The 41,521-nt window shown below is 70.3% G+C and carries 37 protein-coding genes (1 of these 37 only partly in view); 25 read left to right on the forward strand and 12 right to left on the reverse strand.

All coding sequences use genetic code 11. From position 1 onward, the window contains the following. Together murJ and ACO03V_RS03390 are read right to left on the reverse strand one after the other, a co-directional pair. A protein-coding gene (gene murJ, locus ACO03V_RS03385; protein ID WP_423136602.1) for a murein biosynthesis integral membrane protein MurJ crosses the window boundary here: on the reverse strand, window positions 1-21 show its 5' portion. Its footprint begins 1,578 nt before the window's first position; 21 of the gene's 1,599 nt are visible here — the first part of the coding sequence; its start codon is at window positions 19-21; its stop codon lies beyond the left edge, outside the window. Continuing rightward, window positions 18-2,264 carry a DUF6049 family protein gene (locus tag ACO03V_RS03390; RefSeq protein WP_423136603.1) on the reverse strand — a complete coding sequence of 749 codons (2,247 nt, stop codon included), beginning with the start codon at window positions 2,262-2,264 and terminating at the stop codon, window positions 18-20. Before ACO03V_RS03390 ends, murJ begins: the two co-directional genes overlap by 4 nt. Before the next feature lie 105 nt (window positions 2,265-2,369). Between ACO03V_RS03390 and ACO03V_RS03395 the strand changes: the two genes are divergently transcribed. The 6 genes from ACO03V_RS03395 to ACO03V_RS03420 all read left to right on the forward strand — a co-directional run bounded on the left by ACO03V_RS03395 (window position 2,370) and on the right by ACO03V_RS03420 (window position 10,081). Beyond that, on the forward strand, window positions 2,370-3,893 hold the full coding sequence (locus ACO03V_RS03395) for a DUF7059 domain-containing protein (protein WP_423136604.1): 1,524 nt from the start codon (window positions 2,370-2,372) through the stop codon (window positions 3,891-3,893). 218 nt (window positions 3,894-4,111) lie between these two features. After that, a complete protein-coding gene (locus tag ACO03V_RS03400; protein ID WP_423136605.1) occupies window positions 4,112-5,539 on the forward strand; it encodes a CCA tRNA nucleotidyltransferase in 1,428 nt (475 codons plus the stop codon). A gap of 290 nt (window positions 5,540-5,829) precedes the next feature. Next, entirely contained in the window at window positions 5,830-7,116 is a 1,287-nt protein-coding gene (locus ACO03V_RS03405) for a GAF domain-containing protein (protein WP_423136606.1), read from the forward strand. A 75-nt stretch (window positions 7,117-7,191) separates the two neighbouring features. After that, entirely contained in the window at window positions 7,192-7,716 is a 525-nt protein-coding gene (locus tag ACO03V_RS03410; protein WP_367733831.1) for a hypothetical protein, read from the forward strand. 210 nt (window positions 7,717-7,926) lie between these two features. After that, the gene (locus tag ACO03V_RS03415) at window positions 7,927-9,477 is read left to right on the forward strand and encodes an aldehyde dehydrogenase family protein (protein WP_423136607.1); all 1,551 of its coding nucleotides are present in this window, start codon (window positions 7,927-7,929) and stop codon (window positions 9,475-9,477) included. Window positions 9,478-9,697: 220 nt separating this feature from the next. Continuing rightward, entirely contained in the window at window positions 9,698-10,081 is a 384-nt protein-coding gene (locus ACO03V_RS03420) for a DUF779 domain-containing protein (RefSeq protein WP_423136608.1), read from the forward strand. Here ACO03V_RS03420 and ACO03V_RS03425 read toward each other — a convergent pair. Then, on the reverse strand, window positions 10,071-10,265 hold the full coding sequence (locus ACO03V_RS03425; RefSeq protein ID WP_423136609.1) for a hypothetical protein: 195 nt from the start codon (window positions 10,263-10,265) through the stop codon (window positions 10,071-10,073). The two genes, ACO03V_RS03420 and ACO03V_RS03425, sit on opposite strands and share 11 nt — an antisense overlap. Window positions 10,266-10,395: 130 nt before the next feature. Here ACO03V_RS03425 and ACO03V_RS03430 point away from each other — a divergent pair, with 130 nt between their 5' ends. The 3 genes from ACO03V_RS03430 to ACO03V_RS03440 are packed head-to-tail and all read left to right on the forward strand — an operon-like array spanning window position 10,396 to window position 13,991. Further along, entirely contained in the window at window positions 10,396-11,712 is a 1,317-nt protein-coding gene (locus ACO03V_RS03430) for an alpha/beta hydrolase (RefSeq protein WP_423136610.1), read from the forward strand. A 28-nt stretch (window positions 11,713-11,740) separates the two neighbouring features. After that, window positions 11,741-12,685: an ATP-grasp domain-containing protein gene (locus ACO03V_RS03435; protein ID WP_423136611.1), complete on the forward strand. Its 945-nt coding sequence runs from the start codon at window positions 11,741-11,743 to the stop codon at window positions 12,683-12,685. After that, a complete protein-coding gene (locus tag ACO03V_RS03440) occupies window positions 12,678-13,991 on the forward strand; it encodes an O-acetylhomoserine aminocarboxypropyltransferase/cysteine synthase family protein (protein WP_423136612.1) in 1,314 nt (437 codons plus the stop codon). Before ACO03V_RS03435 ends, ACO03V_RS03440 begins: the two co-directional genes overlap by 8 nt. Window positions 13,992-14,144: 153 nt before the next feature. Here the strand turns inward: ACO03V_RS03440 and ACO03V_RS03445 are convergent, their stop codons facing one another. Continuing rightward, window positions 14,145-15,206, reverse strand: coding sequence for an LLM class flavin-dependent oxidoreductase (locus ACO03V_RS03445; RefSeq protein WP_423136613.1), 1,062 nt, complete (start codon window positions 15,204-15,206; stop codon window positions 14,145-14,147). Window positions 15,207-15,330: 124 nt separating this feature from the next. Between ACO03V_RS03445 and sfnG the strand changes: the two genes are divergently transcribed. The 4 genes from sfnG (at window position 15,331) to ACO03V_RS03465 (ending at window position 21,288) form a co-directional block, all read left to right on the forward strand. Continuing rightward, window positions 15,331-16,464 (forward strand): dimethylsulfone monooxygenase SfnG, encoded by a 1,134-nt coding sequence (gene sfnG / locus ACO03V_RS03450; RefSeq protein ID WP_423136614.1) that lies wholly within the window; start codon window positions 15,331-15,333, stop codon window positions 16,462-16,464. An 82-nt stretch (window positions 16,465-16,546) separates the two neighbouring features. Continuing rightward, complete coding sequence (locus ACO03V_RS03455) at window positions 16,547-17,590, forward strand: putative FMN-dependent luciferase-like monooxygenase (protein WP_423136615.1); 1,044 nt, start codon at window positions 16,547-16,549, stop codon at window positions 17,588-17,590. Between the two features lie 148 nt (window positions 17,591-17,738). After that, complete coding sequence (locus ACO03V_RS03460; protein ID WP_423136616.1) at window positions 17,739-20,588, forward strand: M14 family zinc carboxypeptidase; 2,850 nt, start codon at window positions 17,739-17,741, stop codon at window positions 20,586-20,588. Window positions 20,589-20,658: 70 nt separating this feature from the next. Then, on the forward strand, window positions 20,659-21,288 hold the full coding sequence (locus ACO03V_RS03465) for a hypothetical protein (protein ID WP_423136617.1): 630 nt from the start codon (window positions 20,659-20,661) through the stop codon (window positions 21,286-21,288). 24 nt (window positions 21,289-21,312) lie between these two features. Here the strand turns inward: ACO03V_RS03465 and ACO03V_RS03470 are convergent, their stop codons facing one another. After that, window positions 21,313-22,434: a hypothetical protein gene (locus ACO03V_RS03470; RefSeq protein ID WP_423136618.1), complete on the reverse strand. Its 1,122-nt coding sequence runs from the start codon at window positions 22,432-22,434 to the stop codon at window positions 21,313-21,315. A 228-nt stretch (window positions 22,435-22,662) separates the two neighbouring features. Here ACO03V_RS03470 and rpsF point away from each other — a divergent pair, with 228 nt between their 5' ends. From rpsF to rplI, 4 genes are all read left to right on the forward strand, one after another. Then, window positions 22,663-23,055, forward strand: coding sequence for a 30S ribosomal protein S6 (gene rpsF / locus ACO03V_RS03475; protein ID WP_367733812.1), 393 nt, complete (start codon window positions 22,663-22,665; stop codon window positions 23,053-23,055). 5 nt (window positions 23,056-23,060) lie between these two features. Next, window positions 23,061-23,576, forward strand: coding sequence for a single-stranded DNA-binding protein (locus ACO03V_RS03480; RefSeq protein WP_367733810.1), 516 nt, complete (start codon window positions 23,061-23,063; stop codon window positions 23,574-23,576). Between the two features lie 100 nt (window positions 23,577-23,676). Beyond that, a complete protein-coding gene (gene rpsR, locus ACO03V_RS03485; protein WP_013584646.1) occupies window positions 23,677-23,931 on the forward strand; it encodes a 30S ribosomal protein S18 in 255 nt (84 codons plus the stop codon). Between the two features lie 10 nt (window positions 23,932-23,941). After that, window positions 23,942-24,394, forward strand: a complete 453-nt coding sequence (rplI, locus tag ACO03V_RS03490) for a 50S ribosomal protein L9 (protein WP_367733807.1) — start codon at window positions 23,942-23,944, stop codon at window positions 24,392-24,394. A gap of 465 nt (window positions 24,395-24,859) precedes the next feature. Here rplI and ACO03V_RS03495 read toward each other — a convergent pair whose 3' ends face one another. Beyond that, the gene (locus ACO03V_RS03495; RefSeq protein WP_423136619.1) at window positions 24,860-26,452 is read right to left on the reverse strand and encodes a beta strand repeat-containing protein; all 1,593 of its coding nucleotides are present in this window, start codon (window positions 26,450-26,452) and stop codon (window positions 24,860-24,862) included. Between the two features lie 80 nt (window positions 26,453-26,532). Continuing rightward, window positions 26,533-27,612 carry a hypothetical protein gene (locus ACO03V_RS03500; RefSeq protein WP_423136620.1) on the reverse strand — a complete coding sequence of 360 codons (1,080 nt, stop codon included), beginning with the start codon at window positions 27,610-27,612 and terminating at the stop codon, window positions 26,533-26,535. 561 nt (window positions 27,613-28,173) lie between these two features. Here ACO03V_RS03500 and dnaB point away from each other — a divergent pair. The 3 genes from dnaB (at window position 28,174) to ACO03V_RS03515 (ending at window position 31,657) form a co-directional block, all read left to right on the forward strand. Then, window positions 28,174-29,541, forward strand: coding sequence for a replicative DNA helicase (dnaB, locus tag ACO03V_RS03505; protein WP_367733802.1), 1,368 nt, complete (start codon window positions 28,174-28,176; stop codon window positions 29,539-29,541). Window positions 29,542-29,651: 110 nt separating this feature from the next. Further along, a complete protein-coding gene (locus ACO03V_RS03510; RefSeq protein ID WP_423136621.1) occupies window positions 29,652-30,494 on the forward strand; it encodes a serine/threonine-protein kinase in 843 nt (280 codons plus the stop codon). Further along, on the forward strand, window positions 30,494-31,657 hold the full coding sequence (locus tag ACO03V_RS03515) for a hypothetical protein (RefSeq protein ID WP_423136622.1): 1,164 nt from the start codon (window positions 30,494-30,496) through the stop codon (window positions 31,655-31,657). The genes ACO03V_RS03510 and ACO03V_RS03515 overlap by 1 nt, the downstream gene beginning before the upstream one ends. Here ACO03V_RS03515 and ACO03V_RS03520 read toward each other — a convergent pair. Beyond that, window positions 31,654-32,382: a hypothetical protein gene (locus ACO03V_RS03520; protein WP_423136623.1), complete on the reverse strand. Its 729-nt coding sequence runs from the start codon at window positions 32,380-32,382 to the stop codon at window positions 31,654-31,656. The genes ACO03V_RS03515 and ACO03V_RS03520 overlap by 4 nt on opposite strands. 494 nt (window positions 32,383-32,876) lie before the next feature. On the opposite strand from ACO03V_RS03520, the gene ACO03V_RS03525 reads away from it, so the two are divergent. Further along, complete coding sequence (locus tag ACO03V_RS03525; protein ID WP_423136624.1) at window positions 32,877-33,551, forward strand: Type 1 glutamine amidotransferase-like domain-containing protein; 675 nt, start codon at window positions 32,877-32,879, stop codon at window positions 33,549-33,551. 5 nt (window positions 33,552-33,556) lie between these two features. Here ACO03V_RS03525 and ACO03V_RS03530 read toward each other — a convergent pair whose 3' ends face one another. Further along, entirely contained in the window at window positions 33,557-34,135 is a 579-nt protein-coding gene (locus tag ACO03V_RS03530; RefSeq protein ID WP_423136625.1) for a hypothetical protein, read from the reverse strand. Between the two features lie 164 nt (window positions 34,136-34,299). On the opposite strand from ACO03V_RS03530, the gene ACO03V_RS03535 reads away from it, so the two are divergent. Both ACO03V_RS03535 and ACO03V_RS03540 read left to right on the forward strand, forming a co-directional pair. Beyond that, window positions 34,300-35,784 carry an SPFH domain-containing protein gene (locus ACO03V_RS03535; protein WP_423136626.1) on the forward strand — a complete coding sequence of 495 codons (1,485 nt, stop codon included), beginning with the start codon at window positions 34,300-34,302 and terminating at the stop codon, window positions 35,782-35,784. A 64-nt stretch (window positions 35,785-35,848) separates the two neighbouring features. Beyond that, window positions 35,849-37,384 carry a DUF4041 domain-containing protein gene (locus ACO03V_RS03540; RefSeq protein ID WP_423136627.1) on the forward strand — a complete coding sequence of 512 codons (1,536 nt, stop codon included), beginning with the start codon at window positions 35,849-35,851 and terminating at the stop codon, window positions 37,382-37,384. A gap of 94 nt (window positions 37,385-37,478) precedes the next feature. Here the strand turns inward: ACO03V_RS03540 and ACO03V_RS03545 are convergent, their stop codons facing one another. Continuing rightward, entirely contained in the window at window positions 37,479-38,246 is a 768-nt protein-coding gene (locus ACO03V_RS03545; RefSeq protein WP_423136628.1) for a nucleoside phosphorylase, read from the reverse strand. Between the two features lie 134 nt (window positions 38,247-38,380). Then, window positions 38,381-38,935: a YdeI/OmpD-associated family protein gene (locus tag ACO03V_RS03550; protein ID WP_423136629.1), complete on the reverse strand. Its 555-nt coding sequence runs from the start codon at window positions 38,933-38,935 to the stop codon at window positions 38,381-38,383. Between the two features lie 176 nt (window positions 38,936-39,111). On the opposite strand from ACO03V_RS03550, the gene ACO03V_RS03555 reads away from it, so the two are divergent. Continuing rightward, window positions 39,112-39,663, forward strand: a complete 552-nt coding sequence (locus ACO03V_RS03555) for a dihydrofolate reductase family protein (protein ID WP_423136630.1) — start codon at window positions 39,112-39,114, stop codon at window positions 39,661-39,663. Window positions 39,664-39,720: 57 nt separating this feature from the next. Here ACO03V_RS03555 and ACO03V_RS03560 read toward each other — a convergent pair whose 3' ends face one another. Further along, window positions 39,721-40,176 (reverse strand): VOC family protein, encoded by a 456-nt coding sequence (locus ACO03V_RS03560; RefSeq protein WP_423136631.1) that lies wholly within the window; start codon window positions 40,174-40,176, stop codon window positions 39,721-39,723. Between the two features lie 101 nt (window positions 40,177-40,277). On the opposite strand from ACO03V_RS03560, the gene ACO03V_RS03565 reads away from it, so the two are divergent. Further along, a complete protein-coding gene (locus ACO03V_RS03565) occupies window positions 40,278-41,243 on the forward strand; it encodes a helix-turn-helix transcriptional regulator (protein WP_423136632.1) in 966 nt (321 codons plus the stop codon). Window positions 41,244-41,521: the final 278 nt, after the last annotated feature.

Consider the following 41,521-nt stretch of genomic DNA (forward strand, 5'->3'; position numbering starts at 1 on the left):
CGCGCGACCGATTCCGCTCACGGACGTTCCTCCTGGCGCGGCTCGGCGCCGCGGTCTGCATCGGCACGCGGGCCGTCGATCGGGGCATCGGCCGGGGCGCCGGCGGCATCCCGGACCTCTGGCTCGGCCGAGGCGCCGGCGGCATCCCGGACCTCCGGCTCGGTGAGCGGGGTCTCGAGGGCGGCGGCCACCTCACGGCGGAGAGCGCGCCGGCGACCGACCGTGCGGGCGACGCCGATGCCGATGAAGCCGATCACGAGGAGGATGATGACGATGAGGCCGATGTTCTCCCACTCCGCGCGCACCTCCACGTCGACGCCCTGCGGATCGCCGATGGGCTCGCCGGTGGGGCTGTAGAGCTGCAGGGCGACGCTGACCTCGCCGTTGGCGACACGGGCCTCGACGGGGACCTCGACGCGGGTGTTCGCGTCGGCCTGCGCCTCGATCGGGGTCTGCTCCTGGACGCGGAGACGTACGTCGTCGGGACGCGCCACCAGCACCACCGAGACCGGCCAGGGCAAGTCGTTCCGGATCCAGGGTCGCAGCGGCGCGCTCGAGCTCACCAGTCGGAAGTCGGACGACAGGATGCCGACGGACTGGAGGGTCTCCTGGGTCTCGCTGCGGTGGGCGGCGACGGCCTCGCGTGCGGCGTCGCCGGACCACGAGGTGCCGAGGAGCTGCAGCATCTCCGCGCGCTCGCGGCCGGTGAGCAGCTCCGGCTGCTCGAGGACCGTGGCGAAACGGTCGATGACCGCCTCGTCCGAGACGAGCTGGGTCACCTCGGCGACCCGGGCGGCGTCGGCCTCGGGCTCGGCCGGGGAGATCGCGGATGCCGCTCCCCCGACGACGTCGTCGAGGGGGACGGCCGCGAATCCCGGCGCGGTCGTGGCGGCCGCGAGGGTGGCGCGGAGGCTGGCGCGGGCGCGATCGGTGCCGCGGTCGACGGCGACGAGGATGGGGCGACCGCCCGCGTCCGCGCGGGCGAGGGCGAGCATGCCGACGGCGGCGGCGAGGTCCGACCCGCGGCGGGTGACGTCGTTCTCCCCGGCGGCGCGGGTGAGGGCCGCCGTGACGTCGGCGTCGTAGACGGGGGTGGACACGCCGCCGACGGAGGCGTCGACCGGAACGGTCCCGTCCGAGACGCTCGACGACGGCAGCAGGATGCGCGCCGGCTGGTCCGCGTCGCCGGAGGCCGCGAGTGCTCCCACGACCCCGGGCCCGGCGCTGCCCGTCGCCGGCCAGTACACGTTCGCGGTGGCCGGTCCGATGTCGAGGAGAGTCGCGAGATCCGGAAGAGACGGGGCGCCCGAGGAGGGCGACGGCGTGGGAGTGGGCGATGCCGTCGACGTCGTCACGGGTGTCGAGAAGTCCGCCGCGGACATATACGTCAGAAGGGATATGGGCTCGAGAGGGGTGGCGAGGCCGGCATTGATCTGCGCCGACAGGTCCGCGTCGCCGAACTGCAGAGCGAACCGGGCGTTGGGCAGGGCGAGCAGCCGCTGGAGCCAGGAGATCGCGGTGGGGGGCGCGGAGGTGCCGAGGACCCGGATGGCGGCGGGGATCGCGGGGTCGACCGCGAGGGTCGCGGCCGTGCCGTCGACGGCATCCAGCTGGGCCGTCAGGGGACCGTCGACGGCCGTGAGGTCAGCCAGCTCGGAGGCCGTCAGCAGACCCTCGCGTCGGACGCCGACCGTGATGGGGAACACCACGGCGAGACCCGATGCGGCGGCCGCGGTGTCGGGGACGACGACGACCGACGTGGCGACGAGGTCGCCGGCCTGCACGGAGAGCGGGTAGACGCCGGGGGCGCGTCCGGCGATCACCGGGTCGGTCGCCGGGACGTTGAGCGAGACGGATCCCTGGTCGTCGGACGAGACCGCACCGAGCGTGGTCGCGCCGACCTCGGCGACGGACACGCCGGCGGTGTCTCCGTCCAGCCAGCGGTCGAGCGCCGAACGGTCGCGGAGGGGCGCGGTCCCGAGGCGGAAGGCGACCGGCACCGGGTCGGTCGCGGAACTCCCGGGGTTCTGCAGGGTGGCTGTCGCCCCCAGCGACTCCCCGGGACGCAGGACGCCGTTGGAGACCGGCGACAGCGCCAGACTCGGCTCCGCCGGGGCCGCGGTCGGCGTCGGGGCGGGCGTGGAGGTCGCGGCGGCAGCCGGCACCGCGAGACCGACGGACAGGGCGACGCTCGCCAGGGTCGCCAGCAGCCGGCGCGTGCGGGAGCGCCGTGGGTCGGAGGAGCCCGGAGGCGGAGAGGTCACGATCATGCGGTGGTGGAATCGGTGGCGGGGGCCACGCCGCGACGAGTCTAGAGCCGCCTGCCTTCAAGCCCCCCGATAGCCTCGCCCGAACGGTTGAATGGACGGGTGCTCCCCCATCCCGATCCCGCCCTCTGCCGCCGTCTCGCCGCCGACCTCCGTGCCGCCGGATACAGCGGAGCCGCGCTGCGCGACGCCTGGGGTCCGCAGGCGGACGACGCCCTGGCCCGCGGACTGCGCGAGCCTGCGCTGCGGGCGCTCGGCCGGCGCGACGACCCCCTCGCCGTCCTGGGTCGCGTGTGGGGTCTCGGCGCCACCGCGACCGCGCCCGAGCTCGGCGCCGCGCTCCCCTCTCTCGGCCTCGACGGAGCCACGGCCCTGGGCCTCGTCGTCGCGGCCGACGACGTCGTGCGCGGGGGCGTCCTCATCCGCCCGCAGGCCTTCGCGGACGCGGACGGCGACGTCGAGTGGTGGATCGCGAGCGACCTCGACGAGGCTGCTCTCGGTGGGCCGCTCCCCGAGGACCACGTCCTCGGCGTCGGCGGAGCCTCGCAGACCCTCGCGCGCATCCAGCTCACGCGTCGTGCGGGCACCGGACTCGACATCGGCACCGGATGCGGCATCCAGGCGCTGCGTCTGCGGCGGCTCGTCGATCGCGTCGTGGCGACCGACGTCTCGGAACGCGCGCTCCGCTTCACCCGTCTCAACGCCCTCCTCAACGACGTGGACGGCATCGAGACGCGCCACGGCTCGCTGTTCGACCCCGTCGCCGGCGAGACGTTCGACCGGATGGCATCCAATCCGCCCTTCGTCATCACGCCGCGGGTCGCGGGGGTTCCCGCCTACGAGTACCGCGACGGCGGCATGGAGGGCGACGCGCTCGTCGCCGCGGTGGTCGGCGGGGTGGGAGCGCATCTGTCCCCTGGCGGGGTGGCGCAGTCGCTCGGCAACTGGGAGTACCGGGGTGAGGAGTCGGGCCTCGACCGGGTGAGGGGATGGGTGGATGCCGCCGGTGAGGCGCTCGACGCCTGGGTCATCGAGCGCGAGGTGCTGGACCCCCTCGCCTACGCCGAGCTGTGGGTGCGCGACGGGGGGACCGTGCCGGGCACCCCGGAGTACGCGCGTCTCATCGACGCGTGGCTGGAGGACTTCGCCGCGCGCGGGGTCACCGGCGTCGGCTTCGGCTACGTCCTGCTGCGGCGTCCGCTCGCGGGCGGTCCGACCCTCGCGCGGTACGAGCGCGTAGCGGGCGGCGGCGAGGCCTCGTTCGGCCCGCACCTGGCGGCATGCCTCGAGGCCCACGACCGTGCGGCCCTGCTCGACGACGCCGGGCTGGAGGCATCCCTCCTCCTCGTCGCTCCGGACGTGACCGAGGCCCGCCACCACCGCCCGGGCGAGGAGGCGCCGACCGTCATCGAGCTGCGCCAGGGCGGCGGCTTCGGCCGGACCCTCGAGGTCGACCCGGCCCTGGCCGCACTCGTGGGCGCGTGCGACGGCGATCTCGACGTCGGCAGCCTGATCGGGGCCATCGCCCAGCTCATGGACGTGGATGCCGCCCACTTGCGCGACGACCTCCTCCCCCGGGTCCGCGAGCTCATCGACACGGGCTTCCTGACGTTCGCGGAGGGGTGAGGCGCCGGCGCGTATGCAGGACCGACGCGTGTCGGTGCGGCTCAGGCGTCCCGCGGCACGACATCAGTCCCGCCGGTCCTGCAGACGGGCGGGGCGGCGGGCGCACGGCCGGACGGGCGGGGCCGCGGGCGCACGGCCGCCCGGGCAGGTCGCGGGCGCACGGGGGCGACAGACGGCCGGGCACGAGGCGAGCGCGGCGGCTTCGTTAGGCTCGGAGCATGCTGAACATGTCCGAGGGTGTCGCGCGCCTCGGCGAGCTCGCCGACCACCCCGTCGTCTCGACGCTCGCCCGCGTCTTCGCGGCGGCCGGGCGCGATCTGGCCATCGTGGGCGGTCCCGTCCGCGACGCGCTGCTCGGCCGGACGACGCACGACCTCGACTTCACCACCGACGCGCGCCCGGACGAGATCCTGGCGCTGGTCAAGCCCGTGTCGTCGGTGCAGTGGGACGTCGGCCGCGCGTTCGGCACCATCGGCGCCCGCGTCCAGGGCGAGCAGGTCGAGATCACGACGTATCGCGCCGACAGCTATGACGGCGTCACTCGCAAGCCGACCGTCGAGTTCGGCGACACGCTCGAGGCGGACCTCACCCGTCGCGACTTCACCGTGAACGCGATGGCGCTGCGCGTTCCCGCCCGGACCTTGGTCGACCCCACCGGCGGCCTCGAGGACCTCCTCGCGGGACGGCTGCGCACCCCGATCGACCCGGCGGTCAGCTTCGGCGACGATCCGCTCCGCATGCTCCGCGCGGCGCGGTTCGCGTCGCAACTGGAGTTCACCGTCGACGACGACACGCGCCACGCGATCACGGATCTCCGTCACACGCTGCAGATCGTCAGCCCGGAACGCATCCAGGCCGAGCTCGTGCGCCTGCTCGCCACGGACGACCCGGTCCGCGGCATCCGCGTGCTCGTCGACACGGGGCTCGTCGAGGAGTTCCTCCCCGAGATCCCCGCGCTGCGACTCGAGGTCGACGAGCACCACCATCACAAGGACGTCTACGAGCACTCCCTCACGGCGCTGCGTCAGGCGATCGCGCTCGAGAGGCAGCGGCATCCTGGATCCGCCCCCGACGTGCCGCTCCGCCTGGCCGCGCTGCTGCACGACATCGGCAAGCCCGCGACGCGTCGACTCGAGCCCGGCGGCGGCGTCACCTTCCACCACCACGACGTGAAGGGCGCGCGCATGGCGCGCAAGCGCCTGCAGGCCCTGCGCTTCGACGCCGCGACCACCACCGTGGTCTCGCGGCTCGTCGAGCTGCACCTGCGCTTCTTCGGCTATGCGGAGGGGGCCTGGACGGACGCGGCCGTGCGCCGGTACGTCCGCGACGCCGGCGACGAGCTCGAGCGCCTGCACATCCTCACCCGTGCCGACGTGACGACGCGCAACAAGCGCAAGGCGCAGCGCCTCGCCTCCGCCTACGACGACATCGAGTCGCGCATCGCCACCCTGCGGGAGCAGGAGGAGATGGATGCCATCCGGCCCGAGCTCGACGGCAACCGCATCCAGGAGATCCTCGGTCTGAAGCCGGGCCGTGAGGTCGGTGAGGCGTACCGCTTCCTGCTCGACCTGCGGTTGGACGAAGGCATGGTCGGACCCGAGGAGGCCGAGCGGCGCCTGCGGGAGTGGTGGGCCGCGCGGAGCTGACGGGCGCGGCGGCCTCGGGGCGGCCGCCTCGGGGCGCGCGGTGTGGCCCCGGGGCGACGGAGGTGGTCCCGGGGCCACGCACGGACACCCACGCCGCCGCAGGGACACCGACGCTGCGGCCGGTTCGGGGCGCGCGGTGTGGCCCCGGGGCGACAGAGGTGGTCCCGGGGCCACGCACGGACACCCACGCCGCATCGGAAACGGTGGTCATCCCCGGCGCACACCCCTCCCACGCGGGCGCACTCCGACCTACACTGAGAACCACCTCCGTCGACGTTGATGGGAATTCCGTGTCCTCTCCATGGTCGCGACCGGCCGTGTCCCCCGAGACCTCGGGGCTGCTCATCGCGCGCGCGCACGAGGAGCTCATCGCGGGCAACGACGATCGGCGCCTCCACGACGTGCGGCCGCTCGTGCAGGAATCGTGGCGGAGGTCGTTGGCATCCCTCGTCGGTCCCGAGGGACTCCCCTCGCTCGACCTCTCGCTCGACGAGCTCGAGGCGTATCGGCGCGCCCACCCGCTCGCGGGGGTCATGGACATGGTGCGCTCGCTGCTGCTGCCCGGCACGGCCGAGGAGTCCGGCGTGATCGTCGCGGTGGGCGATGCGGCGGGCCGTCTGCTGTGGGTCGAGGGCGACCGACGGATCCGCGCGCTGACGGGCGACATGGGCTTCGTGGCGGGGGCGAACTGGGCGGAGGATGCCGTCGGCACCTCGGCCCCGGGAACAGCGCTCACCCTCGATCGGTCGGTGCAGATCCGCGGCGCCGAGCACTTCAACCGTCTCGTGCAGCCCTGGTCCTGCACCGCGGCACCCGTGCACGACCCCGAGACGCGTCGGCTGCTCGGCGTGATCGACGTCACGGGAGGACCCGAGGCGGTGACCCCGCAAGCGCAGCTGCTCGTGGATGCCACGGCTCGCGCGATCGAGAGCGAGATCCTCGTGGGGCGACTGCGCACGCGGCAGGCTCCTCCCCCGCGGCGATCGACGCCGGCGCGGGCTCTGCTGCGCATCCTCGGGCGGGATCGCGCGCTCCTGGAGGTGGGGGGGTCGGCGCTGGAGCTCAGCGCGCGGCACGCCGAGATCCTCCTGCTGCTCGCGGCCCATCGCGAAGGACTGTCGGCCGAGGCGCTGAGCGAGGCGGTCTACGGCCACCCGGCGGTGGAGACGCTGCGGCCCGAGATGGTCCGACTGCGCCGGGCGCTCGTCCCGTTCGCACCGCGTCTCGTTCCGGCGTCCCGCCCGTATCGACTGCCCGAGGGGCTCGAGACCGACGCCCAGCACGTGCTCTCGCTGCTCGACCGCGGCGCGCACCGGGTGGCGCTCGCCGCCTACGCCGGGCCCGTGCTGCCCGAGTCCGACGCTCCCGGCGTGGTCGAGGTGCGCGAGTCGGTGCGTTCGACCCTGCGTGAGGCGCTGATGGCCGAGGCGGGGATCGACGTGCTGCTCGCCTTCGCCGACACCGCCGATGCTCGCGACGACGACGAGGTGCTGCGGCTGTGCCTCCGATCGCTGCCCGCCCGATCGCCGAAGCGCGCGGGGCTCGTCGCGCGGCTGGAGCGCCTCGAGCAGGCGTGATCGCGACCTCCGCTCGTGCGCGATCGGGTGCGCGCACACGCGCCCGATGTCGGAGGTGCTCGTTACGCTGAACATATGGACGAAAACGCGCTCGACATCTTCTCGGCAGCTCGCGCACGTCGCGACGTGGGGCGCATCCGCGAGGCCCTCGCCGAGGTGAAGGCGGGCGACGTCGCCCGCGTCACGGTTCGTTCCCCGCGCTACGGCCTCTACGCCCTCGAGGGCACCGTCCGCATCGGCGTGGGCGGCCAGCCGCTCATCGGCGACGTCATCCTCGCCACGAGCGCCGAGATCCAGCGCATCGACCTCGGCATCGAGGCGCCCGAGCCCGCACTCGACGCCGACGTGGTCGACCCGTCGACGCTCCCCCACGGCACCCCCGTGCGCGTGGTCTTCCGCACGCCGACCCACCAGACCTTCGCGCTCACCGGTCCCATCACCGCCGGCAACGACCGCTTCCTCCTCGTCGGCAGCTGGATCGTCGCCGACGACCGCGCCATCGCCCCGCGCGTGCAGAGCATCGAGCGCCTCGACGGCATCGACCTGCACGAGGTCAACGTGCCCCCGCTGCGGTCGGTCCTCGTCGACGCCGACGCGTAACCCGCGCGAGCAGGATGGATGCCACGGCCTCGGGGTCGTGGCATCCATCGTTTCCCTGGTGCGGGCACCCGAGGTGCTCGCCCTGGTGATCCCGACGCCCGCCGCCGCCCTCGCGGCGGTGCAACTCGATGCAACCTCCGTCGGCGTACCGTCGGGGCCATCGCCGCCCGGAGCCGACGCGGCGACTCATGACCGTCGAAGGAGACACGCATGACCATCGTCGAAGAAGGCGTCTCGAGCGTCTACGCCGCCCCGGGAACCCGCGGGGCCGTCGCCGAGTACCGCGCGCGGTACGGGCACTACATCGGGGGCGAATGGGTCGAGCCCCACAGCGGCCAGTACTTCGAGAACATCACCCCCGTCACGGGCAAGCCGTTCTGCGAGGTCGCCCGCGGCGACGCCGCCGACATCGACCGCGCCGTCGAGGCCGGCTGGAAGGCCTTCGCGGCCTGGAAGAAGACGACGCCGGCCGAGCGCAGCGTCATCCTGAACAAGATCGCCGACCGCATCGAGGAGAACCTCGAGAAGATCGCCGTCGCGGAGACGTGGGAGAACGGCAAGCCGGTGCGCGAGACGCTCGCGGCCGACATCCCGCTGACCGTGGACCACTTCCGCTACTTCGCCGGCGTGCTGCGGGCGCAGGAGGGCTCGCTCAGCCAGCTCGACGAGAACACTGTCGCGTACCACTTCAACGAGCCGCTCGGTGTCGTGGGCCAGATCATCCCGTGGAACTTCCCCATCCTGATGGCCGCGTGGAAGCTGGCCCCGGCGCTCGCCGCGGGCAACTGCGTCGTCATCAAGCCGGCCGAGCAGACGCCGGCATCCCTGCTGTTCCTCTTCGACATCATCGGCGACCTGCTCCCCGCCGGTGTCGTGAACATCGTCAACGGCTTCGGCATCGAAGCGGGGGCGCCGCTCGCGCAGCACAAGCGGATCCGCAAGATCGCGTTCACCGGTGAGACCACCACCGGGCGCCTCATCATGCAGTACGCGTCGCAGAACCTCATCCCGGTGACGCTGGAGCTCGGCGGCAAGAGCCCGAACGTGTTCTTCGAGGACGTCGCCCGGACCACCGACGACGCCTACTACGACAAGGCGCTCGAAGGCTTCACGATGTTCGCGCTTAACCAGGGCGAGGTGTGCACGTGTCCGTCGCGGTCGCTCATCCAGCGCTCGATCTACGACCAGTTCCTCGGCGACGGCCTCGAGCGCGTGAAGAAGGTGCGCCAGGGCAACCCGCTCGACCCCGAGACGATGATCGGCGCGCAGGCCTCCAACGACCAGCTGGAGAAGATCCTGTCGTACATCGACATCGGCAGGCAGGGCGGCGCGAAGCTGCTGACGGGCGGCGAGCGCGTCGATCTCGGCGGCGACCTGTCCGGCGGCTACTACGTGGCTCCGACGGTGTTCGAGGGCACGAACGACATGCGGATCTTCCAGGAGGAGATCTTCGGTCCCGTGCTGTCGGTCACGTCGTTCGACTCGTTCGACGACGCCATCTCGATCGCGAACGACACCCTGTACGGCCTCGGCGCCGGCGTGTGGAGCCGCAGCGGCGACACCGCCTACCGCGCCGGACGGGCCATCGAGGCCGGACGCGTCTGGACGAACACCTACCACCAGTACCCCGCGCACGCCGCGTTCGGCGGGTACAAGCAGTCGGGCATCGGCCGGGAGAACCACCTCAAGATGCTCGACCACTACCAGCAGACGAAGAACCTGCTCGTGTCCTACGCCGAAGGCGCGATGGGCTTCTTCTGATCGGCGACCCCCGCGGCGGCCTCACCCCTTTGAGGCCGTCGCGGGCCGGCGCCGGCGAGGCGTGTCCCCCTTCGTGCAGGTTCGGGGGTGAATTCTGCACGAAGTGGGACATGCCGGTCGGTGGGGCCGGTGGTTCGGGCAGGCATGTCCCCTTTTGTGCAGGGTGATGGGGTGAATCCTGCACGAAGTGGGACATGACGGAGGAGAAGGAGAGAGACGGATGCCAGGACTGTCCCGGGTGGACGTGACGGATGCCGCTGCCGCGCTGCTGCGCGACCTGACGGCGACCCACGGGCCGCTCATGTTCCACCAGTCGGGGGGCTGCTGCGACGGCAGCTCGCCCATGTGCTACCCCGTGGGGATGTTCCTGACGGGGCCGAGCGACGTCCGTCTGGGTGCGATCGAGGTGGGCCTGGACGACTCCATCGAGGTCTACATGTCGGAGAGCCAGTTCGAGTACTGGAAGTTCACGCACCTCACCATCGACGTGGTCCCCGGCCGGGGCGCGGGGTTCTCGGTCGAGGGCCCGACGGGCATGCGGTTCCTCATCCGCTCCCGCATGCTCACCGAGGAGGAGGCGTCGGCGTTCGGGGTCAGCGCCTGATCGGAAACCGGGTCAGACGGGCTTCGATGCGCGGATCGGGTAGGTGAGCGGGATCGGCGACGGCTGCTCGGACGCGATCCTCCACGTACCGCTGCACCCCGTAGCCCGATCCGTCCCGAGCGGCGTGCAGGGTGGCGCGCTCGTCCCAGTTCGCGCGATTGGCATCGATGAAGTCGGTGGTCATGGCATCCCTTCCGTCCCGGGGCAGCCTAGCGAGCGCGGTGGGGCGGGCGACGGGCAGGTGGGGTGAGGAATCGGGTGATCTTCCGGTGCAGATGAGGGCGGAAAAAAGGCAGCGTTCCTAGCCTGCGGGGATGCGGAAGCTCCTCGACCCTCGTCCCGGTGCTCGCCGAGGGCCCGGCAGCGCTCCGGACGACGCGAGCGGCCTGGCGACCATGCCGACAGCGGAGCTGCTCGACGGTCTCGCCGCCGCGCCGGGCGCGACCCTCGCCCTCCTCGTCGCGTCCAGCGGCCGTCTGCGGACGCGCCTGCGGTCGACGGCCCCCGACCGCATCGCGCCGTGGTGGCGGCGACTCGCGGACGCGCAGCGTGCGGCGCTCGAGCGCGACGAGCCGGCCCTGGTCGGGGGTCTCGGTGGCATCCCGTACGCCGTGCGGTCGCGCGCCAACTCCCGGGTCCTGCGCGCGGCGATGCTCATCACCGGCCGGCACCCGGTCGGCGAGGCCGCGCTCCGGGCGGCGGCGCTGACCGAGCTGCGTCGCGCCGCCGACGAGGAGACGCTGGTCTCCCTCGACCTGGAGGTCCCCGTGCGGGCGACGGTCGCCGTCGGGGACCTCGACCGGGCGACGCACGTCAGCTACCTCGTGCCGGGCATGGACGTCGGCGTCGCGGGGAGCATCGGCGACTACGTCGGGGCCGCGCACCGCCTGCGGCAGGCCCAGGCCGCGGTCTCGGACGTCCCCCTTGCCGACATCGCCGTGGTCGCCTGGCTCGGCTACCGTCCCCCGCACAACGCCAGCGTAGAGGGGATGGTGTCGGTGGCGTTCAACGAGCGCGCCGCCGTCGGGGCCGTCGCCCTGGCATCCGACCTCCGCGCCCTGCGGGCCAGCCGGTGCGGACCGGCGCCGGAGATCACGGTGGTCGGGCACTCCTACGGGACGAACGTGGCCGCCCTCGCTCTCACGCGGACCTCCGCCGCCCACGCGGTCCTGCTGGGCTCGGCGGGGATCGCGGCGACGGTGCGCCGCGCGGCCGACATCGACGTCCCGATCGGAGAAGTGTTCGCGACCGAGGCGGTGGCCGACGAGTGGGCGATGGTCGGACGCGCGCTGTCCCTGCGACCGGACCCCACGACGGTCCGGTTCGGCGCCCGCGTCTTCAGCTCCGAGGGCGGCACGGTGAACGGGCTCGACGTCGAGGCCGTAGGCATGCACGGACCGTTCGGCGACCGCCCCGGCCGGGTCAGCTATCTCGACGCCGGGTCCTCGGCGCTCCTCAGCACGGCGCTCGTGGCGATGGGCCGGGGTGGCGAGCTGCCGTCCCGCGGCGGGCCCAACGACCGGATGATCCAGTTCTCCCGCCGGATCGCCCGGCGGTTCGTCCTTCCGTCGGACGAGAGACCGCGGCCCGCCTCCCCGTCGGTGTCGTCGCGTGACGCCGAGCGGCCCTGACGTCGGCCGTCCGGGTTAGCCTGGCGGCATGTCGGGTCGCGTCTACGTCATTCACGAGAACCCCCAGTGGCTGCCGCCGTTCGAGGCGGCGTTCGAGGCCGAGGGCGTCCCCCTGGAGGAGTGGCTCCTCACGGACGGTGCGATCGACCTCGGCGCCGAGCCGCCGGAGGGCGTCTTCTGGTCGCGCCTGAGCGCGTCCGCGCACACACGGGACCACGGCGAGAGCAAGGAGTACGGCCGCGCCGTGCTGCGCTGGCTCGCCTCGTGGGGCCGCACCGTCATCAACGGCGCCGACGTCCTCGAGCTCGAGGTGAGCAAGGTCGCCCAGCACGCGGCGCTGCGTCACGCGGGCATCGACGTGCCGCGGACGGTCGCCGTGTTCGGCACGGAGCGCCTAGTCGAGCAGGCGGCGGCCTTCACGGCCCCCTTCATCAGCAAGCACAACCAGGGCGGCAAGGGCCTCGGCGTGCGCCGCTGGGACTCGCACGACGCCTTCGCCGCCTGGGTGGCCGGGCCCGAGTTCGAGCCCTCCCCCGACGGCGTCACGCTTCTGCAGGAGCTCCTCGTCGCGAAGGCCCCGTTCATCACGCGCGCCGAGTTCGTCGGCGGCGAATTCGTCTACGCGGTCCGCGTCGACACCAGCGCCGGCAGCTTCGAGCTCTGCCCCGCCGAGGCGTGCGCGGTCCCGGGGGCCGACGGCGTCGAGCCCGAGCCGCTGTTCCGCCGTCGCGACGACGTCGACCCGGCGCTCATCGACCGCTACCTCGCCTTCCTCGCGGCCGAGGGCATCGGCATCGCCGGGATCGAGTTCATCGAGACCATGGACGGCCGCACTGTCACGTACGACGTGAACACGAACACCAACTACAACCCCGACGTCGAGGCGACGGCTCCGCGCTCCGGACCCCGTGCCATCGCCCGCTGGCTAGGATCGCTGCTGCCGCAGGACGCGGCCGTCGGCACCCGTGTCTGAGCCGGCGGCGCCCACCCTGGACTGGGAGGGCTACGGTTTCGCGACCCGTCAGGTCCACGCCGGAGAGGCCGAGGACCTGACCCACGGCGCTCGGATCACCCCGGTGCACCTCTCCGCGGCCTACCGGTTCGCCTCGTTCCAGGAGGCGGCCGACCGGTTCTCCGGCGCCGATCTCGGCCACCTCTACTCGCGCAACGCCAACCCGACGAACCAGGTCGCGGAGCGTCGGCTGGCGTCTCTCGAGGGCGGGTCGGGCGCGCTCGTCGTCGGTTCCGGGCAGGCGGCCATCACGATGGCGCTGCTGGGGCTGGCCGGCGAGGGCGAGCACATCATCTCGACGGCGAGCATCTACAGCGGCACCCGGGTGCTCTTCGACCGCTCCTTCCGCCGGCTCGGCGTCACGGTCGAGTACCTCTGGGACCCGTCCGACGAGGACGAGTGGGAGCGGCTCATCCGCCCGGAGACGAAGGCGATCTTCACCGAGACGCTGCCGAACCCGAAGAACGACGTCGTCGACATCGCCGCGGTCGCGCGAATCGCCGACCGTCACGGCATCCCGCTGGTCGTCGACAACACGATCGGTACGCCGTTCCTCATCCGCCCCTTCGAGCACGGCGCGCACATCGTCGTCCACTCGGCGACGAAGTTCCTCTCCGGCCACGGGGCGAATCTGGCGGGGGCGATCGTCGACGGCGGGACCTTCGATTGGGCGGCATCCGATCGGCCCTACCCGGGGATCACGGCGACGCCGTTCTCCACCCACGCGTCGTACGTCGACGCCTTCGGCCCACGGGCGTTCGAGCAGTACCTGCGGTTCGGCATCGCCAACGACACGGGCCCGGCCCTGTCGCCGTTGAACGGCTTCCTCCTGCACCAGGGGATGGAGACGCTGTCCGTGCGCATGCGGCAGCACATCGCCTCGGCCCGCGAGATCGCGGAATGGCTGGAGGGCCAAGAGCGGGTCGAGAGCGTCGACTACGCGGGACTCCCGTCCCACCCGCAGCACGCGCTCGCCGTCCGCGACTACGGCGGGCTGCCGGGCTCGGTCTTCTCGTTCACGGTGCGCGGCGGCGCCGAGGGGGCGGAGCGGTTCTTCGACGCGCTCCGCGTCTTCAGCCGGATGACGAACATCGGCGACACCCGGTCCATGGCGCTGCATCCGGCGACGACGACCCACTCGGGCTTCACGCAGGAGACGCGCGACCGGCTCGGCATCGCCGACGGGCTCATCCGCCTGTCCATCGGACTCGAGGATGCCGCCGACCTCATCGCCGATCTCGATCAGGCACTGCGCGTCGCGGTCTGACGCCGCGGCCCGCTCGGGCGTCCGGGGACCCGCCCGCTCAGGCGTGCCGAACCGGCCCGCTCGGGCGTCCGGAACCCGCCCGCTCAGGCGTCCGGAACCGGCCCGCTCAGGCGTCCCGGACGCGGCCCGCCCGGGCGTCCGGAACCCGCCTGCTCAGGCGTCCCGGCGCTCCTCGAGCCGCCGCACGCGCGGGATGACCTCTGCGGCGAACCGCTGCATCTCGGGCAGGTGCGGCGAGAACTGCAGCAGCAGCGTCGAGACGCCGACGTTCGCGAACGCCACGATGCGCTCCGCGACCTGGTCGGGCGTGCCGACGAGGTTGGGCCGCAGGCCGCGGTTCGACACCGAGTACTCCTTGAGGTCGACCTGGGTGTCGAGCTTCGACTTGCTCACGAAGTCCTGGTACGAGCCGTAGGCGGCGCCTCTGCGGACGTCCGTGATGCGGTCGATCTCGGCCTGCGCCTCCTCCTCGGTGTCCCGGACGATCCCGTAGGCGGCCATGCCGAAGGCCTCGAAGGGGGTCTTGCCGGCCTCGGAGCGACGGCGGCGCATGTCGGACACCTTGGCATCCAGTTCCTCCAGCGTGCCGCCGTGCGTGAGGTAGGCGTCCGCGAAGCGCGTGATGGAGGCGCGCCCGGCCTCGCTCTCGCCGCCCGCGTACAGGCGCGGCTGCACCTGGGGCTTGGGCTCCGTGTAGGTGCCCTCGGTGCGGTAGTACTCGCCCTCGTACGCGAACGGCGTCTGGCTCCACAGGCCGCGGAGCACCTCGACCCATTCGATCGTCCGTGCGTAGCGGTCGTCGTGCGCGCTGAACAGGCCGTCGTACTGCTTGGCCTCCTCGGCCCACCACGCGGACACGACGTTGAGGGTGAACCGTCCGCCGCTGATCTCGTCGATGGTCGCGGCCTGCTTCGCGGTGTGGAACGGGCTGTGGAAGCCCGGGCGCACCGCCGTCATCAGCTCGAGGCGCGACGTGACCGCGGCGAGCCCAGCCGTCACCGCCCACGCGTCGAGCGAGGGCGCCTCGACGCCCTTGATGTCGTTGAGGTTCAGCTCGGGGATGAGCGTCAGGTCGAACCCGCCCTCCTCGGCGGCACGAGCGATCTCGGCGATGTGCGCGAACGACACCGGGGTCTGCTCGTCGTCGACGTTCCTGAGCCAGCCGCCGAAGATCGGGGTCCAATAGCCGAAACGCACGCGCTGGGGGGAGGTCATGCCTCTATCTTCGTCACCCCCGGAGGGGCCGGGCGTCACATTGCGACATGCACCGTCATGTGCGGTTGACCATCTCGACGAAGGGATGCCAACGTGTGCGGGTCCGCATCGACGAGGAGGATCCATGAGCGACATCGACGCCACCCACGAGCCGCTGAAGTTCGCCTACTGGGTGCCCAACGTCAGCGGAGGCCTGGTCATCAGCTCCGTCGAGCAGCGCACCGACTGGGGATACGACTACAACGTCAAGCTCGCCCAGACGGCCGAGCGCGTGGGCTTCGAGTACGCGCTGAGCCAGGTGCGGTACGCCTCCAGCTACGGCGCGGCGCAGCAGCACGAGTCGACGTCGATCAGCCTGGCGCTGCTGCTGGCCACCGAGAAGCTCAAGGTCATCTCCGCCATCCACCCGGGCATCTGGCATCCCGCCGTCCTCGCGAAGTTCATCAACACCGCCGACCAGTTCTCGCACGGTCGTGCGGCCGTCAACGTCGTCAGCGGCTGGTTCAAGGACGAGTACACGGACCTCGGCCTGGAGTGGCTCGAGCACGACGAGCGCTACGAGCGCGCCGCCGAGTTCATCCAGGTGCTGCGCGGGCTGTGGACGCAGGAGAAGTTCTCGTTCCACGGCAAGTACTACGACATCAACGAGTTCACCCTGCGTCCGTTCCCGTACGAGGTCGAGGGTCGTGCGCACCCGGACATCTTCCAGGGCGGCAACTCGACGGCCGCGCGCTTCAACGGCGGCGCCTACTCGGACTGGTACTTCTCGAACGGCAAGGACTTCGACGGGTTCACCGAGCAGTACGACGACGTCACCCGCATCGCCGCCGAGCACGGCCGCCGCACCCGCTTCGGCCTGAACGGCTTCGTCATCCAGCGGGACTCCCGCGCCGAGGCCGAGCAGCAGCTGCGCGACATCATCGCGGGCGCGGACAGCGGCGCCGTCGAGGGCTTCCGCAAGAGCGTGCAGGAGGCGGGCAACGCGACCAAGGACGGCAAGGGCATGTGGGCGGACTCCTCGTTCGACGACCTCGTCCAGTACAACGACGGCTTCCGCACGCAGCTGTTCGGTGACGCCCAGCAGATCGCCGAGCGGATCATCGAGTACAAGAAGCGCGGCGTCGACCTGTTCCTGCTCGGCTTCCTCCACTTCCAGGAGGAGCTGGAGCACTTCGGTGAGACGGTCATCCCGATCGTGCGCGAGCTCGAGGCGGACCTCGCCCGCACCGGCGACCCGATCGAGGTCTCCGCGCGCTGACAACCGCTTGAAGGGGCCGGGATGCCGTGGCATCCTGGCCCCTTTGCCGGTTCACGGCCGCGAGGTCGGGAGGGACGACGCGATGAGCGGCGCACGACTCGGGTTCTTCACGCGACTGCTGGACGCCGCGCCGGACGGGTGCCGGTATCGGACCGCGCTCGCGCAGGTCCGCGCGGCCGAGGAGCACGGTTTCGCGTCGGTCTGGGTGGCGCAGCACCACTTCGACCGCGACGAGGGCGGCCTCCCCTCGCCGTTCCCCTTCCTCGCGGCGGCTGCGGTGCAGACCGATCGCATCGCCCTCGGAACCGGCATCGTCACCCTGCCGCTGGAGGATCCGGTGCGAGTCGCCGAGGACGCCGCCGTCGTGCAGGCGCTCAGCGACGGCCGCGTGCAGCTGGGCGTGGGCAGCGGCGGCACCCCGTCCGCGTTCGCCGCCTTCGGCCGCGCGTCGGAGGACCGGCGCGAGATCCAGGCGGACCACCTCGACGTGCTCCGCGACGCGTTCGCGGGACGCGGCATCCGGGGGTCGGACCTGCGTCTGAATCCGCCGGCGCCGGACCTGGCGGTTCGTCTGTGGCAGGCGACGTTCTCCGTCGAGGGCGGGCGTCGCGCCGGACGGGCCGGCGACGGCCTGCTGCTCTCCCGCACGCAGCCGCGGGAACCGGGGCAGGCGCTGCACGACGTGCAGGTGCCGATCGTCGAGGCCTATCTCGCCAGCCTCCCCGCCGGCGTCGAGCCGCGCATCCTCGCGTCGCGGACGGCGGTCGTCGTCGACCCGGACCGTCTCGCCGAGGCATGGGCCTCCGCGGACCACGGCATGCGCCGCCTCACCCGTACGTTCCTCGGCCAGGACGACACGGGCGACCTCGCCGACCTCGCCCGGCTCACCGACACGCACCTCGGCACGGTGGAGGAGGTCGTCGCCACGCTCGCGGCCGATCGCACCCTCCCTCTCGCCACCGACGTGGCGTTCCAGGTCCACTCCGTCGACCCGGCGCCCGAGATCACCCTGCGCTCGATCGAGCTTCTGGCCACCGAGGTCGCGCCGCGGCTCGGCCTGCGCACCGGTGAGGCCGCCGCTGCCGAGCTGAGAGGCCTCACCACGACGGAGACCGCCGCCGTCTGACCACCCGTCGGGACATCAAACGGTTCACGGCCGTCACATCCGCGTAACAGGGGATCCATAGGTTGCTTCCAGGTTCGGTCTCCGAGCCACCCCCCACCCCGCCGCGCGGAAAGCTCCGAGTCGCGCTGCGCAACCTGATGGAGTCCCCGTGCAGAGAAGCATCCTCGCGGGCTCGGTCGTCGTCGGCATCGCCGTGACGTCCGTGCTCGCCGCCGCCCCGGTCTCGGCCGCGATCACGCCACCGCCCCTGAGCGTGGTGCGTCCGGCCTCGTCGCTGATCGACATGCCGACCAGCTACCCGGTGCAGCCCGAACTGAAGGTCTTCCCCGACCTGCCCACCGACGCCTCGATCGCCCGCGGCGTCCGCCCCTACGACGAGATCGCGCCGTTCCTCAACACGCTGATGGACAGCACCGACCGCGTCTCCGCGCAGGTCGTCGGCCTGTCGGCCCAGGGCCGCGACATCTACCTCGTCACCGTGACGGCACCCGAGACCGCGGCGGAGACCGCCCAGCAGGGCGTGTGGCGCGACCGCATCAAGGCCGACCCGATCGGCGCCGCAGCCGACGTCGCGCTGCAGTCGGGCTACAAGGTGCCGATGTGGTTCAACGGCAACATCCACGGCAATGAGTGGGAGGGCACGGATGCCACTCTCAACTACATCGAGGACCTCGCCACGAGCACCGATCCGGCGACGACGGAGATGCTCGACGAGCACCGCATCTACTTCACCGTGACGAACAACCCCGACGGGCGCGCCCTCGGCCAGCGCGGCACGGCCAACGGCTACGACCCCAACCGCGACTTCATCACGGGCGCCACCGCCGAGGCATCCCTCGTCCGCGACCTCGCCGGCGTCATCCAGCCGACCTACTTCATCGACCTGCACGGCTACACCAGCGTGCTGCAGGTCGAGCCCTGCGGACCGCCGCACGGCGAGAACTACGAGTACGACCTGTTCGTGCCGCACGCGTACGCGACGGCGCTCGAGATCGAGGACGCCGTGACCGCGGCGAACATCCCCGGCAACACGTACTACGACCCCGCGACTGATAGCGTCACCGAGACGAACACCGGCTTCATCAACATCCCCTACCGCGACCAGCGGTCCGGGTGGGACGACTGGCCGCCGATCTTCGCGCCGCAGTACGTCGCGTACCAGGGCGCCATCACCAACACCGTGGAGCTGCCGCTCGGCCGCAGCGGCGACCAGCCCGCGCGCGCGAAGGTGAACATCGCCGTCGCCGAGGTCGTCATCGACACGGTCGTGGACTACGTCGGCGAGCACAGCGACGCTCTGCTCGACAACCAGATCGAGATCTTCCGTCGCGGCACGGCCGGTGAGCCGAGCGTCGAGATCCCCGCGGACGTCGCCCCCGAGGACCTCGCCCCCGGCGTGCCCGCCGAGTGGACCGACATCTGGGACGAGACCGACGTCTACAACGCGGACTTCCCCCGCGCGTACGTCATCCCCGTCGGCGCGGGTCAGCGGTCGGACTCCGACGCGCAGACGCTCGTGCAGCAGCTCCTCGTCAACGGCATCCAGGTCGAGCGCCTGACGGCGGCCGCGCGCCTGGGCGGCACGGACTACCCGGCCGGGTCGTACTACGTCGACATGCACCAGCCGCTGCGCGGTCTGGCGAACGTGCTGCTGGCCGACGGCTCGGACATCTCGGACCGCGTGCCCGACATGTACGACATCTCCGCCTGGAGCCTCGCGCTGCTGTGGGGCGCGGACGTCGCGCGCATCGGCGAGACCACGGATGCCGCCCCGGTCGTCGTGACCGAGGACGTCACCAGCGCCCCGCTCACCGGGTCGGTTCCGGAGGATGCCGGCTACCTCACGTTCGAGCCGCGCGGCGTCGCCGACTGGCGGGCGGTGAACGCGCTGCTCGCCGAGGGGATCGCCCTCTCGCAGCTGACGGACGGCACGATCGTCGTCGGTGCGGACGAGGCGTCCCGCACCGCGGCCGCGGAGGCAGCGGCGATCTTCGGCGTCGACTTCGCTCTCAGCGACGGCACCGTGCTCCTCGACGAGGACAGCACCGCCCTGCGCCGCACCACAGTCGGCTACGTCGGCGACGCCGGCGACCGCGACGCGCTCGTCAAGCTGGGCTTCACCGGCCTCGTCCCCATCACGGCCGCGGCGCTCGCCGCCGGGCAGGTGGACCTGGCGACCGTCGACCTCCTGTACGTCGGCACGGGTCTGAGCTTCTCCGCGGAGCAGGCGGCGGGAGCGGACCGCGTCCGCGCCTTCGTCGCTGCGGGCAAGCCCGTGGTCGGTCGCGGCGCGGCGGGAACGGCGTTCGTCAACACGTTCGTCTCCCCGCTGACCGCGGTCACGGGGACGAGCGGCTCGAACGGCATCGCCCGTGTCGAGACCCCCGAGGACGGCGTCCTGGGTGACTACGCGCAGGACACCGCGTTCGGGTACCCGTTCGCGTGGTTCCCCGCGCCCGCCGCCGGCGTCACGGTCGAGCAGCGCTACGCCGCGTCGGACACGTTCGTCTCGGGCCACTGGCGTGCCACGGACGGGCGTGCCGTCGCGAACGCCGCGGGTCAGGCCTCCGCCGTCTCCCTCACGGGCGCCAGCGGGACGCGGGCCTTCGTGTTCGGCACGTCGCCGACGTTCCGCGCGCACCCCGTCGGCGCGTTCGGCGACGTCGCCCGCGCGGTGTTCTGGGCCGCCGGCGAAGGCGTGTCCGTCGTGCCCCCGGTCGAGGAGCCGCCGACCGAGGAGCCGCCGACCGAGGAGCCGCCGACCGAGGAGCCCCCGGTTGAGGAGCCTCCGGTCGAGGAGACCCCCGCGCCGGTCGAGCCGACGCCGACGCCGACGAGCACCCCGATCGGGCTGCCGACCGGCGGCTCGGACGACGACCTCGCCGTCACGGGCGGTCAGGACCCGGCGCCGCTCGGATGGGCCGCGCTCGCCGTGGGCCTGGTCGGAGCCGGTCTGATCGTCATCGGTCGGGCGCGCCGCACCTCGCGCACGCAGTGACCCCGCTCCGGGGAGGGGTTCGCCCCTCCCCGGAGTCCTCTCTTCTCCCCCACATCACGGAGCACCACGAATGACGGAACGGGCGGACCTCGACGACCTCCTGCAGCCCAACGACGGCCGGGAGGACACGGCATCCCCCTCCCCCACGCGTCGACGGAGCCTCATCGCGGTCGGCGGTGTGCTCATCGCGGCCGGTCTCGTCGCCGGGGCCTGGGCGGTCCTCGGCGCGGGCGGCGGAGCGCCTCTCGCGCTCGCGACGGCGGGTGCGTCCTCCCCCGCCGCCGGCCCGACCCCTTCCGGGACGCCCGTGAACAGCGCGACGCCCGCCACGTCCGCCTCCCCGTCCACGGCGCCCGAGGCCGCTCCTGAGGCCGCTGCTCCCCCGGCCGACGCCCCCGCGGCCGCGCCGACGATCCCCGTCTTCGAGGCCGACACGGTCGCCGTGTCCTGCCCGGACGAGCGCGAGAGCACGGTGCCGCTGACCTTCCGTTGGTCGTCCGACGGCGCCGAGCGCGCCTGGATCGGGATCGCCACGAGCGACGCCTCCGTGCAGCCGTTCGCCGAGGTCCCGCTCACCGCCGACGGATACGCCGACATCGCCTACGCGTGCCGGGATGCCGACCAGGTCTACACCCTCACGGTGCAGGGCTCCGGCGGCACGACCAGCAGCACCGTCGCGGTGAGCCGCGCCTCGTCCTGACAGGGGACGTTCGGCGGTCCCGCCTCAGGACCCCAGCACGGTCGCGACCAGGGTGACCGCGACGTACAGGCCGACCGCGACGACGAGCACCACGGCGACCCACGAGAACCCCCGGCGCAGACGTCGACCCGCCGGCGCGACTCCGGCGGGCGGCGGGGTCAGCACGGGCGCGCCCGCACTCTGCGCCCCCGGGATCCCGGATGCCACGGCCCCCGCGGCCGGGACCGCCTCGAGCCGTTCGTCGCGCCACCGCGCCCACTGCGCGAGCTTGTCCAGCAGCGCCGCGACGGTCGTGAAGAGCCACGCCCACGTCGCCGGGTCGAGCGTCGACAGGTCGCGCTTGGCGTAGAGGAAGAGCCAGTCGTCGACGATCTCGACGTCCAACGCCGCCGCGTTGTCGATGAACCGCGCCATGACGTCCGGGGTGAAGAGGTACAGTGCGTCGCGCTCGTAGCCGGACGGGCAGTACAGCGCGAAGTGCTCGTCGAAGTCGCCCTCGAGGCTGAGCCGCTGATCCCGGCCGAAGCTCAGCGGCAGGTTCGAGCCGAACAGGCCGTTGTTGCCGGTGGCATCCAGGACGATGTGCGGCAACGGGACGTCGAGCCGGATCGCGACGTACCCCCAGCGATGCGTCTGGCGGTTCTTGCCCGACCCGGTCGTGTACCGGTAGTTCGCGATCTCGACGAAGCGCGGGTTCTCCCCGCGGATCAGATCGGATGCCGCCCGCGAGCTGCCCCGTCCGAAGATGAGCCCGGGCAGGGCCGGGGCCGGCTGCCGGGGCAGCCACCGCATCCCGTTCGCGCGGGCGAAGCGCGCGAGCCGGAACCGGCGCTCGGCGGCACCGCCCAGGCCGCGGGTGATGCCCCAGACCGCCAGGGCGACGATCCCCACGAAGATCACGAACGGCAAGACGCCCGCGACGATCGCCGAGGGTCCGCCCGGGTCGAGGATCGTCGCGAAGACGGCGATCAGGATCGGGCCGAGCGCCAGGAGGAACACCGCGCCGACGACGCACAGGATGACGACGCCGAGGACCGGGGAGCCGAGGTGGCCCTCACGGCGCAGCTGCGCCGTGTACGCCTTCACCTCCGCGCGGGTGACGGGCGCGGTCAGCGGGGTCGAGTCGAACGGAACCGATCGCGTCATGCGTCGACGTTAGCGGCGGGGCCCGTCCGGACGCAGGTGTCGCGCGGGCCGTCGCGGGTCCGGTCGGCGGGGGTCGCATCGATGATTCCGCTCGACCGGTGGCATCCGGTAGACTGTCCAGGTTGTCTGGCTACGCCCATGCGCGGATAAGACCGAGACGACGTGCAACACACCCTCCTGCTGCCGGGAAATGCCCGTCAGCCGTTCTAGTCCGAAGGAGGTGGGTTAGTGACGCACCAGTACGAACTCATGGTCATCTTCGATCCCGAGGTCGACGAGCGCCAGGTCGCTCCGAAGCTCGACGGTTTCCTCAAGGTCATCACGGCCGATGGAGGATCCATCGACAAGATCGACATCTGGGGCCGCCGCCGTCTGGCCTACGAGATCCGCAAGAAGAACGAGGGCATCTACGCCGTCGTCAACTTCGTCGCGAGCAGCGAGGCCACGAACGAGCTCGACCGTCAGCTGAAGCTGAACGAGCAGATCATGCGCACCAAGGTCCTGCGCGCCGAAGAGGCGATCGCCCAGGTCGCCGCCGAGGCCAAGCGCTCCGAGGAGAAGGCCGCCCGCAAGGCCGCCGCTCCCCGCAAGGTCGAGTCCGCCGAGAAGGCTGCGAAGTAACGACGATGGCCGGCGAAACCGTCATCACCGTCGTGGGGAACCTCACCGCTGACCCGGAGCTGCGTTACACGCAGAACGGGCTGCCGGTGGCGAACTTCACCATCGCGTCGACCCCCCGCACGTTCGACCGTCAGGCGAACGAGTGGAAGGACGGCGAGGCGCTCTTCCTGCGCGCCTCGGTGTGGCGCGAATTCGCCGAGCACGTCGCCGGTTCGCTGACGAAGGGCAGCCGTGTCATCGCGACCGGTCGCCTCAAGCAGCGTTCGTACCAGGACCGCGAGGGCAACAACCGCACCTCCATCGAACTCGAAGTCGATGAGATCGGCCCCTCGCTCCGCTACGCGACCGCCCAGGTCACCCGTGCCGCCTCCGGCGGCGGTGGTGGCGGCGGCGGTCAGCGCCCGCAGGTGCAGCAGTCCACCGACGAGCCGTGGTCGACCCCCGGCTCGAACAACGGGGGAAACAGCGGCGCCGACGCGTGGAGCACTCCTGGCTCCTACGGAGACGACACCCCGTTCTGATCTTCGCCCCGCTCTCGAGCGAGACGACCCCTGAAATTCCGGATGCCCTCCCCCGGTCCACGTGACCGGCCGGCGTCCGAACCACACGAAAGAAGGAAGCATGGCTGGAAAGGCCACTGGCGACCGCCGCAAGCCGCGGAAGGGCGCGAAGAACGCCGCCCCCGCGAAGGCGATCCGCGTCGGCGTCATCGACTACAAGGACGTCGCAACCCTCCGCAAGTTCATCTCGGAGCGCGGCAAGATCCGCGCCCGTCGTATCACCGGTGTCTCCGTGCAGGAGCAGCGCCTGATCGCCCGCGCCATCAAGAACGCGCGCGAGATGGCTCTCCTGCCCTACGCCGGCGCCGGCCGCTAAGGAGCACCCGATGGCAAAGCTGATTCTCACGAATGAGGTCACCGGGCTCGGTAGCGCCGGTGACGTGGTCGAGGTCAAGAACGGGTTCGCCCGCAACTACCTCATCCCCCAGGGCTTCGCTGTGGCCTGGACCCGCGGTGGCGAGAAGCAGGTCGCGTCGATCCGCGCCGCTCGCGAGTCCCGTGCGATCCACGACCACGAGGACGCCGTGGCGCTGAAGAACACCCTCGAGTCCAACACCGTCAAGCTGGCGGTCAAGGCCGGTGCCGAGGGTCGTCTGTTCGGTTCGGTCAAGACCGGCGACGTCGCAGACGCCGTCAAGGCCGCCGGTCTGGGCGACCTCGACAAGCGCAAGATCCAGATCACCTCGACGATCAAGTCGGTGGGCGAGCACGAGGCGACCGTTCGTCTCCGTGACGACGTCACCGCCGTGATCACCCTCCAGGTGGTCGCCGCGAAGTAATTCGCTGCACCTCTTCGGCCCCGTCCTGCTTCGGCAGGGCGGGGCCGTTCTGGTTGTGGGTGGTTCTCGGGTTTCGGGTGTGTGGCGGCGGCGTCCGGGGCGCTTTGGGGCGTGTTCTGTGCACGGGGGCGGTCATCGTGCGCCCCCGTGCACGAAACGCGCCCCAGATGGCGGTGGTGGCGGGACAGTGGGTCGCTGCGGCGTGCTGCGACGGTGGGGTGGTGCTGCGTGCCGCGCTCCGGAGATCCGACGCGGCTTTCACGAGATGGGGCGGTGTTGCGGGCTGCGGGGTGCCGTTTCTCCGGAGTCCGGCATGAGGGGCTGACTCTGGCGTGTCCCACTTTGTGCAGGCTGACGCACCTGGATCTGCACAAAGTGGGACACGCACGTTGGTGAGGGGGCAAGAAGGACACCGGATGCCACGGCGGTGAGGGCCGTGGCATCCGGTGTCCAGGTGGTGACGGGTCAGGCCGTCCGGCGACGACGCAGCGTCAGGGCGAGGCCCAGAGCCGAGAGCGCCAGGGCGAGGAGCCCGATGCCGAGGGCCGCCGAGGCGTCCGTGCCGGTGGCGGCCAGCGAGCGGGTGCCGGCGGCGGTCACCGTTGAGCGGTCAGACGTGACGAACGCCGTCGCGGTCGACCCGGCGGGCGAGCCCACGATGGGCGTTGCCGACGATCCCGAGGTGCCGGGGGTGCCGGGCGTCCCGGGGGTTCCGGGGGTGCCAGGAGTGCCGGGCGTTCCGGGGGTTCCGGGGGTTCCGGGGGTTCCCGGGGTGCCGGGGGTTCCAGGGGTTCCGGGCGTGCCGGGGGCTCCGGGCGTTCCCGGAGTTCCAGGGGTTCCCGGCGTTCCAGGGGTGCCGGGGGTGACGGGGGTGCCCGTGTTGGAGCCGCCGGTCGAGCTGTCACCGATGACCGAGATGGCGTTGCCGCCGATGGTCACGGGGAGGGAGATCGGCACGATCAGCTGGTTGCCGCCGAGGATGCTGTCATCTCCGCCGGTGGTGATGCCGCCGAGGTCGATGCCGGTGGTGCCGCCGTCGGTGGTCGCGCCATCCGAGGTGCTATCGCCGATGACGGAGATGGCGTTGCCGCCGACGGTCACGGGGACGGTGACGGGGAGGATGGCCTGGTTGCCGCCGAGCAGGCTGTCGGTGCCGTCGGTGGAGACGTCGCCGAGGCCGGTGCCGGTGGTGCCGCCGTCGGTGGTGGCGCCGTCCGAGGTGCTGACGCCGATGACGGAGATGGCGTTGCCGCCGATGGTCACGGGGACGGTGACGGGGAGGATGGCCTGGTTGCCGCCGAGCAGCCCGTCGGACCCGTCAGTGGTGACGTCGCCGGTGCCGGCGCCGTTGGTGCCGCCCACGGTGGTGGCGCCGTCCGAGGTGCTGTCACCGATGACGGACACGGCGTTGCCGCCGACGTTCACCGGGACATCGATCGGTGCGACGACCTGGTTGCCGCCGAGCAGCGCCTCCGACCCGTCGGTCGAGACGTCGCCCGTACCGGAGCCACCGGACCCGCCCTCGGTCGCAGCCCCGTCCGAGGTGCTGTCACCGATGACCGACACGGCGTTGCCGCCGACGTTCACCGGGACATCGATCGGTGCGACGACCTGGTTGCCGCCGAGCAGCCCGTCCGACCCGTCGGTCGAGACGTCGCCCGTACCGGAACCGACAGACCCGCCCTCGGTCGCAGCCCCGTCCGAGGAGCTGTCACCGATGACCGACACGGCGTTGCCGCTGACATCGACCGGCACGGACACCGAGACGATGCCCTGGTTGCCGGAGCCGGCGGCATCCCCTCCCCCGGTCTCGACGCTGGGCGCCGGGGCGGGAGCGGGTGAGGTGGTGGTGGCATCCGTGGTCCCGCTGTCACCGAGGACCGAGACGGCGTTGCCGCCGACCGTGACGGGGGCGTCGACGGACACGAGGCCCTGGTTGCCCGAGAGCAGTCCGTCCGTGCCGGAGGTTTCGGCCGCGGTGGCCACCCCGGCTCCGAGGACGGCGAGGCCGCCCCCGACGAGCGCGCCGATGAGGGCACGCGAGTACAGCTTGCGCATGAGAGTTCTCCTGATTCGTGAATGAGGGTGCGCGGTGCGCGCAGGATCGTCTGCCGCGCGAGGGCGCGGCGCGATCGGCCTCAGTCAGGAGCGACGTCGGTGTCGTAGACGGGAGCGCCGGGGAGAGCGTCGTCGACGTGGTGCAGCAGCGAGGAGATCGCCGTCGCGCGTGTGGCGCCGCCGTCGATCGTCCCCGCGAGGGAGGCTCCGAGCGCACTGGCGCCCGAAGCGGAAGCAGAACCGGGCAGGGCCTCGCCCAGAGCCCGGAGGGCGGACTCGTCCACCGCGGGAGTCCCGTCGATCACCGGGGGAGTCACCGAGAGGGCGGCGGCAGCGATGCGCGCCTGGACCATGGATGCCACGGCCCCCGGCGACGCCGTCGCATCGACGACCGCGGCGATCTGGTCGGAGACGGCCGTGGCGGTCTCTTCCACGCTGTCGGCGGTGTCGCCGGGGACCGACGGTGCGCCCGTGACGGGCTCCGGGGTGTCGCCGATGGGGTCGAGGGTCTCCGCAGGAAGGTCGGGGAGCAGGGAGCCGGTCGGCGGGACGGTGCCGACGACGGCCTCGAGCGTGTCATCCACGGCGTCGGCGGTGTCGACGACGGTGCCGCCGAGTCCCGTGTCGGAGACGACGTCGCCGACGACCGGGACGGCCTCGACGATCTCGACGACCGGGGTGACGACCGCCCCGATGACACCCGACGAGGCGAGGTCGGAGACGCCGGTCGCGACCGCGTCGACGGCGCCGCCGGCGGTGTCCACCACGGATCCCACCGTCTCCACGGCGCCGGTGGCGACCTGCGAGACGGGCGCGGGCACCGTCTCGACGACCGCCTCCGCGACGGGGGCGACGGTCTGCGTCACGGGGGCTGCCGCGGGAGCCACCGTCTGGGTCACGGGGGCCGCCGCGGGGGCGACCGTCTCCGTGACGGGGGCCGCGGCCGGGGCGACCGTCTGGACGACCGGCGACGCCGTGTCATCGACGACCTCGACGGCCGCGGATCCGGTGTCACTCACGACCCCGAGAAGGCCGTCGTCCGCGTGCGCGGTGGAGGGGGATGCCAGCAACGAGAGGGCCAGCCAGGCGAGCACGGCGAAGACGGCGATGCCGAGCACGCGCAGTACGCGCAGCAGTCGGCCTCCGATGGCCTCGTCCATGTCTCACCCCCACGGTGTCGACGCTGGTTCCCAGTAGCGGATGAAGATACGCCGCTCGCTCCGAGAGGGGAAGACCCTTGGTGAACAACCGGTAGTCGGCCGACACGCCCAGGTGAAGATCGACTTGACAGCCGAGAGTCCCGGGCACTAGCGGTTGGCGAGTTATCCCCCGAGTTGTACACAGCTTCGTGTCAAATCGGGCCAACCTTCAACTACGGGTTCAACCACGATTCCTCCCAAGGCCTGTGGAAAACAAATTGCCCGGTCAGAGGGTGCTAAAGACCGCCAAACAGATTTCATCCACCGGGTTCTCCACAGGGGTTGTTCACAAGCAGCGCGGCGTTTCACGCAGTCTGTCCACAAAGTTATCCACAGGGTCGTTTGCAGGCGGGAATCGCCGTCCTTACCGTGGGGACAGCCCCTCAGGCACACCCGTGCCATCGTGCGTCTCATGTCGGACGTTCGTGATGTGATCCCGGAACCACCACATCCCGTCCCTGGCATTCCGGCCCGCCGCAGCCGGTTCGACCGCAGGGGCGCCTCGACGAGAACGGAGTCCACGTGTCGATCGCCGACATCGCAGAAGAACGTCTCGGAGGCCAACGGAAGCCCGAGCGCACGCCGCCCCACGACCTCCTCGCCGAGCAGAGCGCCCTGGGCGGGATGCTGCTGTCGAAGGACGCCGTCGCCGACGTCATCGAGACGCTGCGCGGCGCGGACTTCTACGTCCCGAAGCACGAGCTGATCTTCGACGCGATCCTCACGCTGTACTCGCACGGCGAGCCGACCGACGTCGTCGCCGTCACGGACGAGCTCATCAAGTCCGGCGAGCTGCAGCGCGCCGGGGGAGCGGACTACCTCCACACCCTCACCTCGATCGTCCCCACGGCCGCCAACGCCGGCTACTACGCGTCGATCGTCGCCGAGCGTGCGCTGCTGCGTCGCCTCGTCGAGGCCGGCACCCGCATCGTGCAGATGGGCTACGCGGGGGAGGGCGACCCGACCGAGCTCGTCAACAGCGCGCAGGCCGAGATCTACAACGTCTCGGGCGACGACAGCGCCGAGGACTACATCCCCCTGACGGTGGCCGTGGATGCCGCTGTCGACGAGATCGAGGCCGCTCGCGGCCGCGACGGGTCGATGACCGGCATCCCGACCGGCTTCGCCGGTCTCGACCAGCTGACCAACGGTCTGCACCCCGGTCAGATGATCGTCCTCGCCGCGCGCCCCGCCATGGGTAAGTCGACGCTCGCGCTCGACTTCGCCCGCGCCGCAGCGATCAAGTCGAACGCGCCCTGCATCTTCTTCTCGCTCGAGATGGGGCGCAGCGAGATCGCGATGCGCCTGCTGAGCGCCGAGGGTGCGATCCCGCTGCAGAGCATGCGTAAGGGGACGCTCGACTCCCGCGACTGGACCACGGTCGCCGCCACCCGCGGTCGCATCAACGACGCGCCCCTCTACATCGACGACAGCCCCAACATGACGCTGGTCGAGATCCGCGCCAAGTGCCGTCGCCTGAAGCAGCGCGAGGGTCTGAAGATGGTGGTCATCGACTACCTGCAGCTCCTCACGAGCGGCAAGCGCGTCGAGTCGCGTCAGCAGGAAGTCAGCGAGTTCTCTCGTGCGCTGAAGCTGATGGCGAAGGAGCTGCAGGTTCCCGTCATCGCCCTGTCGCAGCTGAACCGTGGCGCCGAGCAGCGCGCCGACAAGAAGCCGGCCCTGTCCGACCTGCGTGAGTCCGGCTCGATCGAGCAGGACGCCGACATGGTCGTCCTCCTGCACCGCGAGGCTGCCTACGAGAAGGACAGCCCCCGCGCCGGCGAGGCCGACCTCATCGTCGCCAAGCACCGTAACGGCCCCACCGACACCATCACGGTCGCCTTCCAGGGCCACTACTCCCGGTTCGCCGACATGGCGCCGGGCATGTGACGAAGTGTCGAGGTTCTCGAATGAAATGACGCATTCTCACAGGTGGTGTCGTACACACGTCGTATGCGACCCATGTGTGAGAGTGGCGAGGCGAGGGGTCGGGAGGTCACGTGGGTCTGACTGAGTTGATGGCGGCCGTAGAGAGTGCGCTTGGCTTGAGCAGGGTGCAACCGATTGGGTCGGGAGGACAGAAAGTCGTTGCGACCGCCGACTTCGGTGGACACACCGCGATCGTGAAGATTGTGTTGATCCCTCCAGGACCCAACGGTGTCATGGCGCTCGAGAGAGCTCACCGCGAGGTTGAACTGCTTGCCGCCGTCGAGTCCGATGCTGTCGTCAAGGTTCTGACCGACGCCGTCGAAATCGGGGACGCTCCGGATGCAGTTTGCTGGGTCGAGGAGTTGCTCGAAGGCGACGACCTTGAGAACCATCTCGCAGCCAGGTGGGATGAGGGCGCGGTGTGGGTTCTCGCGGAAGATCTCGCGACCGCTCTCGCGGCATGTCACGAGCAAGAGGTGGTTCATCGAGACCTGTCGCCGCGCAACATTCGACGGCTGCCCAACGGCCGCTACGTTGTTATGGATCCGGGCCTTGCGCGGCACCTCGCACGGGCTGCGATTACGGGCTACATGCAACCGGGAAGCTTCGGGTGGATGTCTCCCGAACATGTGCCGGGTGGCCGCGCTATTCCGGCAAGCGATGTTTTCTCGATTGGAGTTCTGCTCTTCTGTGCGCTGACTGCTGAACTGCCGGTGCCGTACGCCTACGACGACCCTGACTACTTCCGTCGTCTTGCGCACGATCAGGCTCCTTCGGTGCGGACTCTCCGACCGGACATCTCGGATGCACTCGTCCGACTCGTCGACCGCTGCCTGGACCGTCAGGCGGCAAGGCGGTTTCTCGATGGGGAAGAACTGCTCACTGAAATTCACTCGGCTCGAGGAGGCAACTGATGTCTGGTGTGCTTATTCACGATGGTCGTCGAATCGGTCACCGGTCGTGGACGGTATCCGCTGTGGATCAGGGATTCGCTGCGGGTGCCGTGCTTACGCCGTTCTCAACTCCCCGCATCTCGCAGCCGCGACACCCGAACGCGCGAGAGGTTGCTGATGATGTTCGGAGTGTTGGCGGAGAGGTGCTGTTCGATGTAATGACGCATGCGAGGCAGCTGCCAACGACGAACAAGACAGATTTTTATGACGAATGGGAGCTTTGGGGAGGCTCCGGGCGTGGCTTGGCCACTCCGCCGATGAGGCTTGAGCACGTTGAACGCGTCTTTGGATATCAGAATTCGCTGGGCGTTCCGCTGCTGACGCCCACTCTCGCGCTGGCCTCGCCGACATCACCTGAAGCGAATAATGTTCTGGAGACGGCGAGTCTGGCGCGCGGCTTGGATGCTGGAGCGTGGCAGTCCCTCGCCGGCACGCACAGCTTTTGGGCCTCAGGGCCAGAGCTTGATGCGTTCGTCGGCACACTTGCCGGCCTGCGCGCGCCGACGTGGGTGCTCACCCTCATAAACATCGTTGTGACTGACGGCGTGCCCGATTTTGGCAACTCCGAGGCGCACCTCGGCTTCGTGCGGACGGTGCACTCGCTTTCTCTTCGCTCGCGGGTAATCATCGCCCACGCGGACTATATGGGGCTGCCCGCCGTTTCAGCGGGGGCCGACACGGTCGGCAGCGGATGGGATCGTGGACAGCGATTCTTCGACCCCTTGAGCTTTCGCTTCGACTCAAACCCTGGACCGCGCATTCCCGCCTCGTACGTGACGCAGGGCGGGTTGCATGCGGTGCTGCGACGCGACGCGGCTGAGGCTATAGAACGCTGGAATCCCTCCCGAGCGCATGCCATTCGAGGAGGGTCCATGCCAGCGAGCGACAACGTGGAGCGAATGCATCACCTCGACCAGCTCAACGGTGTCATAAGCGACGTCAGCGCGATCACAGACCGATCGAGTCGGGTCGCGGAGATGCGTCGACGGTATGCGACCGCGGCTCGTGACTTCGACGACATCATGCAAAACGTGCCAGGCATCGTGCGGCAGAACGATAAGCGCGCGTGGTGTGAGGATCCGGACGCGCTCGTCGAGGCCTACACGGCGGCTGAGGGGCTCTAATCAGAGTCGCTGCGATCCAACGACGCTCCGATGTCGGACGAGAGCTGTTCGGAAAGGGCAAGGCGACGGCCCGGATCAGGACGACCGATGACCGGGCGCACGATCCATGAGTCGCCGATAGCCAGGCCGATTCGCAACGCTCGGAATCGCGCGCGAATCGCTGTTAGGTTTGGAGGCTCGATAAGCAGCACGACGCCGGCCGCGTCGGCCCAGGACGCGTATCGCATCGCCTGCGAAAGACCCTTTCGCCAGTCATCGACCTTTGCTTCCAGGGCGTAAGATCGCCCGATCGGGTCGAAGCCGTGACGTCGCCGGTATCCGCTCCCGACCTGCTCCGCCGCTCCGGTGCGGCAGAGCGCCCTTAGACGAGTCAGCGCCTGACGATCGGTCATCCCAACCGCCCTGGCGACATTCGCTGCGCTCCTCGTCAAACGCGGAGACAATCTTGCGAGCACCGCGCTATCCGCCTCTGACGTGATGTATGGGGCGCCGAGTTCGGTGCGCTCGATGAATTTGTCAGCCACGCGCGTGACTGCCAGCAAATCCACGACGCCACGTGCACCCCGGAACTCCGGCGCCAGTACCAATCCCTCCGCTGCGCCAGGCAGCCGCAGAGCGATCGATCGAAGTGCAGGCTCGAGATCCCGCTCGCGCACCGGAGCGAAGCGCCTGCCACGCTGCACGGACTCGCTTAGCTCGGTGACAGTAGGGCCGGGCGAGGACATCCGTTCAGCGTACTCGCGCCGACCGTCGTCAGCTGGCGAGCCCTGCGAGATCGTCATCGACGCCGTTCGCGCGCTTCTTCATCGCATCCCCGATGCGTGTGCGGCGGGCGCGGTAGATCTCGACCTACGTCGTCGATGATCCTTTCACCGTCGGAGTCTTCTTCAGTGTGCGGCACCCGCGGTCTACGCGCAGCGCGCTCACGCCGCGGGGCTCGCGATTGCACAGAAGAACCCGGTCAATCACGCGTCCGCGCTTCGCGCCCTTGGGTGCGACTTCGCGGTGACCGCGTCGTGCTACTAGTTCGAGGTGCGCGGTGTCCACCGCCGTCCGTGATGATCCTCCGTGATCACCAGCTACGACGCGCGGCGAGACGGAGTACGTGCATCGAAGCTGCGCGTGACGCGTGGCGTCCCCGGGCCACTCTTCGCGGTTCGCGGACACGGCATGCCTAATGTCATCCGTTCGGCATGCACTCCGCGCCATCCTGGTGCTCGTGAAAATCCTCCTGACCTCCGGGGGAGTCACCAACGGCAGCATCCGCGCCGCCCTAGTCGAGCTGCTCGGCAAACCGATCGAGGAGTCGCGCGCGCTGCTGATCCCGACGGCGCAGTGGGGGCATCCGATGTGCTCACCCGAGAGCGTGTGGCGCACCGTCGCGGGCCAGTGGGGCGGAGAGGCGGGCCTCGCTGACCTCGGCTGGAAGTCGGTCGGCGTCCTCGAGCTCCTCGCGCTGCCGACCATCCCGGAAGACCGATGGATGCCATGGGTCCACGACGCCGACGTCCTCCTCGTCGACGGGGGAGAGGCGGTCTACCTCGCGCACCAGCTGCGCGAGTCCGGGTTGGGCGCGCTGCTCCCGTCGCTGTCGGACACGGTCTGGGTCGGCGTGAGCGCCGGCAGCATGGTGCTGACCCCGCGGATCGGCCCCGCGTTCGTTGAGTGGCAGCCCGACGGCACCGACGAGACCCTCGGCATCGTCGACTTCTCGATCTTTCCGCACCTGGACTATCCGGGCTGGTCGACCAACACGACGGAGAGCGCGCGCCGGTGGGCTGCGAGGATCGGCGGCCCGGCGTACGCGATCGACGATCAGACGGCTCTCGTGGTCGTAGGCGACGAGGTGCGTGTCGTGTCCGAAGGGCAGTGGGAGTCCTTCGACCGCGAGTGATCGGCTTACGGCTTCCAGAACCCCATCGCGCACATGAGCCGGGTCTCGTCGTCGGCGTCCGCGGGCGGCTCGATGGCCGGCGGGAACACCCCGAACTGGCGCCACTCGTCCGCGTGCGGGGTGACGTGCTCGTTCATGCCGGCGATGAGCTCGGGGGAGAGGTGGAACGGGCTGCCGAACTCTTTCGCGATCGAATACGCCTGTGAGGCGCGGTACGTGGCCATGTGCGCGAAGCCCTCGCCGGCGGGGTAGTCGCCGTAGGTGAATCGGAAGGTCTCCGCGACGTCACCGGCGCGCACCGCCGCTGTCGCGTCGTCATTGAGGGCGTCGTAGGACGCGATCGGATCGTCGCCCAACAGGTCGGCGTCGGCGAAGGGGTCGCCGTCGGCCGCCGCGCGCCCGGCGATCACATCGGGCACCCACGCTTCGTCGTACGCATGGCGGCCCAGGATGCCGAGCAGGGTGGGCGACTCGAGCTGGCTCCATTCCTGCGGCACGGGGGAGGAGAAGTCGGCGGGGTCAAGCTGGTCAATGACCTCACGCAGAGCAGCGTCGGCGTGGAGGAAGAGTTCCGCGGGAGTCATGGCGGGGACGATACTCCCGGGTGAGGGCGCGGGCCAGGGGGATTCTCAATAAGGAGCTGCGCTTCGGAGTCGTTGTCCAGCGTCACCGCGCGACTGAGCTGCGAACCCTCCTACCGATAGCGTGATGACAGAATCCGCAGATGGCGGGGCCGGGGGGCGTTCACGTGGACAACGACATCTTTCTGATCATCGGCATCGTCGTCGCCGTCGGGGCGGTGCTGCTGATCCTCCTGATCGGCTTCTTCATCTTCCGGGCCTGGTATCAGGTGCCGCAGGCCGACGAGGCAATCGTCATCGTCGGTAAGAAGCAGCGCGGCGAAGACGGTCTGACGTCGAACATGACCGTCATCACCGGCGGCGGCGCCTTCGTCAACAAATTGACGCAGCGTTCGGACCGAATTTCTCTGCGGTCGCGCCAGATCAAGATGGAGCCCGTCGCGCAGACGAAGAACGGCGTGACCATCCACCTCGCGGGTGTCGCACTCGTGAAGATCGGGTCGCTGCCCGACCAGGTTCGCGCGGCCGCCGAGCGCTTCGCCTCGCAGGACCAGGCAATCGACGTCTTCACCACCGAGCAGCTCGAGGGTGCGCTGCGCGGAGTCGTCGCGAAGCTCAACGTCGAAGAGGTCATGCAGGACCGTCAGAAGCTCGGTGACGAGATCGCCGAGGGCATCAAGGGTGACCTACTCGCCCAGGGTCTCGTGCTCGATTCCTTCGCGATCCAGGGCGTAACCGACCGCAACGGCTACATCGAGGCCCTCGGCGCGCAGGAGGTCGAGCGCGTCAAGCGTGAAGCCGAGGTCGCCCGTATCGAGGCGGCCCGTGAGGTCAAGGCGCGCCAGCTTTCGACCGAAGAGGCCAACCTCATCGAGCAGACCGCGTTCGACAAGAACACGGCGGCATCCAAGTCCGAGGTCGGACGCGCCAATGCCGAAGCGGAGCAGGCCGAGAACCTCGCGCGCGCGGAACGCGAGCAGGCCGTGCTCGTGCAGCGCGCTGAGAACCGTCAGGCCGAGCTCGACGCCGACGTCAAGCGCGTCGCGGACGCCGAGAAGTACCGCAAGCAGACCGAAGCCGACGCCGAGTCGTATGCGCGCCAGAAGAAAGCCGAGACCGATCGGCAGGTGGCGCAGCAGGAATCGGATGCCGAGGCCTATGCGGTGCAGCGACAGGCTGAGGCTCGGCAGGCGTCAGCCGCAGCCGAGGCGGTCGCCGTACGTGCACGGGCTGAGGCGGAGGCCGAGGCGCTGCGTGCGAAGTCCGCCGCGGAGGCCGAGGCGCTCCGGGCTAAGGCCAACGCCGAAGCGGAAGCTATCCGCGCGAAGGGTGAGGCGAGCGCCGCGGCGATCCAGGCCGAGGCCGAGGCGTTGCGCGAGAACCAGGAAGCGATCCTCGGCCGAGAACTGATCGGGCAGCTACCCGCGCTGATGGCTGAGTTTGCCAAGGGGTACCAGAACGTCGGCAACGTCACCCTCGTGGGCGGCGACAGCGCCGGTACGCACATCGCCCGGGAGCAGGCTGCGGGTCTGACAGCGACGTTCGAGAGCGTGAAGTCGGCGACCGGCGTCGACCTCCGCGCGATTCTGCAGGGTCAGGCGTTCGGGCGCGGCGTCGCTTCCCAGTCGTCTCGGGACCCGGAGTCTTCCTAAGTGGTCGGAGCCGTTTCTGACCGGACAGTCCAAAACAAAGCTGCAGTTGACCTAAAGGTTTCATATGACTGACCCCAATCAGAATGCACCCGCTGGCTGGTACGCCGACCCCGCCGGCAATTACGAGCGGCGTTACTGGGATGGCACTGCGTGGACGGAGCACGTCTTCAGCGCGGGGGTCCAGAGCATCGAACCGCTCCAAGTTGGGGGCGACGCAGTCGTCCGTGTGGAGTCGAGCGTTGAGCCTCCCCCTGCGACTCGTCGAGAGGCACGCGGGTCACAGCAGGACGAGAAACGCCCCGCGGAGGAGCCCGCTCCCATCGCTGCCGTGGCGACGACAGGCGCTTCCAACCGTAAGATCTCGTTCTTCGGTGCGAAGAAGCAAGCCGAATCGCTCCTTCGGGAGAACGACCGTCTCTCTGGGTTGGTAACGCAGTACGGGCTCAACGACATCGCTGAACTGGACCGTGTCAAGGCGGACCTTCTTTATCAGGTCAAGGCGGCGGAGATCGATCTGGGGCGCGTCCGTGCGGAAGTGTCTGCGGCCAAGTCCGAGAGACTCGGTGTTGAGCAGGAGACAGTCAATCTTCGCGACGTGGTGCACCTGCAGGAATATGGACTGTTTGACTTTGAGAACCCCGCGGAGTCATCGGTCGCCCTCGCGACCGAGCTGGAGTCCGTGCGGAGCGAGATCAAACAGATCGTTCGCATGGGCGATGCGACCAAGGCGGCGGTCAACTTCACTTTCAACAACAGTGCGACTAAGGGCCGCAAGTTTGTGAACGACATGTCCAAGCTCCTGCTGCGGGCTTACAACGCAGAGGCGGAAAACTGCATCAAGACGGTACGAGCTGGCAACCTGGAAGCCGCCCAGAAGCGACTTTCGACAGTAGTGACGCAGGTTGAGCGACTTGGCGCGATGATCGAGCTCTCGATCACCGCTACCTACCACCGACTGCGCTTGCGGGAACTCGAGCTGGCGAGTCGGCATCTCCAGGCTCTGCAAGCGGAGAAGGAATTGGAGCGAGCGCGTCGCGAAGAGCTTCGCGAGCAGAGGAAGGCGGAGCAGGAGCTAGCCAGGGAGAAGGAGCGCCTCCAGAAGGAACGTGCGCACTATCTGAACGCAATCTCTGTGCTTGTAGCTAATGGAGATGACGATGGCGCAGCGCGGCTTCGGGCGAAGCTCGACGATGTCGATCATGCGATCGAGAATGTCGACTACCGCGCCGCAAACATCCGCGCCGGGTACGTCTATGTCATCAGCAACATCGGCGCCTTTGGCCCGGATGTGGTCAAGATCGGCCTCACTCGCCGACTGGACCCGATGGATCGGGTCAACGAGTTGGGTGACGCTTCGGTGCCATTCCGCTTCGACGTCCACGCGCTCTTCTTTGCAGATGACGCCGTTTCAATCGAAGGTATGTTGCATGAACACTTCGCCGGTGAGCGACTGAATAAGGTGAACTTTCGGCGCGAGTATTTCCGCGCGACACCCGAACAAGTTCTCGAGGCGCTCCGGGAACACAACGTTGAGGTGCTCGAATACTCGCTCGAGCCTGCCGCCGTCGAATACCGTAGCTCGATCTCGTCTTTGATCTGATGCGGCCCTAGCGGGTATCCCGAGACGCCGAAAAGCCCGCGGCGAACACCTGACGCCGCGTGGGCGCCACACCAGCAGCGCCCCCGCGCCGCCCTCACAACTCCAGCTCGACCGCCGTCTCCAGTGCGGCCTCGATCGATCGCATCCATCCGTCCTTCAGGGCGGTGTTGGCCTCGTCGTAGAGCGAGGCGCCGTCGACGAGGTTGCTCGAGCACGCGCACACCATGCCGGCGCGGAGGCCCCGCAGGCGCGCGACGACGAAGAGGGCGGATGCCTCCATCTCGACGTTCAGCAGGCCCATGCGGTGCAGCTGGTCGATCCATTCCGGGGTCTCGGCGTAGAAGGCGTCGTCGCTGACACTGATGCCGGCGTGCGCCCGGGTGCCGGCCTTGGTCGCGAGCCGCGTGCTGTGGCGGGTGAGGGCGAGGGTGAGCTCGGCATCCGGGACCGCCGGGAACCCCTTGGGCACGTAGGCGTCCGTGGTGCCGTCGTTGCGGAAGCTGCCTTCGCTCACGAGCAGGTCGCCCGGGGCGATGCCGGGCTGCAGGCCCGCAGAGCTGCCGACGCGGATGAAGCTCGTCACGCCCACGCGGGCCAGCTCCTCGACGGCGATCGCCGTGGACGGACACCCCATCCCGGTGGAGGTGGCGGTGATGTGACGGCCCTTGTACCAACCGGTCATGGTCCGGTGTTCGCGGTTGTGAGCGACCTCCTTCACGTCCGTGAGGAATTCGGCTACAAACGGCACGCGGAAGGGATCGCCGGGGAGGAGGGCGACGGACGACACCTCGCCGGGCGCGATGCCGATGTGGTACTGCCGGGCCGTGAGGCCCGCCTGAGACTTGTCGACGACAGTGGACATGGGGGAACGACCTCCGGTGGGAAATGTGACGATGGGTATCGCCGCAGTCCCCGCCCTGTCGCGAAGCGCCATGGTTGATAGGACACGCAGTGCGCCGACGCTACCACGCGGGGCGGAGGCCCTCCGCCGAGGCTCTACCCACCCAGCTTCAAAACCCACCGCGCGATCCGCGCCGCCCGCACCTCCGCCGTGGTCGCCGTCGTCACGTCGAACAGCGCCGAGTACCGCGCAGAGCTCGTGAGCGCGGTGAAGGCCGTGGCGGCATCCGGAACCTCCCGGAGGGCGGCCAGCAGGTCGTCGGGGGTCTCGATGGTGGCGGGACCGGCGTAGGCGCGGTCCCACCGGCCGTCGGCCTGCGCGCGCTCGATCTCGGCGAAGCCGCGGGGACGCATCCGGCCTGCGGCGATGAGCCCGGCGACGAGGTCGACATTCCGCTTCGACCACAGCGACCGCGCTCGCCGCGGCGTGAAGTGCTGATGAAAAGTTTCACTGTCGCGGCCCCGGCGGCGGCCGTCGATCCATCCGCTGCACAGCGCTTCGTCGAGCGCGAGCGCGTAGGTGAGCGACGTAGGCGTCTGCACGCCCTTCTTCGCGAGGGTGAGCCAGACGCCGTCGCTGACGTCCTCGTTCTCGTCGAGCCACACGCGCCACGCGGCGGCATCCGGCACGGTCAGGTGTTCCAGGTCCACGAGCAGCCTCCGAGACGACGAGTGATGAGCAGGATGACAGAGGTCTAGGCGGCGGCGCGACCTCAGAGACCGTGGGAGAAGCTGGCGAATCCGCGGCGGCCGGAGGGGGATCGGCCGTGCCGGCCGCCGGACAGCGTCGACCAGAGCTGACAGGCCGCATCGGAGATGAATTCACGATGACCCAACCCCTTCGCTACGGCATCAACACCACGCTCGACGGCTGCGTCCACCACGAGGCCGGCCTCCCGCCCGATGCGGAGTCCATGGCGTTCTGGACCGACGAGCTCCGCCGCTCCGACACCGTCCTCTACGGCCGCGTCACGTTCGAGATGATGCGCGACGCGTGGCGCCGGCCCGGGTCGGGGCCGTGGCCCGACTGGATGGACGACGACGACATCCGCTTCGCCGAGGTCATCGACGCGATGCCGAAGGCAGTGGCATCCATGTCCCTCGACCGCGTGGACTGGAACGCCGAACTGCTCAGCGGTGACCTGATCGACGCCGTCCGAGCGTTGAAGGAACGGCCGGGTCGCGGGATCTCGTTGGGCGGCGTGCACCTCCCTGCGCAACTCGCCGAACTCATCGACGAGTTCACGTTCGTCGTGCACCCGCTCATCGCCGGGCGCGGGCCGCGGCTGCTCGAGAACGCGGACGTCGCGCTCGAGCTCATCGAGCGCCGCGAGTTCCGGTCGGGCGTCACCGTGCAGCGCTATCGCCCCCTCAGGTGACGACCGTCACGCCGCGGCCCGGGAGCGGCGAGAAGCACCCCGCCGCCCCCGTCGACGTCACTGCGCGGCGACCGAGAAGCTCCACGTCACGCCGAACTTGTCGGTCAGCATGCCGAAGCCGGCGCTCCACGCCGAGGCGGCGAGCGGCTCGACGACAGTGGCATCCATCGTCAGGGAATCCCAGTAGCCCTGCAGCTCCTCGAGAGTGGGGGAGCTGAGCGAGACGAACAGCGCCTGGTCGGTGATGGTCGTGTTGTTCTCGCGACGGGTCGAGCCGCCGCCCGCGACGCCGCCCTCGCTCTGGCCGGGGATGTCGTATGCCATCACCCGGAAGCCGTTCTCCGCGGCGACGACGCCGAAGACGACCTTGTCCGCGCCGGGGATGTCGGCGGGCATTCCGAAATCGGCATACGTGTTGACGGCGAGGTGCCCGCCGAAGACGGACTGGTAGAACTCCAGCGCCGCACGCGCATCGCCGCGGAAGTTCAGGTGAGTGGTGGTCTGAACGGTCATGTTGTTCGCTCCTTCGAAAGCCGAGCCCCTCGGCTCGTGACAACGACGATTCCAGCCGTATAGGTCAGTTCCTGTCCTAGATCGGAAATACTCTGGATGCCATGGCCCCCACCTCGCGCCTCCTGACGCTCCTGTCGCTGCTGCAGGCGCGCCGGGACTGGCCGGGGTCCGTCCTCGCCTCGCGGCTCGGCATCAGCGACCGCACCGTGCGCCGCGACGTCGACCGGCTGCGCGAGATGGGATATCGGATCTCCTCCACCCTCGGCCCGGACGGCGGCTACCGCCTCGACGCGGGGGAGGAGCTGCCACCGCTGCTCTTCGACGACGATCAGGCGCTCGCCGTGGCAATCGCGCTGCGCACCGCCCCGTCGCTCGGGGCCGGTATCGGCGAGGCGGCGGCGCGCGCCCTCGGCACGGTCCGGCAGGTCATGCCGTCGCGCCTCCGCCATCGGCTCGACGCCCTGGAGGTGACGACGGTGACGCGGCCGGGGGCGGCGGCATCCACGGAGGTCCCGCTCGACGTGCTCGTCACGCTCGCGCAGGCCATCCGCGATCGGCACACCCTTCGCTTCGACTACGGCGACGGCGACGACCGTCCTCCGCGACGCGCGGAGCCCCACCACCTCGTGACCTCCGACGGACGCTGGTACCTCGTCGCCTGGGACCTCGACCGCGACGACTGGCGCACCTACCGCGTCGACCGCATCCGCCCGCGCATCCCGCACGGGCCGACCTTCTCGCCGCGCACCGTGCCCGGCGGCGACGTGGACGCGTTCGTCTCCGCGCGTTTCCGGGGAGGGGATGCCACCTGGCCCTGCCGCGGAACCGTTCTCCTGCACCTCCCGGCGCGGGACGTGCGCCCGTTCGCCGGCGACGGGACCGTCACCGAGGTCGACGCGCACCGCTGCACGCTGGAGGCGGGGTCGTGGTCGTGGGAGGCGCTCGCCGCGGCGTTCGGCCGGTTCGAGGCGCCGATGGAGGTCGTCGGTCCGCCCGAGCTGTCCGCGGCCTTCGCATCCCTCGCCGAGCGCCTGGCGCGCGTGGCCGCCGCGGGGCCTGCCTCCTGACCCGGCGGGCTCGTGCGCTCTGCCCGTCCCGTGCCGTGCCGTGCCGTGCCGTGCCGTGCCGTGCCGTGACTTGGCGCAGATGTACGCAGAATCCCATGCTGCGCGTACATATGGGGCAAGTCAGCGCTGAAGTTGGGCCGTGAGGGCGGGGCTCAGGTCCGCCGTGTCGTGAGGTGGCGCAGATGTACGCGAAACCCCACCCTGCGCGTACATATGGGGCAAGTCAGCGCTGAAGTTGGGCCGTGAGGGCGGGGCTCAGGTCCGCCGTGTCGTGAGGT

The organism is Microbacterium sp. HMH0099 (assembly GCF_049384025.1).
In the GTDB taxonomy this organism is placed as follows: Bacteria; Actinomycetota; Actinomycetes; order Actinomycetales; family Microbacteriaceae; genus Microbacterium.

Excerpts from the sequence above, each read along its gene's own strand:
- ACO03V_RS03400 (WP_423136605.1), top strand. The coding sequence starts at position 4,112 with ATGCTGAACATGTCCGAGGGTGTCGCGCGCCTCGGCGAGCTCGCCGAC.
- ACO03V_RS03430 (WP_423136610.1), top strand. The coding sequence starts at position 10,396 with ATGCGGAAGCTCCTCGACCCTCGTCCCGGTGCTCGCCGAGGGCCCGGC.
- ACO03V_RS03455 (WP_423136615.1), top strand. The coding sequence starts at position 16,547 with ATGAGCGGCGCACGACTCGGGTTCTTCACGCGACTGCTGGACGCCGCG.
- ACO03V_RS03530 (WP_423136625.1), bottom strand. The coding sequence starts at position 34,135 with ATGACTCCCGCGGAACTCTTCCTCCACGCCGACGCTGCTCTGCGTGAG.
- ACO03V_RS03435 (WP_423136611.1), top strand. The coding sequence starts at position 11,741 with ATGTCGGGTCGCGTCTACGTCATTCACGAGAACCCCCAGTGGCTGCCG.
- ACO03V_RS03410 (WP_367733831.1), top strand. The coding sequence starts at position 7,192 with ATGGACGAAAACGCGCTCGACATCTTCTCGGCAGCTCGCGCACGTCGC.
- ACO03V_RS03415 (WP_423136607.1), top strand. The coding sequence starts at position 7,927 with ATGACCATCGTCGAAGAAGGCGTCTCGAGCGTCTACGCCGCCCCGGGA.
- ACO03V_RS03500 (WP_423136620.1), bottom strand. The coding sequence starts at position 27,612 with ATGGACGAGGCCATCGGAGGCCGACTGCTGCGCGTACTGCGCGTGCTC.
- rpsR (WP_013584646.1), top strand. The coding sequence starts at position 23,677 with ATGGCTGGAAAGGCCACTGGCGACCGCCGCAAGCCGCGGAAGGGCGCG.
- ACO03V_RS03540 (WP_423136627.1), top strand. The coding sequence starts at position 35,849 with ATGACTGACCCCAATCAGAATGCACCCGCTGGCTGGTACGCCGACCCC.
- ACO03V_RS03470 (WP_423136618.1), bottom strand. The coding sequence starts at position 22,434 with ATGACGCGATCGGTTCCGTTCGACTCGACCCCGCTGACCGCGCCCGTC.
- ACO03V_RS03425 (WP_423136609.1), bottom strand. The coding sequence starts at position 10,265 with ATGACCACCGACTTCATCGATGCCAATCGCGCGAACTGGGACGAGCGC.
- ACO03V_RS03545 (WP_423136628.1), bottom strand. The coding sequence starts at position 38,246 with ATGTCCACTGTCGTCGACAAGTCTCAGGCGGGCCTCACGGCCCGGCAG.
- ACO03V_RS03495 (WP_423136619.1), bottom strand. The coding sequence starts at position 26,452 with ATGCGCAAGCTGTACTCGCGTGCCCTCATCGGCGCGCTCGTCGGGGGC.
- rplI (WP_367733807.1), top strand. The coding sequence starts at position 23,942 with ATGGCAAAGCTGATTCTCACGAATGAGGTCACCGGGCTCGGTAGCGCC.
- ACO03V_RS03555 (WP_423136630.1), top strand. The coding sequence starts at position 39,112 with ATGACCCAACCCCTTCGCTACGGCATCAACACCACGCTCGACGGCTGC.
- ACO03V_RS03420 (WP_423136608.1), top strand. The coding sequence starts at position 9,698 with ATGCCAGGACTGTCCCGGGTGGACGTGACGGATGCCGCTGCCGCGCTG.
- ACO03V_RS03565 (WP_423136632.1), top strand. The coding sequence starts at position 40,278 with ATGGCCCCCACCTCGCGCCTCCTGACGCTCCTGTCGCTGCTGCAGGCG.
- ACO03V_RS03445 (WP_423136613.1), bottom strand. The coding sequence starts at position 15,206 with ATGACCTCCCCCCAGCGCGTGCGTTTCGGCTATTGGACCCCGATCTTC.
- ACO03V_RS03465 (WP_423136617.1), top strand. The coding sequence starts at position 20,659 with ATGACGGAACGGGCGGACCTCGACGACCTCCTGCAGCCCAACGACGGC.
- sfnG (WP_423136614.1), top strand. The coding sequence starts at position 15,331 with ATGAGCGACATCGACGCCACCCACGAGCCGCTGAAGTTCGCCTACTGG.
- ACO03V_RS03560 (WP_423136631.1), bottom strand. The coding sequence starts at position 40,176 with ATGACCGTTCAGACCACCACTCACCTGAACTTCCGCGGCGATGCGCGT.
- ACO03V_RS03480 (WP_367733810.1), top strand. The coding sequence starts at position 23,061 with ATGGCCGGCGAAACCGTCATCACCGTCGTGGGGAACCTCACCGCTGAC.
- ACO03V_RS03515 (WP_423136622.1), top strand. The coding sequence starts at position 30,494 with ATGTCTGGTGTGCTTATTCACGATGGTCGTCGAATCGGTCACCGGTCG.
- ACO03V_RS03520 (WP_423136623.1), bottom strand. The coding sequence starts at position 32,382 with ATGTCCTCGCCCGGCCCTACTGTCACCGAGCTAAGCGAGTCCGTGCAG.